This window comes from Clostridium sp. (assembly GCF_030532265.1).
Taxonomy (GTDB): Bacteria; Bacillota; Clostridia; order Clostridiales; family Clostridiaceae; genus Clostridium.
The window spans coordinates 1-48,688 of sequence record NZ_JAUNLM010000012.1; the positions used below are offsets into that span (position 1 = coordinate 1).

The 48,688-nt window shown below is 25.0% G+C and carries 40 protein-coding genes and 1 riboswitch; of the genes, 11 read left to right on the forward strand and 29 right to left on the reverse strand.

Features of this window, described 5'->3' with window-relative positions:
- Positions 1-55: 55 nt before the first annotated feature.
- From Q4E08_RS04525 to Q4E08_RS04550, 6 genes are all read right to left on the reverse strand, one after another.
- A complete protein-coding gene (locus Q4E08_RS04525) occupies positions 56-8,395 on the reverse strand; it encodes a glucoamylase family protein (protein WP_303128911.1) in 8,340 nt (2,779 codons plus the stop codon).
- 159 nt (positions 8,396-8,554) lie between these two features.
- A complete protein-coding gene (locus Q4E08_RS04530; protein ID WP_303128913.1) occupies positions 8,555-9,487 on the reverse strand; it encodes a DMT family transporter in 933 nt (310 codons plus the stop codon).
- A 102-nt stretch (positions 9,488-9,589) separates the two neighbouring features.
- Positions 9,590-10,672 carry a cell wall metabolism sensor histidine kinase WalK gene (locus Q4E08_RS04535; protein ID WP_303128915.1) on the reverse strand — a complete coding sequence of 361 codons (1,083 nt, stop codon included), beginning with the start codon at positions 10,670-10,672 and terminating at the stop codon, positions 9,590-9,592.
- On the reverse strand, positions 10,665-11,342 hold the full coding sequence (locus tag Q4E08_RS04540) for a response regulator transcription factor (RefSeq protein WP_303128916.1): 678 nt from the start codon (positions 11,340-11,342) through the stop codon (positions 10,665-10,667). The genes Q4E08_RS04535 and Q4E08_RS04540 overlap by 8 nt, the downstream gene beginning before the upstream one ends.
- A 138-nt stretch (positions 11,343-11,480) precedes the next feature.
- Positions 11,481-11,978, reverse strand: a complete 498-nt coding sequence (locus Q4E08_RS04545) for a PepSY domain-containing protein (protein WP_303128917.1) — start codon at positions 11,976-11,978, stop codon at positions 11,481-11,483.
- Positions 11,979-12,125: 147 nt separating this feature from the next.
- A complete protein-coding gene (locus Q4E08_RS04550) occupies positions 12,126-13,424 on the reverse strand; it encodes a M18 family aminopeptidase (protein ID WP_303128919.1) in 1,299 nt (432 codons plus the stop codon).
- 384 nt (positions 13,425-13,808) lie between these two features.
- On the opposite strand from Q4E08_RS04550, the gene Q4E08_RS04555 reads away from it, so the two are divergent.
- Both Q4E08_RS04555 and Q4E08_RS04560 read left to right on the forward strand, forming a co-directional pair.
- Complete coding sequence (locus tag Q4E08_RS04555; protein WP_303128921.1) at positions 13,809-14,987, forward strand: cation diffusion facilitator family transporter; 1,179 nt, start codon at positions 13,809-13,811, stop codon at positions 14,985-14,987.
- Between the two features lie 581 nt (positions 14,988-15,568).
- The gene (locus Q4E08_RS04560; protein WP_303128922.1) at positions 15,569-16,657 is read left to right on the forward strand and encodes an ATPase; all 1,089 of its coding nucleotides are present in this window, start codon (positions 15,569-15,571) and stop codon (positions 16,655-16,657) included.
- Positions 16,658-16,767: 110 nt separating this feature from the next.
- On the opposite strand, the gene Q4E08_RS04565 is transcribed toward Q4E08_RS04560, so the two are convergent.
- The 7 genes from Q4E08_RS04565 to Q4E08_RS04595 all read right to left on the reverse strand — a co-directional run bounded on the left by Q4E08_RS04565 (position 16,768) and on the right by Q4E08_RS04595 (position 24,985).
- Positions 16,768-18,867 carry a UvrD-helicase domain-containing protein gene (locus Q4E08_RS04565; protein ID WP_303128972.1) on the reverse strand — a complete coding sequence of 700 codons (2,100 nt, stop codon included), beginning with the start codon at positions 18,865-18,867 and terminating at the stop codon, positions 16,768-16,770.
- Between the two features lie 38 nt (positions 18,868-18,905).
- Entirely contained in the window at positions 18,906-21,017 is a 2,112-nt protein-coding gene (gene ftsH, locus Q4E08_RS04570; RefSeq protein WP_303128923.1) for an ATP-dependent zinc metalloprotease FtsH, read from the reverse strand.
- Between the two features lie 26 nt (positions 21,018-21,043).
- The gene (lepB, locus tag Q4E08_RS04575; protein WP_303128924.1) at positions 21,044-21,559 is read right to left on the reverse strand and encodes a signal peptidase I; all 516 of its coding nucleotides are present in this window, start codon (positions 21,557-21,559) and stop codon (positions 21,044-21,046) included.
- Positions 21,552-21,773 (reverse strand): DUF3006 domain-containing protein, encoded by a 222-nt coding sequence (locus Q4E08_RS04580; RefSeq protein WP_303128925.1) that lies wholly within the window; start codon positions 21,771-21,773, stop codon positions 21,552-21,554. Before Q4E08_RS04580 ends, lepB (Q4E08_RS04575) begins: the two co-directional genes overlap by 8 nt.
- A 298-nt stretch (positions 21,774-22,071) precedes the next feature.
- Positions 22,072-22,578, reverse strand: a complete 507-nt coding sequence (gene lepB, locus Q4E08_RS04585; protein WP_303128926.1) for a signal peptidase I — start codon at positions 22,576-22,578, stop codon at positions 22,072-22,074.
- Between the two features lie 32 nt (positions 22,579-22,610).
- The gene (gene lysA, locus Q4E08_RS04590) at positions 22,611-23,906 is read right to left on the reverse strand and encodes a diaminopimelate decarboxylase (RefSeq protein WP_303128931.1); all 1,296 of its coding nucleotides are present in this window, start codon (positions 23,904-23,906) and stop codon (positions 22,611-22,613) included.
- 149 nt (positions 23,907-24,055) lie between these two features.
- Positions 24,056-24,225: riboswitch (Lysine riboswitch) on the reverse strand.
- Between the two features lie 79 nt (positions 24,226-24,304).
- Positions 24,305-24,985, reverse strand: coding sequence for a hydrolase (locus Q4E08_RS04595; RefSeq protein ID WP_303128932.1), 681 nt, complete (start codon positions 24,983-24,985; stop codon positions 24,305-24,307).
- Positions 24,986-25,170: 185 nt separating this feature from the next.
- Between Q4E08_RS04595 and Q4E08_RS04600 the strand changes: the two genes are divergently transcribed.
- Both Q4E08_RS04600 and Q4E08_RS04605 read left to right on the forward strand, forming a co-directional pair.
- Positions 25,171-26,424 carry a DUF1576 domain-containing protein gene (locus Q4E08_RS04600; RefSeq protein WP_303128933.1) on the forward strand — a complete coding sequence of 418 codons (1,254 nt, stop codon included), beginning with the start codon at positions 25,171-25,173 and terminating at the stop codon, positions 26,422-26,424.
- Positions 26,414-26,761, forward strand: a complete 348-nt coding sequence (locus tag Q4E08_RS04605) for a hypothetical protein (protein WP_303128934.1) — start codon at positions 26,414-26,416, stop codon at positions 26,759-26,761. The genes Q4E08_RS04600 and Q4E08_RS04605 overlap by 11 nt, the downstream gene beginning before the upstream one ends.
- 47 nt (positions 26,762-26,808) lie before the next feature.
- On the opposite strand, the gene Q4E08_RS04610 is transcribed toward Q4E08_RS04605, so the two are convergent.
- Positions 26,809-27,303 (reverse strand): NAD(+) diphosphatase, encoded by a 495-nt coding sequence (locus Q4E08_RS04610; protein WP_303128936.1) that lies wholly within the window; start codon positions 27,301-27,303, stop codon positions 26,809-26,811.
- A gap of 73 nt (positions 27,304-27,376) precedes the next feature.
- Complete coding sequence (sfsA, locus tag Q4E08_RS04615; RefSeq protein ID WP_303128937.1) at positions 27,377-28,069, reverse strand: DNA/RNA nuclease SfsA; 693 nt, start codon at positions 28,067-28,069, stop codon at positions 27,377-27,379.
- Between the two features lie 364 nt (positions 28,070-28,433).
- On the opposite strand from sfsA, the gene Q4E08_RS04620 reads away from it, so the two are divergent.
- The 3 genes from Q4E08_RS04620 to Q4E08_RS04630 all read left to right on the forward strand — a co-directional run bounded on the left by Q4E08_RS04620 (position 28,434) and on the right by Q4E08_RS04630 (position 30,933).
- A complete protein-coding gene (locus Q4E08_RS04620) occupies positions 28,434-28,682 on the forward strand; it encodes a DUF1292 domain-containing protein (RefSeq protein ID WP_303128938.1) in 249 nt (82 codons plus the stop codon).
- 399 nt (positions 28,683-29,081) lie between these two features.
- Positions 29,082-29,960 carry a DUF1700 domain-containing protein gene (locus Q4E08_RS04625; RefSeq protein WP_303128939.1) on the forward strand — a complete coding sequence of 293 codons (879 nt, stop codon included), beginning with the start codon at positions 29,082-29,084 and terminating at the stop codon, positions 29,958-29,960.
- 1 nt (position 29,961) lies between these two features.
- On the forward strand, positions 29,962-30,933 hold the full coding sequence (locus Q4E08_RS04630; protein WP_303128943.1) for a DUF4097 family beta strand repeat-containing protein: 972 nt from the start codon (positions 29,962-29,964) through the stop codon (positions 30,931-30,933).
- Positions 30,934-31,005: 72 nt separating this feature from the next.
- Here the strand turns inward: Q4E08_RS04630 and Q4E08_RS04635 are convergent, their stop codons facing one another.
- Positions 31,006-31,428, reverse strand: coding sequence for a hypothetical protein (locus Q4E08_RS04635; protein ID WP_303128945.1), 423 nt, complete (start codon positions 31,426-31,428; stop codon positions 31,006-31,008).
- Positions 31,429-31,577: 149 nt separating this feature from the next.
- Between Q4E08_RS04635 and Q4E08_RS04640 the strand changes: the two genes are divergently transcribed.
- Both Q4E08_RS04640 and Q4E08_RS04645 read left to right on the forward strand, forming a co-directional pair.
- Positions 31,578-31,889, forward strand: a complete 312-nt coding sequence (locus Q4E08_RS04640) for a DUF3892 domain-containing protein (RefSeq protein WP_303128946.1) — start codon at positions 31,578-31,580, stop codon at positions 31,887-31,889.
- A 204-nt stretch (positions 31,890-32,093) separates the two neighbouring features.
- Entirely contained in the window at positions 32,094-32,687 is a 594-nt protein-coding gene (locus Q4E08_RS04645; RefSeq protein WP_303128947.1) for a DUF2628 domain-containing protein, read from the forward strand.
- Positions 32,688-32,715: 28 nt separating this feature from the next.
- Here Q4E08_RS04645 and Q4E08_RS04650 read toward each other — a convergent pair whose 3' ends face one another.
- From Q4E08_RS04650 to Q4E08_RS04670, 5 genes are all read right to left on the reverse strand, one after another.
- On the reverse strand, positions 32,716-33,435 hold the full coding sequence (locus tag Q4E08_RS04650; protein ID WP_303128949.1) for a hypothetical protein: 720 nt from the start codon (positions 33,433-33,435) through the stop codon (positions 32,716-32,718).
- A 166-nt stretch (positions 33,436-33,601) separates the two neighbouring features.
- On the reverse strand, positions 33,602-34,186 hold the full coding sequence (locus Q4E08_RS04655) for a hypothetical protein (RefSeq protein ID WP_303128950.1): 585 nt from the start codon (positions 34,184-34,186) through the stop codon (positions 33,602-33,604).
- 277 nt (positions 34,187-34,463) lie between these two features.
- Positions 34,464-35,324: a YitT family protein gene (locus Q4E08_RS04660; RefSeq protein WP_303128952.1), complete on the reverse strand. Its 861-nt coding sequence runs from the start codon at positions 35,322-35,324 to the stop codon at positions 34,464-34,466.
- A 196-nt stretch (positions 35,325-35,520) separates the two neighbouring features.
- Positions 35,521-36,165 carry an FMN-dependent NADH-azoreductase gene (locus Q4E08_RS04665; RefSeq protein WP_303128953.1) on the reverse strand — a complete coding sequence of 215 codons (645 nt, stop codon included), beginning with the start codon at positions 36,163-36,165 and terminating at the stop codon, positions 35,521-35,523.
- 60 nt (positions 36,166-36,225) lie between these two features.
- Complete coding sequence (locus Q4E08_RS04670; RefSeq protein WP_303128955.1) at positions 36,226-36,945, reverse strand: N-acetylmuramoyl-L-alanine amidase; 720 nt, start codon at positions 36,943-36,945, stop codon at positions 36,226-36,228.
- Positions 36,946-37,113: 168 nt separating this feature from the next.
- Between Q4E08_RS04670 and Q4E08_RS04675 the strand changes: the two genes are divergently transcribed.
- Complete coding sequence (locus Q4E08_RS04675) at positions 37,114-37,380, forward strand: DUF1294 domain-containing protein (RefSeq protein WP_303128956.1); 267 nt, start codon at positions 37,114-37,116, stop codon at positions 37,378-37,380.
- Positions 37,381-37,410: 30 nt separating this feature from the next.
- Here the strand turns inward: Q4E08_RS04675 and Q4E08_RS04680 are convergent, their stop codons facing one another.
- From Q4E08_RS04680 to Q4E08_RS04710, 7 genes are all read right to left on the reverse strand, one after another.
- Positions 37,411-38,088, reverse strand: coding sequence for a cation:proton antiporter regulatory subunit (locus Q4E08_RS04680; RefSeq protein ID WP_303128957.1), 678 nt, complete (start codon positions 38,086-38,088; stop codon positions 37,411-37,413).
- A 93-nt stretch (positions 38,089-38,181) separates the two neighbouring features.
- A complete protein-coding gene (cls, locus tag Q4E08_RS04685) occupies positions 38,182-39,714 on the reverse strand; it encodes a cardiolipin synthase (RefSeq protein WP_303128961.1) in 1,533 nt (510 codons plus the stop codon).
- Positions 39,715-39,858: 144 nt separating this feature from the next.
- Positions 39,859-40,659 carry an SDR family NAD(P)-dependent oxidoreductase gene (locus Q4E08_RS04690; RefSeq protein WP_303128963.1) on the reverse strand — a complete coding sequence of 267 codons (801 nt, stop codon included), beginning with the start codon at positions 40,657-40,659 and terminating at the stop codon, positions 39,859-39,861.
- An 86-nt stretch (positions 40,660-40,745) separates the two neighbouring features.
- Positions 40,746-41,750 (reverse strand): HAMP domain-containing sensor histidine kinase, encoded by a 1,005-nt coding sequence (locus tag Q4E08_RS04695; protein ID WP_303128964.1) that lies wholly within the window; start codon positions 41,748-41,750, stop codon positions 40,746-40,748.
- On the reverse strand, positions 41,747-42,421 hold the full coding sequence (locus tag Q4E08_RS04700; protein WP_303128966.1) for a response regulator transcription factor: 675 nt from the start codon (positions 42,419-42,421) through the stop codon (positions 41,747-41,749). The genes Q4E08_RS04695 and Q4E08_RS04700 overlap by 4 nt, the downstream gene beginning before the upstream one ends.
- Before the next feature lie 154 nt (positions 42,422-42,575).
- Complete coding sequence (locus Q4E08_RS04705) at positions 42,576-44,552, reverse strand: FtsX-like permease family protein (protein WP_303128967.1); 1,977 nt, start codon at positions 44,550-44,552, stop codon at positions 42,576-42,578.
- Complete coding sequence (locus tag Q4E08_RS04710) at positions 44,542-45,306, reverse strand: ABC transporter ATP-binding protein (protein WP_303128969.1); 765 nt, start codon at positions 45,304-45,306, stop codon at positions 44,542-44,544. The genes Q4E08_RS04705 and Q4E08_RS04710 overlap by 11 nt, the downstream gene beginning before the upstream one ends.
- Before the next feature lie 209 nt (positions 45,307-45,515).
- Between Q4E08_RS04710 and pyk the strand changes: the two genes are divergently transcribed.
- Complete coding sequence (pyk, locus tag Q4E08_RS04715; RefSeq protein ID WP_303128970.1) at positions 45,516-46,934, forward strand: pyruvate kinase; 1,419 nt, start codon at positions 45,516-45,518, stop codon at positions 46,932-46,934.
- A gap of 540 nt (positions 46,935-47,474) precedes the next feature.
- Here the strand turns inward: pyk and Q4E08_RS04720 are convergent.
- Positions 47,475-48,688 (reverse strand): hypothetical protein (locus tag Q4E08_RS04720; protein WP_303128971.1); only part of this gene is annotated, 1,214 nt, incomplete at its 5' end.

The following is a 48,688-nucleotide window of genomic DNA, read 5'->3' on the forward strand; positions in this document are numbered from 1 at the left end:
AAAAAAGAGATATAGAAAAATAAATTTAACTATATCTCTTACTATTATTAAATTTTTAGTTTTTAATATCTTTGTAATAAACCTCTATACTTGCATCTCCTAAGTTTTTAGGAATTAAATCTCCTTCTATTTCTTTTCCGTTTATTATTATTTTATTTTTAAATGATTTTTTTATCTTTATATTATATTTTTCTGATTTATTGTTTATTTTTATTTCAAAACCATCCCAATCACTTGGAATACATGGTGATATTTTGTATCCTATTCCTTTATAAATTTTAAATCCTAATATATTTTCTAATCCTACTTTATACATCCAACTAGCTGTTCCTGTATACCAGCTCCATCCACCTCTGCCTCCATGTGGTTCTCTTACATAAACATCAGCTGCCATAACATATGGTTCTAACTTATATCTTCTACAATCAAGTTCAGTTAATCCATGATTAATTGGATTTATCATATTAAAATATTTTACAGCTTTATCTCCCATTCCAAGCTTTGTTAATGCTAAAATAACCCAAGTTGCTGCATGAGTATATTGTCCTCCATTTTCTCTTACCCCTGCAACATACCCCTTTATATACCCTGGCTCTTCTTTTGATTTTTCAAAAGGTGGAGTTAAAAGTTTTATTAAAGCTAAATCTTTATCCACTAGATTTTTATCTACAGCTTCCATAGCTTCTTTTGCTCTTTCTAATTTACCACCTCCTGATATTACTGACCAACTTTGAGCTAATGAGTCTATTTGACACTCACCATTTTCTCTAGAACCAAGAGGTGTTCCATCATCAAAATAAGCTCTTCTATACCATCCTCCATCCCAAGCATTTTTCTCAATATTTTCTCTTATAAATTCTCTCATTTCTCTATATCTATTTACTTTTTCATCATCTTTCATATAATTACATATATCATCAAATCCTACTAAAATTTTATATATAAACCATCCAAGCCATACACTTTCACCTTTTCCCTTATTGCCTACTGTACTCATTCCGTCATTCCAATCCCCACTTCCCATTAGTGGGATATTATGCTTACCGAATCTCAGTGATTTTTCTATAGCTTTTATACAATGTTCATATATAGTTCCTTCCTTATTTGATTGATTAACTATTGTATATCTCTCATCCTCATCTTCCTTTAAAGGTTCATCCTCTAAATAAGGAACACTTTCATTTAATATATTATAATCTCCTGTAATTTCTATATATTCAGCTGTTACAAATGGTAACCATAATAAATCATCTGAAAATTTTGTTCTTATTCCACTATTTATTATAGGATGCCACCAATGTTGAACATCACCTTCTAAGTATTGTCTTGAAGCACTTCTTATAATTTGATCTTTTGTTATACTTGGATTTATAATACCAAGAGACATTGAGTCTTGAAGTTGATCTCTAAATCCATAAGCACCACCTGATTGATAAAAAGCCGTTCTCGCTAAATATCTACAACTATAATTTTGATATAGTAACCATCCATTTAAAAGATAATTCATTGATTCATCTTTTGTTTTAACTTGTATATTTCCTAGGAAATCGCCCCAATACTCCTTAATATTATTTAATTCGTCATTTACATTTTCTATATATTCATATTTTTCTATTAAACACTCTATTTTCTCTTCAGATTCTTCTTCTCCTAAAAGTACTATTAACTCCTTCTTTTCTCCAGGCTTTAATGTAATATCACACTTTGTAACTAAACATGGATCAAAACTGCTTCCACATGCCCCACTTAATTTATCTTCTTGCAAACCATTTGGTGATTCTAAACTACCAGAAATCCCAATAAATTCTTTTCTATCACAGGTAAAACTTATATTTTCTCCACCTATTATAGTTGAATACGCTTTCAAATTACCAAAGTACTCTGAATATGGGTTTTGACCATAAATATAGTTTCCTCTATTGTAGGTTGATATATATCTAGCTGTTTGATAATTTAAAACTCCAAGTACTAGTTGAGCATAATAATATACTGATAAATTTTTATCAATATTATCTATATTTTCTAGTATTATTTTTTGAATTTTAACCCTTTCTCCCTTTGGAGCAAACACTATCATATTACCTCTTATATTATTAACTGTATGAGAATAGCTTGAATATCCAAATGAGTGTTTTATTATATACTCTCCATCATTTCTAACAGGCTCTGGAGTTATTGAGAAATATTTCAAATCATTATTATCTCTTATATAAATTGCTTCTCCTAATGAATCTTTAACTATATCATTATTCCAAGGAGTTATTTTATTTTCTCTACTATTTTCACACCAAGTGTGCATAGATCCAACTTCGGATGTATGAAATCCAAACCTTTCATTAGAAATAACATTAATCCATGGTGCTGGCGTATTATTATTCTCTCTAAGCACTATTACATAACCTTTATCTTCTTTATCAAAACCACCATACCCATTAAAAAAATCTAACTTATTCTTTAATTCATTATACATACTTATTTTGTTTTTATTTTCTATTATTTTTTTATATTTATATGTTTCTTTATCTTGATATTCATCATTTCCATTATTAAAAAGTTGTTGTTCTTTTAATTGAGTTAATATATTTCCCTTTGTACTATCTATAAAAATTGATGATATACCAATTAAAAAATCTCTTATATCTTCATTCATTGTTGATTTATTGTGAAGATATATTCCTCCTTGTTTATTTAAAATTTCTTCACCAGATAAAACATTAATTTCTTCTAATATCTCTCTTTGAAGTGGCATTTCATAACTTGATTCTTCATTATTATAAATTACTAAGTCAGTTTTAACTCCTTTATTTTTAAAGTACTTATGCATTTTTATAATTGACCTAACTAAATTAATATCTTCATCACTATTAACAAGTAACATTATAATTTTTATATCTCCTGATATTCCAAATGCCCATAAATCTTTCTGATGTTTATTTATATTTCTTATATAAAACTCTCTATCTTTTCTTTCATTATTTAAAAATAATATATATGAAGCTAAACTTTGATATATATTAGCTTGTGCTGATGTAATAGCAAGGTTTTTAAGTTCAACTTGCATAAATCTACTATATGTATTAAACTCATTTTCTAATTTTTTAATATTACTATATTCTCTAGAAAGTTTTATAACCTCATCTCTTTCAGATGCAGTTCCTGTTATAAAATAAATTATTTTTTCTTCATTTGGTTCTAAGTTTAATCTTACTCTAGTACTAATTATAGGATCTAATACTGTTCCTACTGTATTTTTTAAACTATTATTATTATCCAAAGCTAAAGGCTTATCTAAGTCTCTATTTCTTCCAATAAAATTCATTCTTGAAGTTTCATAACTCATTACCCCTTCAAACTCATAATCACATATTGGCTTATGAAATATATAAGGAACTTTTCCATCTTTAACTCTAGCTCGCCTTTTCCCTATTACTGTTTTTGTACTTTCATCAAATTCAGTTTGAATAAAAAGATTTGAAAAGCTTGGGTGTGCTGTGTCAGCTTCCATAGTAGTTAATGTTACTTCCATATAACTTGTTACTTCTATAGATATTCCTTTTTCTCCAACATTTTTTAATTTTAGCTTTCTTATATCTATACTATCTTCACTTGATACTACAACTTCCATTTCACTCTTTATTGATCCACATCTTTTTGTAAATTTTGCTTTATCTACTGAGAATTCTATATCCGTTTCTTCACAATCATTTCTGCAAGGCTCAAAAGTAGCACTCCAATATTCATTAGAATTTAAATTTTTAATATATAAAAATAATCCACTATTATCAACAGTACTATCTCCTTTCCATCTATATAATAAATTATTTCCTTCTTTTGAATAACCGCTTCCTTGTAAGGTAATCATAGTTGAAAAGTTTCCATTTGATAACAACAAAACTTCTTGATTTTTATTTGTACTGCTATTAAATCTTCTTGGAGTAAAATCTTCACATTCTATATATTCTCTATTAATTGCAATATCTTCATTACGCTCAAATGTTATATATTTAGGTATCTTTTCTTTAAGTAATATTTCTGTTGCTTTTACTTCTTTTATATTATGAAATCTTTGCTTAAGTATATTATTATTTAATATGTTATCTAAAGCTAATAAAGACATACCTAAATGGTGAACCATATAACATCTTACTTCTTTACCTTTATACATATGCCCTTTTATTTTATTATCTCTTTTTCCAGTAAAATCTATAGCTTCTATAAAACCATATCTTCCTACTGCTCCTAAACTTTCTAAATTTCTTAGATTTTCTATAGACTTCTCCTTAATACAAGGTAATACCATAAGTGTTGAATATGGTGATATTACTAAATCATCTTCAAGCCCTCTTTTTAATCCTATTTCTGGAATTCCAAAAGCTTTATATTGATAAACTTCTCCTATATCAAATTTATAATAAGCTGATTCTGATATACCCCAAGGAACATTTTTCTTTTTAGCAAATGCTATTTGTGCCTTTATAACTGACTTATACGTTTTATCTAAAAGAGTTTCTTCAAAACTTTTCATTATTAAATTGGGCATAAAATATTCAAACATAGTTCCACTCCATGAAACTAAACTCATCCCTCTATATGCATTAGTCATTGCTCTGCCAAGTTTAAACCAATGACTAGTATCAACTTCATTTCTTGCTATAGATAAAAATGAAGCTACTCTTGATTCAGATGCTAATAAATCATAATATGAATTCCCTAAAGAATTTTCCTCTACATTATATCCTATAGAAAATAATCCTCTATCTTTTGAATATAAAATTTTAAAATCCATTTCACTCATAATTACTTCTATTTTTTCTATTAAATCATCAATTTTCTTTTCAAAAACATCTAATTGTTTAACTTTTTCTTCTAAAACTTTATTAGAGTCATCTTCTGATAATCTTTCAATCTTTTTTATTTCTTTTTTAAATTCTATAAGCGATGGGTTTTCTTTCTTTAAATATTCAAATAATATTTTATTTATATCTCCATAAATATACTCTGAATATTTTATTTTATTTTCAATTTCTTTCTCTAACTTATTTAACCAATATTTAAATTCTTCTTCTCTATCTGTACTTTCTTCTTTTATTAATTTAATATATTGTAATTGTTGTTTTAAAATCTGTATATAATCTTCATTTTTTAAATTATTTGATACATTGAGATTATTACTATAATCTATTCCTAATATATTGTATGTATCAACTAAACTTAAAACTTCTTCTTCTCTTATTAATGGATTATTTTTATATTCAATAAGTGTTTCTTTTATAATCCATAAATAACCTAATAAATTTCCACTATCTACTGTTGATATATATCTTGGCCATAATGGTGTACAGGTTTTTGTATCATACCAATTAAAATAATGCCCCTTATATTTAGTAAGTTTATTCATTCCTTCTATTATAAGTTCTAATCTCTTTATAACTTCACCTAATGATATATATCCTAAGTCATATGCAACAATATTTGATATAAGCCCCATTCCAATATTAGTTGGTGATGTTCTATGTGCAACTCCTTTGTAAGGTTTTTCTTGATAATTATCAGGAGCTAAATAATTATTTTCTTCATTAACAAAATCCTCATAATAAGCCCATATCCTTCTACTTATACATCTTAAATAATTTCTTTCACCTCTTGTAAGCTCATCTTTTTCTTCTTTTATTGAAGTACTTATATTAAAGGCTATTAATGGTGCAAATAACCATAGTATAGATATTACTGTCATTAACCCACCTAGTGTAAAAGATGAATTAAATCCAAATACAATAAATAATCCTCCAGCTAATACAGAAAACCACATATTTCTATAATAATATCCAATACTATCCTTAACTGTATTCTCAGCATCTTCTGCTGTTTGCCATTCTAATAAATTATTTTTTGATATTAGAAGTCTAAATAATGCTTTACATATTGCCCCTACCATTATATACGTTTGATATGGTATAAAACTTATAATTAGAATTACTTCTTTAAAACTTTTCAAAGTTCCTATAAGTTTATTTTTAGGAGTAACAACAAAATCGGTAACAGTAAATAATAATGGTGTTGCTATTGCTAAAAATAATAATATAGTTATTTCAATACCTCTATTTAATGATAATAAAGTTATTATAATCCCTATTAATATTGATGGAGCTAAAAGACTTCTCCTTAAGTTATCGAATATTTTCCACCTTGAAAGTGCAGATAACTTTTTTGAAAACATCCATGAAATTAATTGCCAATCTCCTCTTACCCACCTATGTAATCTTTTTGTACTTGATATATATGTTGATGGATAATTATCTATAAACTCACAATCAGTTACTAATGCACTTCTTACATAACATCCTTCTAAAAGGTCATGACTTAATACTCTATTTTCCGGTATTTCATCTTTAAGAACATTATAAAATACATTTATATCTATAATTCCTTTACCAGTAAATGAACCTTCTGCAAATAAATCTTGATAAGTATCAGAATATGCTGTTGAATAACCATCAACTCCACTATCACCACCAAATATTTTTGAAAATTTACTTTTATTTTTACTTTCTAAAGATATTGAAACTTTAGGCTGCATTATAGTATAACCTCTTTTTACAATACCATCTTTACAAAATGGTTTATTCAAAGGGTGACTCATTGCTCCTATTAATTTTTTTATTACTCCTCTTGGTAAAAAAGTATCTGTATCTAAAGTTACAATATACTTGGCATCTCTAATGCAATCTATATTTGAACTTATAACATTATATGTATGGTTTTTGCTCCCTTTTAATAAAGCTATAAATTCCATTATTTTTCCTCTTTTTCTTTCTTTACCCATGAACACACCTTCATGAGTATTATAAACTCTTTTTCTATTAAAGAAGAAAAACTTATCATCTTCATCTCCTTTACAATACTTTATATTAAGAGTTTCCGTTTCTCTTATAGCCTTTAAATTTATTTCTTTTTCATAATCATTTAATTCTTCTTTGCTATCTTTAAAATCTGCAAGTATAGCAAAATATAAATTATCTTCTTTATTAGCTAAATATGCTACTTCAAGTTTTTCTAAAAGCTTATGTATATCTTTTATTGAATTAACTATTGTTGGCACTATTACTATAGTCTTTTGTTCTGAACTTATAGAATTTAACTCTAACTTTGGTACATGCCTCACTTCTACACTTTTACTAACTACTAAATTTATTAATGTAACTACAACTTCACTTGATGGAATTAAAAGTATTACTGCTGCAAGTATATATTGACCTAAATTATAATTTGCACCTAATAAATTTCCCATAAAAAGTGTAATTAATATTAAAAATAATGTTCCTAAAACATTTATCATAAAGAAACTTTTAAAATTCATTTTATTATTTATTTTATTTGTAATTTCAAGAACTTCATTTAAATATTTAATCCCATCATCAATTAAATAGTATCCTATATGCCTTTTAAAATCACATTTTCCCAAATCACTTGCTTTTTTTGCTAGAAATATTAATCTTTCAGCTATTAAAATTTCATCAATATTATTTAATTTAGAAATTTTTTCAATTTTATGGCGATAATAATCTTTTGATTCAAAATCCATTCTATTATAAATATTATTAGGATCATTTTTTAAAATTTTCTCCACCATAGATGTTTCTTCAAAAAACCTTCTCCAATTTATAGAATCTATCTCTCTTATTGAATTAATTAATAAACTTATTTCTAACTCTAATTTTGATTCTAATAATTTATTTTTCATTACACATTTATCTGAACTGTTTTCAATTAAATTTAACTTTAAAATACTATATAAATTTTCATCTTCATAAGAATTATCTTTTAAAACTTTATATAACTGATTATTAAAATTAAATGTTGATTTTTTTATAATTTCATAATATCCATCTGAATTTTTATGTTCTTTATCTGAAATTATTTTATAAGCTAGTTTTTTACCATTTAATTTATCACTATATATCTCTTTTAAATTTTCAGTTATATTAGATAAGCTTATAATTATTGAAGCTCTAAGCATTAATGGAAATGCCCATAGTTCTCCCATAGTTAGTTTTTTATTATTTTTTAATATAAAATTTATACATTCTTCTGTTACATTCATATTATTTTCATTTAACATCTTTCTTGCAAGAAAAAAAATACGTGGAGAATTTTCATTATTAAAAGTAACTTCATTTAAATCCTCAAAATATTCTTTAGGCATATTCTTTTTAGTTGTTTTATATTCTTTTTCTATTAGATAAATATTATCTAATAACCATTGCCCTGCCCCTATTACATCTTCTCCTTCATTTGATAAAGCTTTTATATACTTATAATTTTCTTTTATTTTCATAAAACTAAGCTTTAATTCATTAAGTACATTTCTCCTACTTGATGAGTTTTTGTTATTCACTTTAATCTTCTCCTTTGCAAAGTTTTACTTGTTAACTTAGTTTTTACCAAAATAATAAAAAAAATTACTTTTTATTTTTCTATAAAAATAAAAAAGATGGTATTTATAAAAAAGATAAAAAATCTCATTTATAAATACCATCTTTTTAAATATATAATATTACTTTATTTCTGTATTTAATTCCCCTAAATTCTTTTCTTCAATTAACTCTTCAACAGTTTCGATGCTTGATTTATCTTTTGCTAATATTATAGTTGATATTATTATAAATATTGTACCTAAAATTAATGCTAATGTTAGATGTTCTCCAAATAATATTACCCCCATAATAATACTAACAATTGGTTCAAACGTACCAAGTATTGATGCTGAAGATGCACCTATAAGTTCTATACCTTTTAATAATAATATTATTGATAATATTGTTGATACAACTGATATTAACATATATGAAGATACTAAATTAACTGTAAATGTCATAACTAATGAATTATTTATAAGTCCATAAAGTATCATTCCAACACCAGCTCCAAAAGATAAATACATAGTAACTACTCTATTATCAACATCTTTAAGCTCCTCAAGGGCTAACATTATAATGTTACCTGCATAACTTATTCCAGAAATTATAGCTAAAACTACACCTAATATACTTAATGTATTATTTTCAAATGCAATTAAAGCATATGCTCCAATTCCTGCAAATATTAATGATGCTAATTTATTTTTACTCATAAGCTTTTTAAATAAAATATATTCAAATATACAAACAAATGCTGGATAAACAAAATGTAATGTAGTTGCAAGTCCTACCCCTAAATAATTATAAGACATAAATAATGTTTGAGTAGTTATTGTATAGCCAAAAAATCCTGTAAAAAATAAATATAGAAATTGTTTTTTTGTTACTTTAATTGATACTTTAGTTATAAGTAAATATACAAAAAGTATAACTGCAGCTATTGAAAATCTAAATACTAATACTGTAGTTGGATTTGAACCATTTTGATATGCAAATTTAGCAAATATAGGCATTAACCCAAATGCAACTGAAGCTAATATTGCAAATAAAATTCCTTTGTAATTTTTCAATTCTTCATCCCCTTAATTATATATAATCACTAACTTTTAAACACGTTCAATTATAGATTGTAAGAGTATAAAATCCTATTGTCAATGGCTATTTTGCTATTGTCATATTTTTATTTCAAATATTGATCCTTCCCCTAATTTACTATTAACAAATATAGTTCCGCCATATATATTTACTAATTTTTTTGCTATAGATAAACCTAATCCATTTCCACCTGTTTTACTATTTCTTGATTCATCAACTCTATAAAATCTATCAAAAAGAAATGGTATATCTTCTTTTGGTATTCCAATACCTCTATCTACAACCTTTAATATTTTATTGTTATTATTTTTTTCAAATATTATATCTATATTTTTATTAGTAGTTGAGTATTTTATAGCATTATCTAATAAAATTATAATAAGTTGCTTCATATGTAACTCGCTCATAGGAAAAGTTTTTACTCCATTATAATTAACTTTAATATTATAATCAGATTTTATAATAGAAAAATCATCTAAAATATTTTTTAAAACTTCTTCCGTATTACAACTTCCACTTAACCTCTCATTCAAGTTATCAAGTTTTGATATATCAAGTAATGTTTTTACTAAATCTATTAATCTATCTACTTCTTCACTACTTGCCTTTATTGATTTATCTAGCACTTCCTTATCATTTTTTCCCCATCTATTTAATAATGATAAATGACCTTTTATTATAGTAAGTGGTGTTTTAAGTTCATGAGAAGCATCTTGAACAAATCTTCTTTCCCTATTAAACGAAGCCTCTAAGTCATCCATTAAAGAGTTAAAAACTATACCAAGCTTTGAAATTTCATCCCTGCCATCACCAATTATATTAACTCTTTTATCTAACCTTCCTTCATTTTTTATTTGTTCCATTGTATTTGTAAGTTCTCTTATATTTTTAAGAAATAATCTTGATATTGCCATTGCACCTATCACACTTATAAATAACCCAAGTACAGCAGTTATTAATATTAAATAACCATAAGATTCAAATATATCATCAAAAATATTAAGTTCTATTCCATATTTACTTCTATGATCTATAAACCAATCAAAAAATACTGCTGTTTGAGCTATTGCTATAAATAATATAAATACTGCAAATACTATTGCAGATGCTATCGTTATTTTCCAAAATATAGGTAATTTATTATACTTTTCTTTAATCATTATCTCTCATAACATATCCAACTCCTCTTACTGTTTGAATATATTTTTCCTTATCATCTTTATCTAATTTATTTCTTATATATCTTACATATACATCAACAATATTAGTTTCTGCCTCTGAGTTATATCCCCAAACATTATCTAATAATACATCTCTAGTTAGAACTTTATTTTTATTTCTTATAAGTATTAATAAAAGTTGAAATTCTGTATTTGTTAATTCTATAATTTTTTCATCTTTTTTTACTATTCTTCCTTCTACATCTAATGTTATATCTTTAAATTTAAATTCACTTTTTATATTTTTACTATTTATTCTCCGAAATATAGCTTCCATTCTAGCTAATAATTCTTCTATTGCAAAAGGTTTTGCAATATAATCATCTGCTCCATTTTGAAGACCAGTAACTTTATCCATAACACTATCTCTTGCCGTTAACATTATTATAGGTGTATCTTTTTCTTTTCTTATTCTTCTACAAACTTCCAAACCATTTATTCCTGGCAACATTAAATCTAGTAATATTAAATCATAATTATTTTTTAATGCTAATTCTACAGCTTTTCTACCATCACTTGCTACATCAACATTATAACCTTCATATTTTAATTCCATCTGTATAAATAAAACCATATTTTCTTCGTCTTCAACAATTAAAATTTTTCTCATAAAATCCTCCTTCCTAAATTAAATTAATATAAATTGCCTATACTACTATTTAATCACACAATAGCTAAACCATATGTAAATATTTTGAAAATAAGAGAGATTTTAAATCTCTCTTATTTATAATAGTTAATAATTAAATTAATCATCATGATGATTATCCCCATGACCATCATGACAATTATTATCTATTTCTGTTATAGCACCTGTTCTTCCATCTACATTAACTTCTTGAAGCATATTATCCTTATCTTTTATCTCTATCTCATACTCTACAACACCATCATCTACATCTTCTTTTGCGCTTACTAAACTTCCTGGAACTTTCTTTAAAGCTATTTCTTTAGCTTGATCTAATGTATAATTTGGTTTTTCTGCAAACTTCATTTCTATTTTTTCTTCTACTTGCTCTATTGGATTATATTTATTCTCCATAACTTCATGTGTTATAGCTCCCGCAGCTATTGTTCCACATAATAGAACTCCCAATATTGAAAGTCCTATCACTTTTCCTTTACTAATTTTTTTCTTAGCTTTTTTTTCTTTTGAATTATTTTGTGAATCATCTTTATTATTATTTAATTCTATAAATTCTGTATCCTTTATATTTTTGTTTTCATTTATATTATTTTCATTCATAAAAAATCCTCCTAAAAATTTAATATTTATATTATGTATTAATAATAACAACTTAAAATTAAAATATACTTTATATAAAATGAGAATTTTTTAATTTTACTATAAAAATAAAAGAGCAATTATTTAAATAACTGCTCTTTATAATAACTAATTTAAGCTAAAGAATTTAGTGAATGCTTCTACTGAATAGAAATTATCTTTTACTGTTGCAAGTTCTCTTACTGAGTGCATTCCTAATATTGGTGCTCCCATATCAACAACTGGTATACATAAATCAGCTGCTGACATTGGTCCTATTGTTGTTCCACCTTTTACATCTGATCTATTTACAAACTTTTGCATTGGAACATTAGCTTCTTTACATACAGCTTCAAATATTCCAGCTGCAACTCCTTCTGTTGAATAGCTTCCTGATGCTGCAATTTTAAGAACTGGTCCATTTCCAAGAACAGGTCTATTTGTTGGATCATGTTTTTCTGGTAAATTTGGATGTACTGCATGAGCTAAATCTGCTGAAATCATTATTGAATTTGAAAGTGCTCTAAAGAATTCTTCTGTATTTTTATCAAGAGCAATTGCAATTCTTTCTAATGTTCTTCTAATTAAATTTGAATTAGCTCCTTGAGCTGTTAAGCTTCCTATTTCTTCATTATCTATACAAATCATAACTTTTGTTGCATCTATATCTGAACTATTTATTAAAGCTTTAATTCCTGCAAAAACCATCCATTGGTCATCTAACTTTCCAGCTGATATAAATTCTTCATTTACTCCCATTATGCATCCTTTTTCAAATTCATATAGGAATAAATCAAAATCTAATATATCTTCTTTATTAACACCTAATTCTTCTGTAATAAGATTTAATAATAAATCTTCCTTTTCTAAACTTTCATTAACAAATCCAGCTAAAGGTAATGTATCTTTTTGTTTATTAAATTCATAACCTTCATTTACTGATCTATTCATATGAATAGCTAAACTTGGTATTACTAATACTGGCTTATTTATATTTACTAATTTAACTTCTGGCTTTAATGCTGATTTACCCTTAACTATTACTCTTCCAGCAATTCCAAGTGGTCTATCAAACCAAGTATAAAGTATTGGTCCACCATATACTTCTGTGTTTAATTTTAAATAATGATTTTCTCCTACCATTTCAGCATTTGGCTTAATTTTAAATCCTGGTGCATCTGTATGTGCTCCAATAAGTCTAAAACCATCTTTTTCTATTTCACCATTACCAACATTAAAAGCTATTACTGCTGAATCATTTTTCTTTAAATAATATTTTCCGCCTTTTTTAACTTTCCATGAGTCAGATTCAAATAATTCTTCAAATCCTTCTTTATCCAAAATTTCTTTTACTGATGAAGCAGCATGATATGCTGTTGGACTATTATATAAGAAATCTATTAATTCATTTGCTAATTTCTTTTGCATAACTATTCCTCCTAAAGCTAAATAACTATTTATTATATATTTTACCACATTTAATACTAAAAATAATTATAAACTAATGATTTAATACTTTATTTAACCTTTAATTATTTAAATTAAAATATGTATAAAGCATAAATTTTAATTTTTTCATTTAAACTAAAATTATATAAATAACCTGAAATAAAATAAACATTTATTTAAATAAATATTAACTTTTAAAATATACTTTTAACTATATAAATTCTAAATTAAAATAATATTTCTTTACCAAATAAAAAATAAACTTTAATTTAAAACATAGTATAAAATTAATGTTTACTTTATTTGATTAATGTTTAACTCTAATATAGAATAAAATATATAAATTAAACGGGGGTAATATTAATGATTTCGCAATTTTTAGTAAAAAAATTCATAAAAGATAGTGAAAATACCGCTAGTAAAAAAGTTCGTAATTCTTATGGATTTTTAGGTGGTATTATTGGAATAATAGTTAATTTTTTATTATTTTTAATAAAATTTAGTGTCGGTACATTAGTATCAAGTATAGCAGTTACTGCTGATGCCTTTAATAACTTATCTGACACGGCTTCTTCAATAATAACTATTGTTGGATTTAATATGGCAAATAAACCAGCTGATGAAGAACATCCTTTTGGACATGGTAGAATTGAGTACTTATCAGCTCTTGTTGTAGCATTTATGGTTATGCTAGTTGGATTTCAATTTGTAAAAACATCATTTGATAGAATAATGAATCCCGAAGCTATTAAATTTGAATGGATTCCTTTTATTCTTCTTATTATTTCTATTTTTCTTAAAGTGTGGCTTTCATTCTTTAATAAATTTATTGGAAATAAAATTGACTCAACAGCTTTAAAAGCATCTGCTGTTGATGCTTTAGGTGATGTATTTACATCAAGTTGTGTTGCAATATCTTTACTTGCTGCTAAATTTACAACTATTCCAATTGATGGTTATGTTGGTATCCTAGTTGCATTATTTATAATTTATTCTGGATTTTCACTTGTTAAAGAAACAATTAATCCTTTACTAGGCGAAGCACCTGACCCTAAATTAGTAAAAGATATACATTCTATGCTTTTATCATACGATTATATAACAGGAATACATGATCTTGTTATACATAACTACGGTCCTGGAAGATGTATGGCATCAGTCCACGCTGAAATACCATCAGATATTGATATTATGAAAATTCATAATATAATAGATAAAGCTGAAAGAGAAATTTCTAAAGAACTTGGTGTATATTTAGTAATTCATATGGACCCAATATGTTTATCTAATGATGAAATTAGAGAAGCTCATAATGAAGTATCAAAAATTATTAAATATAATCCATTAATTAAGTCTATGCATGACTTTAGGATAGTTGGTGAAGGAAATGAAAAAAATCTTATTTTTGATATAGTAGTTAATTCAAAGGCACTAAATAAAATAATGGATGAAAATGCCTTAAAAAAAGATTTAATAAAATCAATAAAAGATATACATCCTCAATATAATTGCATAATAACAATAGACCATGATTATAGTTAATTTAATTATAATTTATAGTAATCATTTGTTTTAAGCAAATTTTATAGAGTAGCTTTTTAGCTACTCTATTTTTAATCTAATAAAACTTTAATTTTTCAAAAAGTTATTTTTTATATTGAACTTTTGGAAATTTTTGTATTATAATCTATTTATAAGTAAATTCTATTTAAAATCTTTTAACTCTTTATTGTTTTATTATCAATTCAAAATAAAATTAATATTTTAATCAATTAAAGGAATATATAGTTCTCTTTAGAGAACTATATTACTATTGCATATAATATTATAAGCATAGAAAAAATCATTGTATTATAGGGGGCTATATGATAAATAATATTAATATTCTTTCTAATATAACTAATGCAAAACCTAGTTTTGTGAGTTGGTTTGTAATCTTATTTTTACTGGCTGTATTGGTAATTGGTATTAGATATTATTTTGCCAAAAAGCAATAAAAAGGACAGGAATTCTGTCCTTTTTTATTTTCATAACTATTTTAAAACATAATTCCCTAATAGTAACAAATAAATCTATACAAATATATAATGTATTACTGAAATATTTTATGAGAAGGTGAAATAATGGACACAACTCAAAATCGTCATATGTTTCTAGGTAATAATACACCAAAAGGTTTTTATTCCCTTTTTAAATATTTATTATCTCAAGAAGATGCCAATAGAATTATATGTCTTAAAGGTGGACCTGGAACTGGAAAATCCTCTCTTATGAAAAAACTTGCCTTCCACTTTAAATCTAACGGATATACAGTTGAGGAATATCACTGCTCATCTGATGATCAATCATTAGATGGTGTCTTAGTTAAAGAACTAAAAGCAGCAATTTTAGATGCAACTTCTCCTCATATGACAGACCCACGTTCCCCTGGAGCTATAGATAAAATTATTGACTTAGCTGTCGCTTTAGATAACAAAAATATATCTAAATATAAGAATGAAATTATATCCCTTAGTAATCAAATAAGTGAATGTTTTTCTAGAGCTTATACATTTTTTAACGCTGCAAATTCAGTATATTTGGATTGGCGAAATATAAATAAATCATCTGTAAATAAAGACTTATTATTAAATCTTGAAGAAACAATTAAGTCAGCAGTTTTACCTATTAAATCATCCAATACACTTGGAGGTGAAAGACATCTTTTTGCTACTGCTTTTACTCCAAATGGAATAGTTTCTTTTAGTGAACTTCTATCAAAATCTTTAACAAAATTATTTGTACTTAAAGGTGAACCTGGTCTTTATAAAAGTGATTTATTAAAATCATTAGGAATTTCAGCTCAAAAGCTTGGTTTATATGTTGAGTACTACCATCATCCTCTTTTACCTGATGAATTAGAGCATATAATAATACCTTCAGAAGGAATAGGTATATTTAGTGAAAATGAATTATCAAAAATAAAATTAAATGCAACTGTTTTTGATTTATCCTCCCTTTGTGATAGAAATATATTAGCAAATTATAAAGAAGAATTAGACTTTGATAGAACTGAATTTGATATACTTCTTAATAAAGGTTTATCTTTAATAACAGAAGCTAAACTTACACATGATAAGCTTGAAAAAATATATGTTTCTCACATGGATTTTAATTTAGTAAATAAAATTTATAATGATATAATAATAGATTTTGAAAAGTTTAAAAATTAAATTATCTTTAAATAAACTTAAATCCTAATTAATCTTTAACTGTTTAATATTATGATGGATTATAATTATAAGCAAAAAAAAGATTGCGTAAATTTACGCAATCTTTTTTGCTATTTGTTTATCTGTTTTATAACTGATAATCTATGAAGGGCCCTAGTACACATTATATATTTTACAAGATTTGGAGTGTCTGTGTCATCCTCTAAAATGATTACTCCATCAAATTCTAATCCTTTTGCAAAATATGCTGGTATTAAAACTTTTCCGCCTCTATATATTATGTCATTTCTATCAAATGTAAGTATTTTAACTTTTTCTTTGAGTCTATGAGATAAATTTTTAAGCTCATCTTTTTTCTTAGTTATAACAGCTATACTTTCAAGACCTTCTTCTTCATAATCTTCAATTATAGAAGTTATAGTATCTATAGTTTCTTCAATATTTTCTGTTTCTTCTTCAAGAACGGACTCACCACTTCTTACTAATGGTACAATTTTCTCCTCATCTAAGAATTTACTTGCATATTCCATTATTTGTTGAGTTGATCTATAACTTTTATTTAAACTAAATTCCATTACATTATCTAATATTTCATTTAATTTAAGCATTGCTGGAACTTCTTTTGTATCAATAAGCCTTTGATTACTATCTCCAACTATCGTATAACTCTTAGCTCCTGTTAATTCTTTTAATACTATAAATTGAATATAATTATAATCTTGAGCTTCATCAATTACTACGTGCTTATATTCTTTTTTAGTTTTTTTACCATTTAACTTTATCATTAAATAAAGTATACCTGCAAGATCCATAAAGCCAAGATTATCAGTATTTGTAATTTTCTTATATATACTTACTGTATCTTCATTATTAAGCCATTCATTTAATCTTTCTCTTGCATTAATAACTTCTCTTACTATTTCTCTTATTCTTAGTCTTCTAGTAAAATCTAAATTATTTTTTTCAAAAATAAGTTCATCTTCTGTAAGAGCGCTTATTTTTTCTTGTATTTCTTTATTTAACTTCCAAACATACTCATCTCTTTTATCTTTTATTTTAGAAATAAGTATTCTTTTTATTTTATCACTTCTTCTAAATAAAGGCATATAAGCATAATGTTTATTAAATAATTCTCTTATTTCATCTTTTGAAACTATTTCTTCTCCAAAGAATTTTACACTATCTAAAGAAAAATAATTTTCATTCATTTCTTCTATGGAATCATCTAGTTTTCTTACAAATTCAAATGAACTCTTATACTTGTATTCTTTTAAAGCTTCTTCGTTACCTTTCATAGCTTCTTCTATATAATAAGAAAACTCTGTTATAGGTTCATTAATTCCTATTTCTTTAATTGCAAAAGCTTCAAAAGTCATATTATCTACTCCATCTTCACCAAGTGATGGAAGTACACCATTTATATAATCCATAAATATATCATTTGGACCAAGTATTAAAACTTTATCTCCAAATTGTTTTCTAAAATTATATAAAAGATATGATATTCTATGAAGAGCTATTGTTGTTTTTCCTGAACCCGCAACTCCATTTACAACAACAGCTTTATCCTTTGGAGCTCTTATTATTTCATCTTGCTCCTCTTGTATTGTCATTACAATATCTTTAAGTTTCTCACTTGAATTACTTGTTAAAACCATTTGAAGTATTTCATCTTTTACATCTATTGCTGATTCAAATACACCTTTAAGTTCTCCATTTTTTATTACAAGTTGTTTTCTTGATAGTATATCAGCAGATATCTCTCCAGATGGAGAAGTATATGAAGATTCACCAACATTTCCTTTATAGAATAATGAAGCTATAGGAGCACGCCAGTCTACAATGACTGGCTCATATGTTCCTTCTCTTGTAAGTCCAAATCTACCTATATAAATTTCTTCTGGAGAATCTCCCTCTTCTATAAAATTTATTTTTCCAAAGTAAGGTGATTCCTTCAAAATTGTGTATTCCTTAAGCTTTTTATCTATATTTTTAAAAGCTTCCTCTTTTACATAAGCTTCATGGTCAAAGTATTCTAATACTTTATCCTCATCATCCCTATATTCTTCTATTACTTTTTTTCTGTAATCTATAATATATTCTGTTATATATTTTCTTTTTTCTATATAACTTAAAATCTCTTCATTTATTATATTTAATGTGTCATTTAAATGAGCTTCTTCCATAAGGAAATCTAGGTTGTTTTCCATATTATCTATATCTCCTTCCAAAATAGATTGTTACTCACCTATTTACCATCTCTATTATTCTCATTACTTGTTGATTTTTCTTCATTTTCATTGCTTAATTTTAAATCTTTTTTTTCATTATTAGAAGAATTTAAACTCTCTTTGTTTTGCTCTAAATTTTCTACTATTGTAGTAGAAACCTTAGTAACAGCTATTTCATCCTTTGCTTCTAATTTTTCTGTTGATAATATTGAAGCTTCCTTTTTAGAATTTTTTCTACTTTCAGCAAGCATCTTAGCTTCTTTTCTAGCTTGTTCTTTTATTCTATCTTCTTCTTCTTTTTTAATTCTCATTTCTGGATATTTTTCATAAACTATTTCCATAAATTCATCTCCAAAAATAGTTTCCTTTTCAAGAAGAACATTTGATATTTTATCTAAAAGGTCTCTATTATCTTTTAGTAAAGTTCTTGCTTTCTTATGAGCTTCCTTTATTATATTAAGAACTGCTTTATCAACTAAAGTTGAAGTTTCTTCACTACAATTTCTAACAGCCCTACCATCTAAATATCTATTTTGTATTGATTCAAGAGCCATCATATCAAACTCTTCTGTCATACCATACATAGTTACCATTCCTCTAGCTGTTTGAGTTGCTCTTTCTATATCATTTGAAGCTCCTGTTGATACAAGATTAAATACTTCTTCTTCAGCTGATCTACCACCAAGCATTACAGTTATTTGATTCATAAGCTCTTCCTTAGAAATTAGGTATTTTTCTTCTTCAGGTAATTGCATAGTATATCCAAGAGCTCCCATAGTTCTTGGAACTATTGTAATTTTATGAACTGGATCTGCTCCATCTAAAAGAGCTGCAACTAAAGCGTGACCAACTTCATGGAAAGCAACTGCTTTCTTTTCTTTTGGTGAAAGTATTCTATCTTTCTTTTCTTTACCTGCTATTATATCTTCTACTGCTTCTCTTAAGTCATCTTGAATAACTTCTTTTCTACCTTCTCTAACAGCTCTAAGTGCTGCTTCATTCATGATGTTTGCAAGGTCTGCCCCAACTGCACCAGGAGTACTCTTTGCTATTTCTTCTAAATTTACGTCTTTTCCAAGCTTAATATCTTTTGCATGAACTTTAAGTATAGCCTCTCTTCCTGGAAAATCTGGTCTATCAACTATAACTCTTCTATCAAATCTACCTGGTCTAAGTAATGCTTTATCAAGTATTTCAGGTCTATTTGTAGCCCCAAGTATTACTATACCCTTTGATGAATCAAAACCATCCATTTCAGCCAATAACTGATTAAGTGTTTGTTCTCTTTCATCATTACTTTGAAGTTGACTATCTCTACTCTTACCAACAGCATCAATTTCATCTATAAAGATTATACAAGGAGCTTTTTCTTGAGCATCCTTAAATAATTCTCTAACTCTTTTAGCTCCAGCACCAACAAACATCTCAACAAAGCTTGAACCTGATATTGAGAAAAATGGTACCTTTGCTTCTCCTGCAACTGCTTTTGCTAGTAATGTTTTACCTGTTCCTGGAGGTCCAACTAAAAGAACTCCTTTTGGTAGCTTAGCTCCTATTTCAGTATATTTACTAGGATCATTTAAGAAATCTATTACCTCTTCAAGAGATTCTTTAGCTTCTTCTTGTCCTGCAACATCCTTAAATGTTACGCCTATTTCATCTTCTAAATAAACTTTAGCATTATTTTTTCCAAGTGACATCATTCCGCCACCCATTTTACCTGCCATTTTTGAGAATATTACTTTCCACATTATAAACATGAATAAAAATAATAATCCATAACTTACTAAGAAGTCAAAAATAGGTGATTGTTTAGGATTTTTTCCTGTTACGTCAATTCCTGCTGAATTTAATTGTTTAAGTAAGTCATTGTTTGGTATATTTGCTGTATATAAAGTCTTTCCTTTGTATTCACTCTTATCATTTGGTGTAATAATTAAATTCTCAGTAGTTATTACAACCTTTGAAATTTGTTTATCCTTCACCATTTGTTGGAATGAAGTATAACTAATCTCTTTGTTCATTGATGTCTCTCTAATGTAATTAAAGGACATTATAATTGCTAAGGCTATTAAAAAATATATAATCCCAGCCTTATTTTTATTTTGTTTTTGGTTTTCTGGCTCCATACAATCCACCTCTCTTTTCCTTATAATTATTGTAAAAATCCTATCTCATTGAAAGGATATATTTTAACTTGTGCTTTACCTAATATTTGATCTCCATTTATATATGGATTCTTCCAAAATCTAGCATCATTTGAATTTGCCCTATTATCCCCTAAGAAAAAGTACTTACCTTCTGGAACCTTAAATGTTCCATAAAACTCCATAGGATTTTTTACATATGGTTCATCTAACTTCTTGCCATTTACATAAACAGAAGTACCATCAAATCTTATTTCATCTCCTGGAAGTCCTATAAGTCTTTTTATAACTATCTCATCAAGTTCTTTAGAGTTAAAAACTACTATATCACCTCTTTTTAAATTTTCTGGCTTATAAACTTTTGTTACTAAAAGCCTATCATTTACATTTAAAGTTGGTGCCATTGATGAACTTGGTATATAAACTCTAAATATTAAAAATCTATTTATTAATATAGCTAATACAACAGCTATAATTATTGGTATAATCCAATCTTTAAAAAAATTTAACTTAGTATTATTCATCCCACATTCCTTCCATTAATTCACTAATATACTTTTTTCTTTTAATGGTTTCTTCTTCACTATAATAGTATTGATTATTTTCTTCATATACTACATCACCACTTTTTAACTTTATAGAAAATTCATTTTTAGGAACATTTAATATTTTATTATCTAAAGACTGTAAAATATAATATCGTCCTTCACTTCTATCAACTACATAAATTTTTCTCATAAATGCATTATATACCTGTTTAACCTTTCCTAAATATTGATATTAAATTAAATTTAATTATATCATACTTTTTTGACAAATTTATTTCATGAAATTTAAATTTTTATATTATATTCTTGTCCTTTTTTAAATACTTTTAATCTTATTTTCACATTATATCATATGTAATTTATATTTCAATATTATACAATATTAAATACCACTTAAGTATTTTTTAATAACAAAAATAAACGAATAAACTAATTAGTTTATTCGTTCTAAATTACATTAAAATCTTTTAATATTATTAAATAAAATGTTATTTTATACTTCCAAATTCCCTTATTGGATATATTCTAAGTTGTGCTTCACCTTTTATATCTTCCTTTGGAATATATGGATCTTCCCAATACCTTGAGTCAGCTGAATTTTTTCTATTATCTCCTAAGAAAAAATATTTACCTTCTGGAACTTTGAACTCCCCAAAAAAACCATCTGGATTTTTCACATAATCCTCTTGAATAAATTCTCCATTAATATAAAGTTCATTTCCTCTTACATCAATTTCATCTCCTGGAAGACCTATAAGCCTCTTTATCATAATCTCATTTTTTTCTTTATTTTTAAAGACTATGATATCCCCTCTTTTTAAATTGTTAAAATTATAAACTTTTGTTACTAAAAACTTTTCTCCTACTTTTATAGTAGGTTCCATTGATGATGTAGGAACTTCTACTTTAAAAATTAAAAATTTGTTTATTAGTAAAGCTAATATTACAGCTAAGATAATAGGACAGACTATGTCCGTAATAAATTTTTTTCCCATACTTTTCCCCACTTTATACCCTTCAGTTAAATTTAAATTACTTCATTTTTAATTATATCATCATAGCTCTCTCTTTTACATATAATTTTAATTTTTCCACCTTTAACCATAACAACTGCTGGCTTTGGAATCTTATTGTAATTATTAGACATTGAATAACCATATGCACCCGTTGACATAACTGCAAGAACATCTCCACTTAAAACAGATGGTATTTTTATTGCATTTAATAATATATCACCAGATTCGCAACACTTTCCAGATATAGTTACTTTCTCTTTAGCATCATATATAACCCTATTTGCAACTATACATTCATATCTAGCCTTATATAATGCTGGTCTTATATTATCAGTCATACCACCATCTACAGATACATATTTTCTAACTGATGGTATATTTTTTATTGAGCCTATAGTATATAATGTTATTCCTGCATTTCCAGCTATTGACCTTCCCGGCTCTATAATAAGTATAGGTCTTTCCAATTCTAAATTTTTGCAAACTTCATCTACTTTATTTATTATAGCATTACAATATTCCTCTATTTCTCTTGGTTTATCTTCATCACTATAATATATTCCAAATCCACCACCTAAATCTAACTCTTTTATTATATATCCAGTTTCATTCTTAACTCTATTTATTAAATTAAGCATTATCTCAGCCGCATCTTCGTAAGGAGTTATTTCAAATATTTGTGAACCTATATGACAATGAAGCCCAAGTAAATTTATGTTTTCCAATTTTATAGCCCTTTTTATAGCATTTATTATATTATCTCCTACTGGTGCAAAACCAAACTTAGAATCAATTTGTCCTGTCTTTATATATTCATGTGTATGTGCCTCAATCCCTGGAGTAATTCTTAAATAAATATCTTGCTTTCTTTCATAATCTCTAGCAATTTTATTAAGCTGTTCTATTTCAAATAAATTATCCACTACAAATGTTCCAACACCAAGTTTTACACCCATTTCAATTTCTTCTAATGTTTTATTATTTCCATGAAATAATACTTTTTTTAATGGAAAATCAGCTTTATATGCTGTATATAATTCTCCACCTGAAACAACATCTAAACATAAGCCTTCTTCCTCTATTATTTTACACATCGCTAAAGTTAAAAATGCTTTTCCAGCATATGCTACCTTATTACCTCTATTTTCACAACTAAAGGCCTGAAAATACCTTCTACAATTTTCTCTAATTAAATTCTCATCCATAACATATAAAGGAGTTCCAAACTCTTCAACTAACTTTGTTGTTTTTATTCCTCCAATTACTAAAGTATTTTCTTCAGTCCTCATATTACCAAATAGTTTCATTTAAATTCCTCCAATTCATTTAAGTAAAACAAAACGTCACAGGAAAATTCCTGTGACGGGTAATAACGTTATAACATTAAGGTATTATAATTACAAAAACTTAAGCCTAAAATTAATATATTCTAAACTCACTTATATAGTAATTTAAAAATCCTTGTAGCTCTCCACGTTATGTGACAGTTATGCATATATTATATACATACCCAGAAAAATTATATTTGCATTATAATTTAACTTCGGCCAATCATCCTTTCATCCTTATTCATAGTCTGCAAAACTCCTAAAGATTACTCTTAATCTCGGCACCTCTACCCTAAGATTTGTTCTTTCCTAATATATTATTATTTTTTATTATTTATGATACTATAAATTTATTTAAATTTAAAGTCTTTTATACATTAATATTCTTTTTCTCTATAAATATTCATTAAATCTCCCATTATCTCTGCTGATGATGGTGGTGTATAACTTATTGCATTAGCTCCAGCTTCTATTGTTTCTAATATACTTTCTTCAGTATTTCCTCCAGTTGCAATTATAGGAACTAAAGGATACTTTTCTCTTATTTTCTTAACAATTCTAGCTGTATTTTTTCCACCTGATACATTTAATATAGTGGCACCTGAATTTAATCTTTCTTCTATATCTGTATCTTCTGATACAACTGTTACAACAACAGGAATATCTATTGTTTTTCTTATCTTTTTTATTACACTGTTTGTTGTTGGTGCATTTACAACTATCCCTATTACTCCTTTAAATTCAGCATCTAATGCTAAGTTTATAACTCTCCTACCTTGAGTTATTCCACCTCCAACTCCACAAAACACAGGAACATCAGCTGCTGTTATTATAGCCTCAGTTATTTTTGGTTGGGGGGTGAAAGGATATACTGCCATTATTGCATCTGCATTTGTATTTTTTATCATGGCAACATCAGTTGAAAACATTATTGATTTAATTCTCTTTCCAAATATCTTTATTCCACTACACTTTCTTATTGCAGAAGGTGCTTCAATTATATGATTTCTAAATGTTCCTAATATTTCTGGAACATATTTTTCATTATCCTTACTCATTTTTATCCCTCCAAAAACTTACATTGCTTTGCTTTACAACTTATTATATAACCAACTTCCATTAATTAAAATATTTATTTTTGATAAATAAAAAATATTTATTCATTTTATAGATAAGTATGTATTATTTGTAATATAATGTTTACAAATAATATTGATTTATAAAAGGCGGTGTTTTTTTATTTATGCTTCAACTAAAAAAATTTTTTCTCCCGTACAAAATCTTAATTTCAATATATCTATTTTTTATACTTACTGCTTTTACTATTAATTCTCCTAAAGAAATCTTTATAGGATTAAAAAACATAATATTAACACCTGATATTCTAATAACTGATTATATTCAAATTGCTGGCATTGGTGCTACATTAGTAAATGCAGCATTGACAAGTATTATAAGTATTTTTATATTAGTAGCTTTAAAAATTAAACCTAATGGCTCAACTATAATGGCATTATGGCTTATGACTGGCTTTTCTTTCTTTGGCAAAAATATAATTAATATATGGCCTGTTATGTTTGGTGTTTATCTATATTCCAAATATCAAAAGCAACCTTTAATGAATTATTCCTTAGTAATGTTATTATCAACAACTCTAGCCCCAACTGTTACTCAACTTAGTTTTTCATCTAATAATCTATTGCTAGGTATTACTTTAGGGTCATTAATAGGAGTATTTACAGGATTCCTACTAACTCCTATAGCAACTCATTGTATTTCAGCTCATGGAGGCTATAACCTTTATAATATAGGCTTTGCTTGTGGACTTCTTGCAACTCTTCTTATGTCCATTTTTAGAATATTTGGAATAGACTTTAAAACTCAATTAGTTTGGAGTACCGGAAACAACACATTTCTTTTTATATTTATGCTTATAATATCTATTTACTTAATTTGTATTGGACTCTATTTTGGAAAAGATCATAAAAATAACTTAAAAAAAATAAATAGTTTTTCTGGAAAACTTGTATCAGATTTTTATATTTTATTTGGAGAAACATCTTATATTAATATGGGAATAATAGGTATTTTCTCAAGTATATACTTATTATTATTTGGTGGAGACTTAAACGGTCCAACAATTGGTGGTTTATTTACTATAATAGGTTTTGGCTGTTTTGGAAAACATATAAAAAACATAGTACCTGTAATGATTGGAGCTACTATATGTGCTATTATAGGAGTTAATGATATATCTGATCCTGGAATTCAACTCGCAATACTATTCAGTACTTGTCTTGCTCCTATATCAGGTAAATTTGGTTGGAAATATGGAATACTAGCAGGTATACTTCATGTTTCATTAGTTACAAATGTAGGATATTTACATGGTGGGTTAAATTTATATAATAATGGACTTGCAGGTGGATTTGTAGCAATGATTTTAATACCAATTATAACAACATTCAAAAGGGAGGTTTACACAAATGAAATTTAATGTAGAAAAAAAACTTAAGATAATTAATGAAATTATGTCATTTTGTTATCACTTAAATAGTACTGACATTAATGTAAACGTAAAAACTATAGAAAATACATCTGTTATTTTAATAAAGGCAAAAATTGAAAATTTATCAGATGAAACTTTAATGAATTTAACTCAAACTCTTAATATTCCACGCCAACATGAAGTTGAACAATACTATTGGCATTTAGGAGGAAATAATGAATTTGACTCTGAATTATCTTTAGTTGGTATGATGGTAGATAGTGCAACTATTTCTTATGATAATAATATATTAGTTATAGAACTTAAAAGAATTGAAAATTATTAAAAAATCCACATAACTATATCAAACTATAGTTATGTGGATTTTAATTGTTATAAATTCATACTTTCTAATATCTTTTTAACTACTCTTTTCCCTATCTTATCTTCTTCCATTTGAGATATAGCATCATTTATGTTAACCCATTCAATTCCTTCTACTTCATCTGATTTTTTTATATCACCACTATCATAATCAGCCATAAATGTTATCATAAATAAATCTTTATCTTTAACAAAATCAGAACCTAGATATTTTATATTTTTTATTTTTATTCCTGTTTCCTCAAGAACTTCTCTATAAACGGTATCTTCTGCATACTCATTTTGACCTACATATCCAGATATTAATACTTTTGAATTTTTATATATATAACTTTGTTTTAATAAAAGAATTTCTTTTTCTTTCACTACTCCAACCACTATACAAGGTTTTGGAGTATCAAAATATAATGTATCATCTATTGGACAATAAGGTACATATCCCTCATCCCAACAATTAAACATCTCTAATTCCCTACCACACTTTGGACAAAACTTATATTTCATATATAACTCCCTTTTACTTTATAATTATTACTTTAATTATAAAATACAATATTATGTTTTAGAAGTAAATTTTCTAAAAATTAACTTCAATTCTATTTGTTAATGTTATTGAATCTTTTAAAACATCACATTCATAAACAAATATATCTACTCCATTATCTCTTGCTTCTCTTAAGGCTTTACCAAATTCATTATCTCTTTCATCATTTGGTGCAAAATCTTTCATATTATTCATTTGAAGTAAAAATAACACACCTGCTCCTCTACCACTTTTTTTAACTTCTATTAACTCTAATAAATGCTTTCTTCCCCTTTCTGTTGGCGCATCAGGAAACATTGCATGACCGTCTTCTTCTAATGTAACACCTTTTACCTCTAAATAATATTCTTCCCCATTATCATTAGATAATTTAAAATCAAATCTACTATTTCCAAAAGTTTTTTCTTTTAAAATATTATTATATCTAATTAATTTCTCTATTTTTTTATTTTGTAAAGCTTCCATAACTACTTTATTTGGTATTTGCGAATCTATACTTATTAACTCATTTCCTTTATATACAGAAATTAAATCATATTTAGTTTTTCTTGTAGGATTATTTTCTTTTCTTATAAGTACTTTAACTCCTTCTACAAGTAATTCCTTACATCTTCCTGTATTAGGAACATGCACAGTTATCTCCTCCCCCTCAAGCTCTACTAATGCATTAAATCTATTTGGTCTATTTATAAATTTAGCCTCAAGTATTTCTTTATTATATTCCATATTTTATCTCCTTTAAAGTTATTCACATTATCCACATTTTTTATCCACATCTTTGTGAATACTGTTAACATTTTTCATCAACATAAATTATTTTTCTTAAATAAATTCTAACTAATAATCTTTATTTCTACAACACCCATCATATTGATTATTTTTTTATTTTTTTGGTATATATTGTGGTGTTTTTATACTATATTTTTTATGGAAATTATTCTTTATTTTTACATATTATAAACATAGTTATCCACATTATCAACAACAATTCTTAATAAATCCTTTAAATAAGCCATTTATAGCCTGTTAATTATTATTCTGAATAATTATATTTTTTTGTAGAAAAATATAGTGATATAACTTTTAAGGAGTGATTATTTTGAATACTGGAAATATAATGACATTTTTAGATGAAAATAATAATAAAATTGATTATTCTATTTTAGAACAAAAATTATTATGTGGAACTGAATACGTTGCATTAGCACCTGTTAATTCTCCAAATCAAATAGAAATATTTAAAATTAAATTTGATAAAGATTGGAATGAATCATTAGAGGAAGTATCATCTGAAAAAGAATTATCAATGTATAAACAAATTTCAAAGCTTAAATTTTAAGCAAAAGTACATTTAAATTAAAAAGAATTTCTATAATTTCATAATATAAAGCTATTAATATGTATATTTTTATTAATATACTTAACTTCATAAAGACTTTAATTGAAATATTGAAATTCTTTTTAATAAATATTATTTCTAAAATTATACTTTAAAATTTAGAAAACAAGTAATTAAATTGTATAAAAAATAATATTATGTAATTCAGAATTTTTATTTTGTAAATAATTATAAAAATCCTTAACAAATCTTATTAAATTCTTAAGTCTCTTAAAATAATCTTTAAATACGCACCAATACGTTGAATTGTCATTAAGCGAATATTATACTATGAATATGAAATTTTTTACAAAATCTATATAACTTTTTGTAATTTAGTTATAATAGGGGGATGTCAATGTGACTAAATCAGAATTTTTATCAATACTTGCAAATGGACTTAAAGAACTTCCTGATAGAAAGCTTGCTGAGATTATTTTTGATTATCAAGAAAATTTTATATCTGGATTTTCTGAAGGAAAAAATGAAGAAGACATTATAAATGAATTAGGAAATCCATACGATTTAATTGTTCATTATAAAAATCTTTATCTAAAAAATAGTTATAATGAATATACAAAAGACTATCACGAAAATGATTATAATAAATATGTAAAAGACTATAGTGATACTTCAGATAAAACTGCATCTACTAATATAAATGATAAAGAACAATTTTCTAATGATTTAATTTCAAGTTCTAATATTAGTACTGATACTAAATCAAGTGAAGAATCAAAAAGTAAAAATAATGATTGTAAAAAAGAAACAATAGATCATATTAATTACTCATCTAATTCAAATATTAGAGATACTAATAATACATCTAAAAAATTTTTCTCTAAAAATTTTTCAATCAATATACGTGGAGTAATAAAACTTGCTTTAATTTGTTTTTTGTTCTTATTATGTATCCCAATAATTCTATCTATCGGAGGGCTTGCCTTCGGAATATTTGCTGCAATAATTGCAATACTTATAGCAGCTATAGCTTTTAGTATTGCTTTAAATATAGGTAGTATATCTGTTTTGTTAGGAAAAATGGGATTAGTTATATTAGGAGCAAGTAATACACCAGCATTTATAACTGAATTTCCTACTGCTTCAATAATCATGTTTATAATAGGCTCAATTTCATTAACTTTACTTTTTATAATGCTAACTTATTATTTATTAAAATTTTGCTTATTCTATTCAATTAAATTAGTAAAAAAAATATTTGGTAAGGAGGCTAACTAATATGAAAAAACCTCTTATAAAAAAGAAATATAAAATTGCTTTATTAGTTCTTCTTATAATTTGTATAGCTTCATATATAAGTTCTGTTGCAATACTTTATAATAGTGGTTATAGATTATCAAATTACAAAGAAGATGCCAAAAAATTCTTAGGATTTGATTCTCGATTATTTAATGCAGAAACTTGGTTTGAAAATACTATTGCTACAACCAAACAAGCCAAATACACTATAAATAAAGATATAGATTCTATAAATATAATATCTAATAATTCTGATATAAGAATATATCCTAATAATTCAAATGAACTATCATTAGAATTTTCTATATCAGGTAAAGAAAGTATAGTTAAAGATTTTAATTCTAAAGAAATAAAATTTAATAAAAATGGTGGAACTTTAACTTTTAACACTGAGAACTTAGATTCATCAATAGATTATAATACAATAAATATTTCTATACCTAAGAGCTATAATAAAAATTTAACTATAAAACCAACATTATCTCAAATATCTATAATTAATTTAAATTTGAATAATTTAAACATAAAAGGAGATACTTCATCGGTTGAACTTTCTGATATAAAAGCCACTAATGTTGATGTAGAAACACTTGGTGATATAAGTTGTACAAATTCTAATTTTAAAAACTCTAAAATTAAAAATGACAACGGAAAGATTTATTGTAATGGATATTTTGGAAACTCATCTATAGAATGCTATTCAGGAGAAATTGATTTTTCATTTACTAAACTTGGTTCATCTACTAGTATTTCAAATACTCATGGAATAATAAATATATATAATAGAGGTAATGTAAGTGATTATTCATTAAATGCAAAAACTCGTAATGGCGAAATAATAGCATTAAATGATAAAACTTTTGATAAAAAAATATATACAAAAAAATTCGGTAATGGAAAAGATATCTTAAGTATAAAATCAACTGAATCTGGAGTTATAAACATAAATTAAATAGAATAATTATATAATCTTTATATTTTAGTATTAAAAATCACAATATACTTATGGTATATTGTGATTAATTTAAATATTCATATAGTTATTCATCTTAAATTTTAATCTTAACATCTTCTCTTCTTCTTCTGAAATATTCAAATATTTTTTTGCCCAAATATCTTCATTTACTTTTTCAAAGTTCATTATGTCAAATTTATCATCTTCTTTATATCCATACCAATATTCAAGAGAAAAACTACACCAAAATTTTAATATTAGATATTTTTTATTATGAACTAGCATATTAATTTTAAAACATTTTCTTCTTTTTAAATATTCATAAAAATCTATTACATTATCTGCAATATTTTTTTCAAATATGAAGTTATCAAAAAACCTTACTTTAGAACAATTTGAAAATTCTTTTATCTTTATTATATCAACATTTTTTTCAAATAAATATTCTTTTGCATATCTATAAAGATATAAAGTATATAAATCTAACTTCATAAGAACCTCCACTATTTAAATTAATTTATAATGGTCTTATAATAATTTATTAAATTTAAACTTATATTAGAATAATAATCTAATATTTTACTGAATAATTTTTTTAAAATTACTTAAACTATTATTGTATCAAATGGAGGTGTATTTAAATGAAGGATACTATAAAAGATAATATGACCGGAAATGTACCAAAAAATATTAATAAAATAGTTCCAACACCTAAAAGTGATGCACAAGAAATTACTAAAGTTGTTAAACACGGCGGGTTAATAATAGGATATGAACTTCAAAACGGCCACCAAGTTGATAAAAATGCTGCAATTGAAATGGCTAAAAGAGGAGAAATCAAAGGTGTTGGCGTTGGAGTCTCCGCTAAAGGCGAAGAATATCTAAGAAGTTTACCAGATGGAGATGAATCTAACAACCTAAGTAATTTACCTATAATAACTATTCATGCATAACTATAATTTTTAACTACACTAAAGAGGGGTTAACTTATCCCCTCTTTCCTCATGTTTAAACATATTTTTATTTTTAATTTATATTGAACTAAATTTTACTTTATTGAAACAATACCTTCTTATATTTAATACAATTATTCATTACTATTTTGTTATAATAAACTAAGAACTTATATTTAAAACTTATAGAAAGAAGGGAATTATATGATTTCAGAAGAATTAAATAATTCACAAGAATTCATAAATACTGAAGAAAATTCAGAACAAAAAAATAGTACAAGCACTTCTAATAAAATAACAGATTTAGATATTATTAATTTTATTGGAAATAAAAATACTAAGTATTATTTTGAAAAATTTAAAAATAACCACGAAAAATCAAATTTTGCATCATGGAATTGGGCTTCATTTTTCTTAGGAACATATTGGTTATTATATAGAAAGCTTTATAAATGGTTTATTGGAGTATTTTTAATAAAATTATTTGGCGGTATACTAATAGGTACATTCAGTTCTACATTAGCTGCTATTTTTGACTTAATAATTATGATTTTACTTGGAGTTTATGGAAACTGTATTTATGTACATGATAGTAAAAATAAAATTACTTCTCTAAAATCATTCTTTAATAAGTTTGGAGATAGCTCAGAAGCTCTAAAAGAAAATGGAGGAACTAATATTGTAGCTCCTTTAGTTCTATTAGCTGTATGCTTATTATTTGCAATTATGTTTGTATTAGTATTTGCTTCAGTATTTTCTAGCATGTTTATGAATTATCCAATGGGATTAGGATTTTAAAAAAAGGCTACATATATGTAGCCTTTTTTTATCTATATATTGTACCTGTTAAATTAACATGATCATACTCTTCAATAGGTTTATTATTATAAGTAAAAACTACTCCTCTAATCCAATCACCTTTATAAGATTTTTGTAAAAAACTTTCTGTAAGTGCCGTGTAAGTTGATAATCCTCCATAAGAACCTTGAAACCACTTTTTCACCCATTCATTATTTCCACTGTCCTTTAAATTTATATAAGCTATATTATTTTTAACTTCTTTTACTTCTATCTTCATTGAATTAAATTTTTTATTTGATAACTCTACAGCTATTTTATTTAAATCTTCTTTTATAGAGTTTGATGAACTTTTAACTTCACCAATAATTATTTTTTTATCGCCTAATTCATCTAAAGAATATAACTTAAATACCTTATTTTGATTCTTCTTAATTTCTTCATACTTCCTTTTTTCTTCTTTTCTGCTCTTTTCTTCTTCTATTCTCTTAACTTCCTCCTTCTTTTTTGCTTCTTCTACTTTCTTTTTTTCTTTCTCTAATCTTGCTTTTTCTGCTGCATCTTTTTCCTCTTTAGCTTTTTTTAATTCTTCTTTTCTTTTAGTATCTTCTTTCTCTTTTTCTTCATTGTTATCTTCCTGATTAATTACTTCATTAGAATTTTCAGATATACTTTTATTCACACCAGAACATCCAATTAAAGATATAGATCCAATACAAATAATAAAAGTAATTAAAAACCTTTTCATAAAAATCCCCCTTAATATAACAAAAAATAAATATATTCCTTCAGACTAATTCTATCATCTACTAAATATATTTATTAATTTATTCTATATCAAAGAAAAAAGATACACAAATAATATTATTTATGTATCTAAAAAAATTCAATCTATATAAATAAACAAAATTTAATTAATCTAATATTTCACTAGGACTAAGTCCACCTAATATTGCAGTAAGTACTTCACTATCATTTGTAATTTTCCACGTATCATCTATCTTCTTTAGCTTAACTTTAATATTTGTTGTTTTAAGCGGTGTTTCTTGATTTTCTAAAGCACTTAAAAATGCAGCATCGAAATCCCCACCTATTGGATTTCCATATTTATTATTATTATTTAATTGATTTTCATTAAATTGTAATGCTTGTACATTTTGCATATAATTATTATAAATATAATTTCCGTCAAGAGCTGTAACTTCAACATCTGCAATTCCTATACCATTTTTTTCTTCTGTTTTATTTATTTTATATGATATCTTGCTTGCCCAATATTTTATAGCATCTTTTCTTTTATCATTATAACTATCAAATTTATTTATAGACTTGGCTAATAATCCACCATCTTCAACATACTTGTTTGCATTATTTAAATCCAATTCCTTGTATGCTTTAAAAAAGTCATTAACACTATCGTAAATTTTTCTATTAGCACCACATGAAACTAAACTAAATAATAATACAACTATAACTGGAATTGATATTACTTTTTTCACATTAATCCCCCTCTTATTCCGTAATTTATATTTGATTATTTTAAAACTTAATATACACAATAATCTTTTATTATAAATTTAAATAATATATTTATTGCTATAAACTTATATAAATTTATTTGCTTTTATTTCAATTATATCAATATATTAATAGTATTATTAACTATATCTATTCTTGTTAACATTAATTTTAATTATTATCTCAACATAGTTTATTTTATTAATTATTTTTATAAAAAAAGACAAGTGATTATAAAAACACTTGTCTTATAAATTATTAAAGTCCACTAACCTTTAAGAAACCTTTTCCTTGAACTTCTTCTATATGTCCTATAGTAAAGAAAGCTTCATTATCTATCTTTTCTATAAAATCTTTTAATTTTTCTAATTCCTTTTTATTTAAAATGGAATAAATTATTTCTTTCTTCTCTTTGCTATAAGCACCTGAACCTGCTAAAGCTGTACATCCTCTCTTTAATTCGTCCATTATAAATTTTGATATTTCTTCATTTTTATTACTTATAATAGTAATTTGCTTTTTCTGATTCATAATAGATAATATTTTATCTATTAATGGTCCATTTATTACAACAGAAAGTAATGCATAAAATCCTTTATCTACCCCAAATGTTATAGCCCCTGATAAAGTTACTAAAAAATCTACACAAAGTAATGCTATACCAATATTAAAAGTAGTGTACTTATTTAATATTTTAGCTAATATATCAGTCCCTCCAGTTGATGCATTTATATTAAATACTATTGAAAGTCCTATAGCAACTATTATAGTTCCTAAAATAGTTGCAAGCATTAAATCATTAGTTAACGCTTGTGGATGTATAAATTTATCCATAAACCATAATATAAAAGATAAGCCAAAGCTTGCATAAATAGTTTTAAGTCCAAAATCTCCACCAACTACAATAAATGCCAGTACAAATAAAAATAAATTAACTATAAATGAGAAACTACCAACACTTAAACTAGGTATATAATGAGTTACTACAACAGCCAGTCCACTTACTCCTCCAGCAGCTATACAATTTGGTGCAAAGAAATACTCTATTGCTATTGAAATTAGAAGAACTCCTATAGTTATTATTCCGTATTCTTTTATGTTTTCTTTCACAATTAACATCTCCTAATACAACTTTTATTTTTCTTTTGTTAAACACAATAACTAGAATAACAGAAATTTTATTCATATGATAGAGGTTTTTTTGAATAATTATAATTTTTTTTATTATATTTAGTTATTTTTTTGTTATTTTATGCAAAAAATCTAGATAATATTTTAATATTTCTAATATTATCTAGATTTATCAAAATTTCTTTTATGATTCAAAATCCTCTATAATTGCATCTATTTTTTTCATCGCTCTATGTTCAGCATCCATTTTAGTATATTTATCAATTCCTGTCCCATCAACTAATAATTCTTTAAACTTTTTAATTCCTAAAAATTTCATTATATCCTCAAAATATTCAACTCCTTGACTTAATTTTCCTCTTAAAATCCAAGGAATCTCCCCACCTGAAGATTGAACATAAACCATTTTTCTATTTCTATCATCTAATGAACCTTTTATTTTTTCATCTTTAATTTCAATAGTCTTACCAACCTGAACTATACAATCTAAATACTCCTTTAAAGGAGCTGGAAATGATAAGCTCCACATTGGTGCAGCTATTACATACATGTCAGCACTCCTAAATTGATCACATAATTCATTTATTCTATCAACTTCTTTTTTATCATCATCATTTAAATTTTCATATTCTTTATTGTCTACTAAACAATTCCTGCCTTTAAAATAATTATATTTTAATCTTGGTATATAATCTTCGTACAAATTTATTTCCTCTAATTTATATTGAGGATTTCTTTCTAATATTGTATTTACAAGATGCCTTGCTACTTTTCTGCTAGATGATTCTTCTTCAGGTTTTGAATTCACTATTATGTGTAATAACTTCATATTAAAAACACTCCTAAAATAATAATACTTTAATATTAGTATTGTTTATTTTAAGAGTGTTTATTCTATTGAATTAGTTAATACATTTACAACTTTATCTTTTATTTTATCTATATTTATATTTTCTCCTGGACATAAAGTATCATTGCAATCTCTATGGCCTATTATATTTTCCATATTATATTTTACAACTAAGCTTGATGCTAAATTTACAAGACTAGTCATCTGGGCTTGTTCTATATTTTCTTTATCATAACTTCCTTCTAAGCATATTCCTATACTTCTACTATTTTCTCCTATAGCATGTGCTCCTTGCATTTTTTCTTCTCTTCCTCTATATATAGTTCCATCTTTTTTTATGTAGTAGTGGTATCCTATACCACCATAACCTTTTTCTATGTGCCAAGAATGTATTTCTTTTGGTTCAACATCAGTTGTAACAGCATGATGTACAACTATTTTATTTGGTACATTATTCTCTATAATGTCTTCATTCCATTTATAATTAACTTCTTCTATATTTAAATTTCTTATTAAATTGTCAATATTTTCTGCTAAAAGGCTGTTCTTAACTTTTCCGTACTTACTATTATTCATCAAAAATGTTGAATATCTACTACTTGATATTTTAGTATAAATAAAAAAACTAAATATTATTAAGGTTAACGCAACAATTGTAAAAGTTCTTCTTCTTCTTTTTTGCATAATTCTTTCATATCTCATCTTTTTTTTATGAAACATCTCAATTTCTCTAAGTTTAGCATAATTTGTATTTGCCATTCCCCATCACCCCTTAAAAACCTTTAAATATCTAAGACATGCTTCATTTTATACCAATATTCTATAAATAAATGTTACCATATTTTGTAAATAAATGCAAACTTTTTGTTCTTTTTATATTATTTATCTGATAAAATATTAAATCAGTAATATAAGGAGGATATAAAGTTGAATAATTTATTTATATTTTATTTGTTAATCATTAATATATTGGGCTTTATATTTATGTATATAGATAAAGAAAAAGCTAAAAAGCATAAATGGAGAATATCAGAAAACACATTAATTATTTTATCTTTATTAGGTGGTAGTATTGGAAGTTTTATAGGAATGAATAAATTTAGACACAAAACAAAGCATATTAAATTTAAATATGGTATTCCTTTAATAATTATATTTCAAATAATTTTTATATATTTGATAGTAAATAAATAAAAAAGAACTACTTAGTAGTTCTTTTTTTGTTTATTGTCCACTTACATATTTAAATTCTGATCTTATATTTTTTAAATTACCATAAACAGTTATGTTATCATATATCTCAAATATGTAATCAGGAGAAGGAAATTTTATAAATTCATCTCCTTTATCTATATTTAAAACTTCTATTTCTAAATCTTTAAGATTACTTTCCATTATACTTTTTCCAATCAAACTTGAATCTTTTGCTAAATAAATTTCATATATTCCATATCCCTTTGTATCCGTAATTAAAGTAAAATGCTTAGCATTTAACTTTTCCCATATTTTCGATTTTGATACAGATAACTCAATCTTTGATTCAAACTTTTCAAGTAATGAAGTTTTATGAAAAAAAGCTACTACAATAATAAATATTATAACTACTGTAAAAAATCCAATGCTCGTAACACTATCTGAAAGCATTCTTACAAAAAATGATATAAATGTTGCCGTACTTACATAACTTATTACCATAAGCCAACTTGCAAGTTTTCTTCTTAATGGATTTCTAACTATCATTTCACTTTCCTTTGTAGTAAATCCTGTACTAGTAAGTAAAGATATTACTTGAAATCTTGCTTTTTTTAAAGGCATTCCTGTAAGTCTAAAAAGTACTGAGAAAAAATCTATAACTAAAAGAAATATTGCAAGAAACAATATAAACGTCAAGATTAAAACCATAAACTTCCCCCTTAATTTTTCTTCTGTAAAAAACTAATTTATTAAGAGGACTTTTTAAAAAAAAGTCCTCTTAACTTAATTATAAAGCAAATATTACATAAGTGGTGCAAAAACTCTAAATATAGCTGTTAATATTCTGTTATATACTTTAACATGCTTGCAATCTTCTAACGTTATTTCTGTACAAACTTTTAACGTATTTATATAATCTTCTTTTATTGCATTTATAGAACTTGTTTTATATAACCAAACTCCACACTCAAAATGAAGATATAAACTTCTATAATCAAAATTTATAGTTCCAACTGTTCCTACCTTATCATCTGATACAACAGTTTTTGAATGTATAAAACCAGGAGTATATTCATATATCTTAACTCCAGCTTTTATAAGTTGAGGATAATATGCTTTAGTAACAATATGCGCATACCACTTATCTTCTATATGAGGCGTTATTATTCTTACATCCACCCCACTTTTTGCAGCTAAAGTTAATGCCGTAACTAATTCATTATCAATTATCAAGTATGGAGTACATATGTAAACATAATCTTCAGCCTTATTAATTATATTCAAATAAACATTTTCTCCTACAATCTCATCATCTAAAGGGCTATCTGCATATGGCTGAACATATCCATCACTTTCAAATTTAAATTTATCTTTTGGGAATCTAAAATCATTATAATCAATATTTTCACCACTATTGAAACTCCATATTTGTAAAAACATTATAGTTAAATTCCAAACAGCTTCACCTTTTATCATTATTGAAGAATCTTTCCAATGACCAAATCTAACTATTTCATTTATATATTCATCAGCTAAATTTATTCCTCCTGTAAATGCTGTATGTCCATCAATTACAGTTATTTTTCTATGGTCTCTATTATTTAATATTATTGAAAGAAATGGTACAAATGGATTAAATACTTTACACTTTATACCTCTTTTTTCAAGTTCTTCATTATACTTATAAGGAAGTGTAGTTAAGCATCCCATATCATCATATATCATTCTTACATCTACGCCTTGTTTGGCTTTTTCTTCTAAAATATTTAAAATAGTATTCCACATTTTACCTTCATGAACTATAAAATATTCCATAAAAATATATTTTTCTGCTTTTTTTAATTCTTCAACTAATCTTTCATAAAACTTTTCTCCAGGAGATAAATACTCAGTTAACGTATTTTTATATACCGGAGACTCTGCATATTTACTTGTATACTTAGCTTGGTTAGCTATTGATTTATCTTGTTCCTCTAACTCACGAATTATCATTGGATCTTGTATTAGAGCCCCTTTAAATTCATAATATACTCTAATTATTTTTCTTTTAAAATTATTATTAATTTTCTTTCCACCAAATAATAAATAAAACAAACCTCCAAATACAGGAAACAATAAAACAGGTATTGTCCAAGCTAATTTATATGATGGGTTATCTGTTCTACTGACTATGTATATTACTACTAAAACACTTATTATAAAGAAAAATACATACAAGTATACAAATGATTCACTAAGCTTCCATATCCCTATAATCAATATAATTAGTTGTATAAAAATTAATAGTCCAACTATGGCTATTCTACTAAATAAAGAATCAAATATCCTTCTCATTTATTCCTCCTTAAAAAGTTCATTACTCTGTAAAGTCCACTACTACTATTTTAATATAAATTCTTTTTTTATTAAATTAAATTTGAAATAAAAAGAACTTAGATTTTACTAAGTTCTAAAAAATTTATTAAAAGTATAATTAATTTATCTACCTATAAGTCTAAGTCCTTGAATAACAAATGATTGATATGTAGGTGATGTATATCTAAATTTAGGTTTACGTTCCTCAACCGCTCTTATATATTTTAAAACTATTGACTCAGTATCTTTTTCTTCTAAAATTTTAAATCGCTCTTGCTCTTTGCACTTAATCTTATTAAATTTATCCTTAAAATATGAATTATTTCTCATCCACACATACTTCTTTTCCATATTAAGTTGATTAAATCCAGTAGCATAAGCTCCAGGCTCTATTAATACAACATCTATATCACAGTTTTCTAACATATTTAGTTCATCTTTTAAAGATTCTGCAATTCCTTCTATTGCAAATTTAGTAGCTGAGTAAGGCGAAAAAAATGGCATTGATATTCTACCAACCAATGATGATACAAAAATTATTCTGCCCTTTCCTTTTGTAATCATATTTTGAAGTGCTAATTGAGTTAATTCTAAAACTGAAAATACATTAGTTTCAAAAGTTCTTCTATAGGAGTCAATCGGAACTTCTATTACTGAACCAGTATCTCCAATGGCTGCATTATTTATTAAAACATCAATATCATATTCTAAAACTTTTTTTCTATCTTCAATTGATAATAAATCTAATTTAAAGGCTATTAAATTGTTTTGTAATTCATTATCTCTTGCATATTCGTTAATCCATTTTGCTTCATCATCATAATGTGTTGTTGCATAAACTCTATGTCCTAATCTTGCTAATTCTATTGAAGCATCTTTACCTATTCCTGTTCCAGCTCCTGTAATTAATATCCTTTTACTCACATTAAACCACTCCTATTTTTATATATATAAGTATTATTTCATTTTAAATTTAATATTAATCACTTTTGCTAAAATATTTATAAATTTTATATATAGGTATTTCCTACTGGAAAAATTATACTAACCTTTGTTCCTTTTCCCTTATCAGACATTAGTGCTATTCCAAGTCCTAATTTATCACAAAGCTTCTTACATAAATATAATCCTATACCTGTTGACTTACCAAATATTCTACCGTTTTCTCCTGTAAATCCCTTTATAAAAACTTTATTTAATTCAGATTTTTCAATTCCAACTCCACTATCTTCAATATTTAAAATTATTTTATTTTTTTCTTTATTGCATTTTATAGAAATTTCTCCTCCACTTAGAGTGTATTTTAATGAATTTCCTAATATTTGATTTATTATGAATTCAATCCACTTTATATCACTAAATATATTTGCTTCTATTTCCCCAATATTTAGTTTAATTTTCTTACTTATAAAATCTCTTGAATTCTTTTTAACACAATACATTACAGCTTCTTTTAATGAAAATTGCTTTACTATATAATCTCTATTAGCTTCATCACTTTTTGAATAATACAAAACTTGTTCTATCATATTATCTATTTTTTTAAGTTCACCTGAAATATTTTTTGTTACTTCATTTTTATTATTTTCTATAATAAGATTTGTTGATGCAATTGGTGTTTTTATTTCATGAACCCACATTTCTATATATTCTCTATATTCATTTTGCATATTTTTATAAACATTTATATGCTCATGCATATCTTTATTAGCTTCTTTTAATGCATTATAAACTATTTGTCCTTCTAAAAACTCAGGCTTATTTATTATTTCAGCTAACAAATATTTTTGATCTAATTCATTGCTTAATTCTATTATTTCACTATAAAATCTTTTTTCTCTTAAAAATTGAAATATTATATAAATAAATAAAGGCATAAACCATATACAAAATATAACAAATATTATTCCATTTCCAAATTTTAAAAAATTCATTAATATAGACATTAATATAAATAATCCTAAATTTATTATTAAAAATATACTTTTATCTTTTAAATAACTTAATAAACTCATGGCATTATATACCCAAGCCCTCTCCTAGTTTCTATTATATCTTTAACTCCTACTTCTTGAAGTTTTTTTCTTATTCTAGTTACATTAACTGATAATGTATTATCGTCTACATAATAATCAGAATTCCATAAATATTCCATTAAATCATCTCTACTTACAATTTCACCTTTTCTCTCCATTAAATATGATAATATCTTTATTTCATTTTTTGTAAGTTCTAATGTATTACCATCTTCTAGAATAATTATTCCTTTTGATAAGTCTAATTTTAAATTTTTATATGTAAGTATATTGGAATCATTTTTTACTCCATTTACCCTTCTAAGAATTGCTTCTATTCTTGCTAAAAGTATTTGAGTGTTATAAGGCTTTGTTATAAAATCATCAGCACCCAAATTCATACTCATAATTTCATCCATATCACTATCCCTACTTGTTACTATTATTATTGGAACAGATGATTTTTTTCTAATTTCTCTACATATATGATATCCATCATAATAAGGTAAATTTATATCTAATAATATTAAATCTAAATTAGTTTTTAAAACATCTTCTATTACATTTTCAAAATCAATAATTAATGTAGTTTTATATCCATACTTTGAAAGAAGCTTCCCAAGTTCTTCTCTTATAATTTCTGTATCTTCTATTATCCCAATATTAAACATAAAAAACCTCCTATCCCTTCATTTAAACATATTTATAAAATATACTTTATTTTAAATAGTATTATATATTATTCTAAGTCAATTTACATAATGTTCAATAAAATATTTGAACTTATAAAAATAGAGCTACTACAGTAGCCCTATTTTTATTTAATTAAATCTTTTTAACTATATTTTTATAACCAAAATATGTCGCAATAAAATATCCACTATATACTATTATTATAAATACCATAGTTAATAACGAAGATGATATTATACTTGGCTTTCCATATAATGCTATAAATGAATTAGTAACCTTTATAGCAACTACTGAATGAACTATAGCAAGTGCTAATGGAAGCATAAAATATGATAATGTTTGAATAAATATTGTTTTGTTTATCATTTTTTCTGGTGCTCCAATTCTTCTTAATGAATTATATCTTTCAGCACTATCACTAGCTTCTGATAATTGTTGAAGAGCAAGCACTGCTGCACTTGATATTAAGAAAATTATTCCCAAATATAATGCAATATATAGTATTAATGCAGTTGAAGCATTCATAACTTCTAATGTTTCTATCTTAGTTGTTAGTCGTAAAAAAGTACCATTAAAATCATTATTATTTTTAAAGAATTCAGTATAATATTGTTGCGATTTATCTTTATCATTTCCATATTGTATATCTAAGAAAGATTGATTAATTTCTAATCCATTTACAACACTATCTGGAACTATAATATTAAATAGAACTTCTGCCGCTGATTGAGTAGATATAGGATTTTCTATTAATTTATTATCTTCTAATGTATATTTCTTATTTTCTATTTGTATTTCACTTGATTTTTTTATAAAGTTTTCTATTGTAGGTCTCATTTGTTCCATATTAGATTGTATTAAAAACTTATTTTCATCTAACTTTAAAGGTTTTTCTCCATTTAATGCCCTTAATTCATTAAACTCTGATAATGGAATAGCCTTTATATTTCCCATATGCCCATTCTCAATGGTTTCTTTTATATTTCCATTCGCATATTCTCCCAATAGACTATTAAAACTTACTTTTGTATCATAAAGGTTTATGTAAGCATACTTATCTCCACTTATAATTTTAAACTTAGTTTTATCTAATATATTTTTAATTGAATCTTTTTTATTTTTATCAAAATATGCAGTAACTGAAGCATCATATTTAGCAATATTATCAATATTTTGTTTCTTAAAACCTACACCTGTTGATAATATACTAATAGTTAAAAATAACATTAAACAAATAACTGCCATTGATATAAAATTTGTGTTTATCTTGCTATTCATTTGTCTTAAAGTAAATATATTTAATTTTTTTAAATATATTTTTTTATTTTTTTGAATTATAACTATTAAAAAGCTTGTTAAGCCATAGAAAAATAATACTGTTCCTACTATTCCTAAAAGTATTGATATTTTAAATTCAGGTTTGGTAAAATCTAATCCAATTTTAAGTATTAATTTATAAGCAAATACTATCATAACTATTGAAATTATAAAAAGAATTCCTGCAATAAAAGGGTTCTTAATTTTGTTCTTTTCTCCCTTTTTATGAGCATTAAGTAAATCAATAAGTTTATATTTTGAAATATTAAATGTATTAAATATCATAACTATTAAAAATATAACACCAAAATATATTATTGTTTTTATTATTGAATTTACAGATACTATAAATTGGTATTTTATTATATTTACTTCAAATAATTTTGAAGTAATAATCGCTAAAAGCTGTGATATTAACATGCCTGCAATAAGTCCAATAATTAATGAACCTATACCTATTAACAGTTCTTCTATAACTAAAAGTTTTGACATTTTTCCTTTGCTCATTCCAAGAGACATATAAAGACCTAATTCTTTTTTTCTTCTTTTTATAAGAAAGTTATTCGCATATATAATAAGTCCACCAAGTATTACTGATACAAATATTGATATGTATGACATTCCATTTGACATAAGCTCTAAATATTGTTTTTTAATACCCATCATGTCTTTTTGGGCATCAATTGAATTAAAACTATAAAATATACATACCGCAAATGTTAATGTTAGAAAATATATAGTATAATCTTTAAAACTTTTCTTTACATTATTTATTGCTAACTTAAAATACATTAGTTTCCCCCCCTAGAAGAGTAACAACTTCAATTATTTTATCAAAGAATTCTTTTCTAGAATTATTTCCTTTTGTTACTTCATTGAATATTTTTCCATCCTTTATAAATAAAATTCTATCTGCATAACTTGCTGTGAATGGATCGTGGGTTACCATAAGTATTGTTGCTTTTAATTCTTTATTTATCTTTTCAAAACTTTCTAGTAATTGTCTTGCTGATTTTGAATCAAGTGCTCCTGTTGGTTCATCAGCCAATATTAATGTAGGATCAGTAACAATTGCCCTAGCTGATGCAACTCTTTGTTTTTGACCTCCTGATACTTGATATGGATATTTTGATAAAAGTGTCTCTATTCCTAATTTTTTTGATACATCTTTAACTAAATTATCTATTTCTTTAGGTTTTCTGCCTTGTATTGTTAAGGCTAACGCAATATTTTCATAAACAGTTAGTGTATCTAATAAATTATAATCTTGAAATATAAATCCTAGCTTATCTCTTCTGAATTCTTCCAATTTCTTTCCTTTTAATCTTGTTTCATCTTCCCCATCTAAAAGTATTTTACCTGTAGTTACTGTATCTATTGTTGAAATACAATTTAATAGTGTTGTTTTACCACTTCCTGATGCTCCCATTATTCCAACAAATTCTCCTTCTGTAACATCAAAACTTATTCCATCTAATGCTTTTGTAACGTTATCTTTATTTCCATAATATTTTTCTATATTTTTAACTTCTAATATATTTTTCATCAGTATGCCCTCCTTGAAATTATCTTATGTGTATATATTAACTTCTTTACATATAATCTCATATTTATTTATATTTCATTTAACTTACATTTTCGTAAGACAAAATTTGTAAACATTTAAATAATTAAATAAATTTAACCCCTTTTTTATATTTAAATATGTATAATCTTATTATAACAATTTACAAATTTATTATTTGAGGTGATATAATGCAAAAAACAAAAGTAATAGCTACTTTAAACAAATCTAATTTTAATAAAGAAAGCTTAAAGACATTAATTAATCATGGTATGAACGTAGCAAGAATAAACTTATTGCATTATTCATATGATGAAGCAAAACTTGCTGTTAAGCTTTTAAGGGAAGTTGACGAAGAATTAAATACAATTACAGCAATTCTTATAAATATTAAAGACAATAAAATTAGAACTAACTCTTTTATAAATAGTGGCTTTGCTCTAAAGAAAGGTCAAAATTTTTCTTTCTTATGTGGTAGTGAAATTATTGGAGATGATACTAGGTGCTCCATATCAAACTCATATCTACATAAAATTTTATCCCCTTCTGATAAACTATTTATAGATAATGGTCTTATTCAATTTGAAGTTATTGAAATTCAAGGACGTGAAATTAAATGCAAGGTTATAGTTCCAGGATTTATATCTGCAAATAAACAATTAAATTGCTCTAAAATAAAAGAACAAAAACCTCTAATTACAACTTTAATGGAAAAAGATATTGAATTTGCTTGTAATATTGGTGCTGATTTTATTTCTGTATCTTCTGTAAGAACTAAAAATGATATATTACTATATTTTGATAAAATATTAGAATATAGAAAAAGCTCAATGACTCAATTATTATGTAATGTTGAAAATATTGATTGTATCAACAATATTGATGATATACTAAGTTTTTGTGATGGAGTTATTATTTGTAGAAATGAAATGGGTATAACTATTAAATACGAAGAAATACCAGCAATTCAAAAAAATATAATAAATAAATGTATTAAAAATAATAAAATATCTATAGTTGCTAATCAAATATTAAGTTCAATGATTACATTTAATAAACCTAATCGTTCTGAAATAAGCGATATATTCATAATAATATCTGATAATGCTGATGGAGTTATGCTTACAAGATCAACATCTATAGGTAATAATCCAATTGAAGTATTAGATACATTATGCAAATTATTAAAAGATGGAGAAAACAAATTAGAAATTAAAAATAAAATATTAGAAGAATGTATAAATAAAACCTTAGGATATGATGATATAATGTATTCTTCTATAGTCAATATGGCTAATAACTTTCCAACTAAAGCTATATTAATAAATACTTTAGATGGTAAAATGATTAAATCTATATCAAAATACAGACCTAAAGCTAATATAATTGCAATAACACCTAATAAGGAGGTTGCTAGAAGTTTATTATTGCAATACGGTGTAACACCTTTTGTATATAATGATTTTATAAGCGATAATAAATTTTTAGATGATTGTAGAAATTTTGTATTAAAAAATAAAATTGCAAATAGATTGGATACTATTATAGTACTTACTTCTAATAGAGATTCATCATTTAAAGATAATACTTTAAAAATAATGACAGTATAAAATTAAATTTCTTCACATAAAAAGAAAGAGCATATTGCTTAATTAAGATTTACTTAATCAAACAATATGTTCTTTTATTTTATTGGTGTAGTCTTATTTATGTAATTCTTTTTCTTTTATTTTGTTAGCCATTTTTTCTTGTTCTTTTCTTAATTCATTTGTTTTTGTTTTTTCTTTTTCAATGACAACTTCATCATATCTTTTTTGACTCATAATTATCATCCCTCTCAACATCTTGTCCAAATCTTGTCTTAATATTAACATCTATTATAAATGAGGTAAAATATCCTTTAGTTAATATTATCTTTTATTTGTTTATTTTTCTTATTAAAGTTAGTTTAAATAAAAAAATATATATTTAATGTTCTAATATCTAATGTATTCTTGCTTTTAATATATATTATTATTTATTTTACATATTATTAAAGTTATTAACTTAAGTTTATATATAAAATACTATAAAAGTTTTCATAAAAAATAAGGTATTTACTCAATTTAATTGAAGTAAATACCTTAGTATATAAATATTGCTTTATGGGCTTAATTAAAATTAATTGCTGTGCGTAATTCATTTTCTACATTTTCATACCATTCAAACCATCCATTATCTGAGTATGAATTAGTAATTGTGAACGTAGAATTATCAGCATTTTGTTCCATTTCAAACTGACTATAATTTATACTTTTATTATTTGAAATTGAATCTAATTTGTAATTCATAGGAACACTTTCTTTTATAGTGTATTTATGTCCGTACTTAAGTCCTTCAAATTTTGCTATTTGTCCATTTTTTATTGCTACTGATTGAACATTTTTATTATCTGTATTATCTATTAAATTTATTACAAATAATTGTTTATCTACATTATTTTTATCATTATTATTTAAATCTTCATAACCTTTTATTCTTTTTACTATATTTATAGTTCCAGTCTTTCCTTTTATATTTAAATCAACTTTATTTGATTTAATTTGTTTATCATACCCATTTATTTCTACATATGCAATATTACTTGCCTCACTTTCGTTAATATTAGTAATATTCCAAATAGTAGAAAATGTAACTTTATTATTTAAGTTATTTTTATCATATTTTTGCAAGGTAAAATTATTTGGATTTATATACACTTTACCAGAATTAAACTTCCAATCAACTTTATCTTTTTCACCATTACAAGTTAAAATATCTTTTAATGATAATCCACTAATTGATTTATCAGAATTATTTGCTACTACTATATCAAATTTAACTTTATCTCCAGCAACTAATTTATATTTATTTTTATCAAAATCTGTTAATGTGTTATTATTTATTTGAACTACCTTTTTCTCTACTGATATATTAGGTTTAAAATTAGTTTTTATTTTTAAAGAATTACTGTCACTTGTTATAAGCTGTTTATTAAAATATGTTCCGCTAACCTTAACAGTGTTATAAAATTCTTTATTTAAATCAGAATATTTAGTAGAGTTATTTTCAAATCTTAAATTTTTTTCATCTTTTATTATTATATTTGAATCCTTATTCATATCCCCTATTTTATATTCGTAATTTATTCCCATATTATTATCCTTATCTGTAACAACAACATTTTTTACATTATTGTCTAAAGCACTAACTTTAAACTTAAAATATACAGGAACATCAGCCGAAATATCTGGTATATTATTATTTGTATTTAATATAATATCCTTATCTTCATCTTGATTAGTTTTAATTTTATCAATATCTGATTCTTTAATTTTATCTTTAT

Excerpts from the sequence above, each read along its gene's own strand:
- Q4E08_RS04605 (WP_303128934.1), top strand. The coding sequence starts at position 26,414 with ATGAAATTTAATGTAGAAAAAAAACTTAAGATAATTAATGAAATTATG.
- Q4E08_RS04600 (WP_303128933.1), top strand. The coding sequence starts at position 25,171 with ATGCTTCAACTAAAAAAATTTTTTCTCCCGTACAAAATCTTAATTTCA.
- Q4E08_RS04610 (WP_303128936.1), bottom strand. The coding sequence starts at position 27,303 with ATGAAATATAAGTTTTGTCCAAAGTGTGGTAGGGAATTAGAGATGTTT.
- lepB (WP_303128924.1), bottom strand. The coding sequence starts at position 21,559 with ATGAATAATACTAAGTTAAATTTTTTTAAAGATTGGATTATACCAATA.
- lysA (WP_303128931.1), bottom strand. The coding sequence starts at position 23,906 with ATGAAACTATTTGGTAATATGAGGACTGAAGAAAATACTTTAGTAATT.
- Q4E08_RS04555 (WP_303128921.1), top strand. The coding sequence starts at position 13,809 with ATGATTTCGCAATTTTTAGTAAAAAAATTCATAAAAGATAGTGAAAAT.
- Q4E08_RS04545 (WP_303128917.1), bottom strand. The coding sequence starts at position 11,978 with ATGAATGAAAATAATATAAATGAAAACAAAAATATAAAGGATACAGAA.
- Q4E08_RS04645 (WP_303128947.1), top strand. The coding sequence starts at position 32,094 with ATGATTTCAGAAGAATTAAATAATTCACAAGAATTCATAAATACTGAA.
- Q4E08_RS04680 (WP_303128957.1), bottom strand. The coding sequence starts at position 38,088 with ATGGTTTTAATCTTGACGTTTATATTGTTTCTTGCAATATTTCTTTTA.
- Q4E08_RS04535 (WP_303128915.1), bottom strand. The coding sequence starts at position 10,672 with ATGATTAAAGAAAAGTATAATAAATTACCTATATTTTGGAAAATAACG.
- Q4E08_RS04580 (WP_303128925.1), bottom strand. The coding sequence starts at position 21,773 with ATGAGAAAAATTTATGTAGTTGATAGAAGTGAAGGACGATATTATATT.
- Q4E08_RS04560 (WP_303128922.1), top strand. The coding sequence starts at position 15,569 with ATGGACACAACTCAAAATCGTCATATGTTTCTAGGTAATAATACACCA.
- Q4E08_RS04650 (WP_303128949.1), bottom strand. The coding sequence starts at position 33,435 with ATGAAAAGGTTTTTAATTACTTTTATTATTTGTATTGGATCTATATCT.
- Q4E08_RS04700 (WP_303128966.1), bottom strand. The coding sequence starts at position 42,421 with ATGTTTAATATTGGGATAATAGAAGATACAGAAATTATAAGAGAAGAA.
- Q4E08_RS04640 (WP_303128946.1), top strand. The coding sequence starts at position 31,578 with ATGAAGGATACTATAAAAGATAATATGACCGGAAATGTACCAAAAAAT.
- Q4E08_RS04710 (WP_303128969.1), bottom strand. The coding sequence starts at position 45,306 with ATGAAAAATATATTAGAAGTTAAAAATATAGAAAAATATTATGGAAAT.
- ftsH (WP_303128923.1), bottom strand. The coding sequence starts at position 21,017 with ATGGAGCCAGAAAACCAAAAACAAAATAAAAATAAGGCTGGGATTATA.
- Q4E08_RS04540 (WP_303128916.1), bottom strand. The coding sequence starts at position 11,342 with ATGAGAAAAATTTTAATTGTTGAAGACGAAGAAAATATGGTTTTATTT.
- Q4E08_RS04705 (WP_303128967.1), bottom strand. The coding sequence starts at position 44,552 with ATGTATTTTAAGTTAGCAATAAATAATGTAAAGAAAAGTTTTAAAGAT.
- pyk (WP_303128970.1), top strand. The coding sequence starts at position 45,516 with ATGCAAAAAACAAAAGTAATAGCTACTTTAAACAAATCTAATTTTAAT.
- Q4E08_RS04695 (WP_303128964.1), bottom strand. The coding sequence starts at position 41,750 with ATGAGTTTATTAAGTTATTTAAAAGATAAAAGTATATTTTTAATAATA.
- Q4E08_RS04660 (WP_303128952.1), bottom strand. The coding sequence starts at position 35,324 with ATGTTAATTGTGAAAGAAAACATAAAAGAATACGGAATAATAACTATA.
- Q4E08_RS04630 (WP_303128943.1), top strand. The coding sequence starts at position 29,962 with ATGAAAAAACCTCTTATAAAAAAGAAATATAAAATTGCTTTATTAGTT.
- Q4E08_RS04565 (WP_303128972.1), bottom strand. The coding sequence starts at position 18,867 with ATGGAAAACAACCTAGATTTCCTTATGGAAGAAGCTCATTTAAATGAC.
- Q4E08_RS04595 (WP_303128932.1), bottom strand. The coding sequence starts at position 24,985 with ATGAGTAAGGATAATGAAAAATATGTTCCAGAAATATTAGGAACATTT.
- sfsA (WP_303128937.1), bottom strand. The coding sequence starts at position 28,069 with ATGGAATATAATAAAGAAATACTTGAGGCTAAATTTATAAATAGACCA.
- cls (WP_303128961.1), bottom strand. The coding sequence starts at position 39,714 with ATGAGAAGGATATTTGATTCTTTATTTAGTAGAATAGCCATAGTTGGA.
- Q4E08_RS04635 (WP_303128945.1), bottom strand. The coding sequence starts at position 31,428 with ATGAAGTTAGATTTATATACTTTATATCTTTATAGATATGCAAAAGAA.
- Q4E08_RS04550 (WP_303128919.1), bottom strand. The coding sequence starts at position 13,424 with ATGCAAAAGAAATTAGCAAATGAATTAATAGATTTCTTATATAATAGT.
- lepB (WP_303128926.1), bottom strand. The coding sequence starts at position 22,578 with ATGGGAAAAAAATTTATTACGGACATAGTCTGTCCTATTATCTTAGCT.
- Q4E08_RS04665 (WP_303128953.1), bottom strand. The coding sequence starts at position 36,165 with ATGAAGTTATTACACATAATAGTGAATTCAAAACCTGAAGAAGAATCA.
- Q4E08_RS04670 (WP_303128955.1), bottom strand. The coding sequence starts at position 36,945 with ATGGCAAATACAAATTATGCTAAACTTAGAGAAATTGAGATGTTTCAT.